Source organism: Peribacillus sp. FSL R5-0717, assembly GCF_038002945.1.
Lineage (GTDB): Bacteria > Bacillota > Bacilli > Bacillales > DSM-1321 > Peribacillus > Peribacillus frigoritolerans.
The window spans coordinates 4,895,685-4,953,355 of the sequence record NZ_JBBOOF010000001.1 but is presented as its reverse complement, the minus strand read 5'-3'; the positions used below and the strand labels follow the sequence as shown (position 1 = coordinate 4,953,355).

Sequence of the window (57,671 nt, the reverse complement as noted above, 5' to 3'; positions counted from 1 at the left end):
TCCAGACCCCACTTCCCTACGCTGGTATAAACCAGATCAGGTTCTAAGGGTCTTAAAGTCATACTTCAATCTCAGCTTTTGTGGGTAAAAAATCAACTTTTACCTATAAAGCACCCCTAGTGGTACAAATTGTATATTAAATTCATTTGCCTTTATATTAACACGATAAATCCAATTGTCAAACGTATTAGAAAAGTTTTCTTGATTTAGGGTTACTAAACTTTCAATCTTCCATACCCTCATTTCCCGTAGCCTTCAAAGAATTTGATCAAAGGGAGCTCAGTTAGTAGTTTACTCGTGAGTTTTGACGGTTTACTCGTGAATTCTGCTGTTTTACTCGTGAATTTGGCCGGTTTACTCGTAAATTCAGCTGCTTTACTCGTGAATTGGCCACTTGACTCGTGAATTCAGCAGTTCACTCGTGAGTTTTGCAATTTTACTCGTGAATTTAATGAATTCACAGTGATGCCCTTTTGAACACTACCATCAAACCAGCTCACTATTGTGACGCCGGTTGGGAATTTACCAAAGAATTTCTCAACTCGCGCCCATCCATCTCATCACCTCCTACTCTTTTATTATGAATTCATTATAGTAAACTTAATATTTTTAAAAACCATATAATTTCATAATGTGAAATTATATGAAAAATTTATTTTTAATTGTGAACTATCAAAAGATCTCCCCGAAGAAATGACTTTCATTACCGCATTATCAAAAATCAGTGTTAAACTATCCATGTTCATTCATATTTCCGGCTTAATTAATAACGGCCTTTTTTTGTTCTTGACTTGAATAGATGAAAGTGGTGAGGAAAGTTTCAATTTTGCGTACATTTAGAAAGTTATACCAATTTTTTGTGGATATACCTTTAAAAAAAGGAGTGGTTTTGAATTACCGCTACGAGGTAAAAGCTGTAATCGGAACAGGAAGCTACGGTATTGTTTATCGTTGCAATGATTTGAAAATGAATGAAAATATAGTGATCAAACAGCTCCGGAAAAGTAAACGCCGCAGCAAAAAAGAGCTGAAACAGTTTGAAAATGAAATTTCCATATTACGAATGTTAAACCACAGAAATATCCCTAAATTTCACGAGAAATTTTCGCAAGATGGAAATGTTTATTTTGTGATGGATTTCATAGAAGGGAATAATTTAGAAGACCATATTTTCTCGAATCAATTAACGTTCAATGAGAAAGAGTCTTTATATTTTCTGTATAAGCTGGTCGATTTAGTATGTTATCTACATGAGCATGACATTTTGCATCAAGATTTACGTATACCGAATATTCTACTTAAGAACCATCAGCCCATTTTGATAGACTTTGGTTTGTCCAAGATGATCAATTCGGACAACCTCGCTAAAGAATCCATTTTGCAGCTGAAAAGGCAGGATTTTTACGACTTGGGGGAAATACTTCTATATGTACTTTATACGACGTACGCTTCCAAAAGTAAAAAAGCACTTCCTTGGACAGAAGAGCTTTCGTTAGAAAAAGAAACCGTGCATATACTGAAAAGGTTATTAAGCATCCAAGAACCTTACTCAGATATTAAAGATATCTTAATGGACCTGCAGGCTGTATTGAAGTCAAAGAATTGGAATTAGCTGCTGCTGCCCCGCCCTTTTCTCTTGTAGCGGTCACTTCCACTCATGGGATACCTTTTGTACCCCCGGCTGCTGCTGCTGCCTCGGCGATAATGCCCATGTCTTCGCTCACTGCTGCCTTGGGAAAGCTGTTTGATTTTTTTCATTATTTTCTTCAGCATTTCTTTCACCTCTTTTATTTTGGTTTTAAAGCCTGTTATTCATTTAGCCTAACATAGTCACAGTATAAACCTTATTAATAAGTACTATAATTTTTTTTCATTTGTGTTACAGTCCATTACCGCTTCATGGATTCGGCTTTTTTCATTGTTGGTCATGGGAACGCCCTAATCCCTTCAATTAATGAAACTCCAAATGGCTCTTACAACATACGAATAGATGACAAATTCGATTTTTTATCTTTTCCATTTCTGTGTTACATTCCGTATATATTATCTGTTTTTCGGATCAGTCAGTAAACAAAAAACCTGGCGCATATTTCATCGCCAGGTTTTTTCTTCGTTCACCTTTTATTTTACAGCTTCTTTTAATTCCTTACCTGCTTTAAAAGCAGGTACTTTACTAGCTGCAATTTGTATTTCTTCGCCAGTTTGCGGGTTTCTTCCTGTACGGGCAGCACGGTCACGCACTTCAAATGTACCAAAACCAACTAATTGGATTTTTTCATCTTTAGCAAGTGTAGCCGTGATTGTTTCAAACAATGCATCCACTACTTTTTTTGCTTCGTCTTTTGTCAGTTCAGCTTGTGCTGCAACACTGCTCACTAATTCTGTTTTATTCATATGAACACCTCATCCTTTTATTTTGTATAAAATATGTAGAGAAGACAACATAACATATCTTGTATGCCTCTGTCACTTATTATGGCTAAATAAAAGGAATTGCAGCTCAAAATTGATCTTTCTTGCAGATAAAAGGGCCTTGATCAACATACTAAGCACGGTCTGACTCTTGTTCAACTTTCTGCAGTTTCGAGCTGCAGCCATTGATAGATGGTATCCATATCAATGTTTTCTTCCAGATGGGAAGCCAAGAGGTTATACGCTTCCTCCCTGCGCTCCGAGTCGCTTTGAACGTTTTCCTTCACTTCATCCAACCCCTTGTTCCGTCGAATTTGGTTAACCAGTAATCTAGTGAACAAGCGATTATGGAATATTCCATGGAGATATGTTCCCATAACTTGGTTGTCATTGGAAATGGCTCCATCCTCTCTTCCATCCTTCAATAATAGAAAGGGCCTTACTTGTGACTTCAATGTCGTTCTGCCTAAATGTATTTCGAAACCGTTAAGATTCATTTGACTTTCCATTATCCCAGCAGAAAGGACACCTTCCATTTGTACCGTCTTCTTTTCTGCTTGAAAGACGGTTTCCACCGGAAGAAGCGAAAGCCCTTCTGCGTTCTCACCATCACCCTCGATAGCATCAGGATCGAAAAGTTTAGTCCCTAGCATTTGAAAACCGCCGCATATGCCGAAGATCATCGTTCCTTGTTTCCGCCGTTCATCGATGGCCCGATCAAATCCCATACGTTTCAACCACTCTAAATCTTCCATCGTGTTTTTTGTACCCGGCAAAATTAGCAGATCGGGATTACCTAACTCATGGACACTGCTAACAAGTCGGACACCTACTCCGGGTTCATCGAAAAAAGGATCCACATCTGTAAAGTTGGAGATCCGCGGAAATCTCAGGACGGCTACATCGATCGGAAACTCAGCCTTTTTAGGCTTTTTAAAACGTAAGGAAGAGAGGGCAAGTGAATCTTCCGCTTCAATATTCACATCTAGATAGGGCAGCACCCCGAGGACCGGAATCCCGGTTTCCTTTTCCACCCATTCAATGCCATCGTCCAACAATTCACGCATGCCACGAAATTTATTGATGATGATCCCCTTTACACTATCTCGTTCTCCTTGATCCAATAAGGCAAGTGTCCCGATAATGGACGCAAATACTCCACCACGATCAATATCGGCCACTAAAATGACAGCCGCATCTGTGAGTTTAGCCATTCGCATATTTGCAATATCCCGGTCCTTAAGGTTAATTTCAGCAGGACTTCCTGCCCCTTCGAGTACTATGATGTCATATTCATCTTGTAGTTTTTCCACCGATTTACGGATGATGGGCATGGCTTCCTGGACAAATTGGGACCGATAGCTTTTTGCATTCATATCAAGAAAATGTTTTCCATGAACGATCACTTCCGAAACCATATCCTGCTTTGGTTTCAGTAATATCGGATTCATATCAGTCGTTGCCGTTATCCGTGCTGCTTCCGCCTGTACTCCCTGAGCCCGTCCGATTTCACCGCCATCCAAGGTTACATAAGAATTCAAAGCCATGTTTTGTGATTTGAAAGGGACGACACGTAATCCTTTATTGGAAAACACCCGGCAAAACGCCGTACAAATCAAACTTTTCCCTACATCGGATGACGTCCCTTGTATCATGATGGATCGTGCCTTCATTACGCTCACCCCCTAAAACTCTAATCCTTTGACTGCACCGATACCTTCGTCATAATAATGCTTGGTCGCCTCAATCGATGAAACCAAATCCGCCATTTCCATAAGCTCTGGCTTGGCGTCCCTGCCGGTAATGACTATATGCATATGAGCGGGGCGATTTCGAATTGCATCGATGACTTCAGCCAATGGCAAGACATCATCAATCGGGAATTTGGAAATGGCTAAAGCATTGTTGAGCTCATCCAAAACAAGTAAATCAATGCCCGGATCAGCAAGGGCCAGTTTCACCTTTTCCCAAGCTAACGCCAATGCATTGCGATGCTCTTCCGGGGTTTTGGTCCATGTGAAACCAATACCTAGCTGTTCCATTTTAACTCCTAATTTTCCCAATGCCAATGCTTCCCCGTATGTACGCTCTGGAGATTTTATGAACTGAAGGTATTTGACATTCATTCCTCTGCCGATTGCCCTTAAAGTCACCCCTAATGAGGCAGTCGTCTTGCCCTTCCCGTTTCCGGTATAAATAAGCATTAATCCTCTGCGTGCCACTCACTCACCTACCCTCATAACCAAACTGTTTTTTCTATGTATGAAGTCCTTTTAGTAGCAGGAACCGGTTGATCTCCTTTAGGGTATCCAACAAAAATGGTGCCGATCACTTTTTTGTTATCCGGTGAGCCGATAAATTCGTGCAGGCGTTCATCCCTGACAAGACCCACTCCTCTAGTCCGCCAAACGAATCCAAGACCTAGCTCTTTTGCGGCAAGCCACATCGAATGGACAGCGCAACAAGACGCGAATACATTGTCTTCGGATGAATCTGGATCATCCGGCAAAATATCAGAAGTCACGACAATGATGAGCGGTGTCGTCTTAACAACTTCCAGTGAACTTTCAATTAATTTGGGTTTGGTAGGGAAGCGCTCATGCAGATACCTTTCTGCCAAACTTTCATACCGGTGCTTCGCTTCCCCCTTGATTACATAAAAACTCCAAGGTTCACGCAATCGGTCGTTAGGGGCATACGTAGCCGCTTCCAATAACTGCCTGATTTTTTGATCTTCGACTTCTTTTTCTTCGTAATTCCTTATCGCCCGGCGTTCCTTCAATTCTTGAATGATGGACATTCCAACTCATTCCCTTCCATAATGGACTCTGTTTCAATCACTCTTTCAAACCATTGGATTTTTTCTCTTAAATGGACGACATCCCCTACTAGAAAGATTGACGGATTTTGAATTTCTTCTTTTACAGCCTTCGAAGAAATCGAACTCAAAGTACCGGTGATCGTCCTTTGTTTATCTGTCGTGCCCCATTCAATGACGGCCACTGGCGTTTTACCATCCCTGCCATGCTCCATCAATTTTTCACAGATGAACGGCATATTACCAATTCCCATATAAAAGGCAATGGTATCAATCCCTTGAGCCAATGCCTGCCAATTCAGGTTATCCTGCCCCTTGTAATCACGGCCATGGCCTGTCACAATGGCATAACTTGAGGCATGTTCACGGTGGGTTACCGGGATGCCCGCATAAGCCGGTGCTGCGATTCCCGCTGTGATTCCTGGGACGATATCATATTCAATCCCGTTAGCTGCCAGTATCTCCGCTTCCTCACCGCCCCGCCCGAAGACAAACGGATCTCCACCCTTCAGACGGGTGACGTTTTTCCCCTGTAAAGCTTTTTCCACTAAAAGTTCATGTATTTCATTTTGAATGAGATGATGTTTCCCTGGTGATTTCCCGCAATACACCAGTTCTGCATCTTCTTTTGCATAGTTTAATAGTTCTGGATTGACAAGCCTGTCATATGCAATGACATCCGCCTTTTGGATACATTCCAGTCCATATACCGTAATCAATTTCGGATCTCCGGGACCCGCACCGACCAGATGAACTTTTCCCGGTTTCATGCTCGCGCCTCCTCTTAAGCTTCAAAAAATACCTTTTACTAGTTGATAGTTTCATGGGCAGATCTGTTTTTTTGTTTTAAGCAAGCATCGATCCAGTTCTTTGCAAGTGTTGGATTGGAAGCAAAATGAAAGTGGGTATACCCAGCAACAAGGTTGTCCAATACACACCCCTCTTGTTTCGAACCGAATCTGCCTTTGGCTTCATAAGCATGTGTAAGATCAGCATCCGCTTCAAATGTCGAGTAGTGGAATTCATGACCTTTTGCCTGCTCCATTTCGTTGATCAAAAAATTGCCTGGAGTTCCTGTTATTTCACGATACCCGAGTGCTGCAAGCTTTTTCTGCATTTTAATCCTGCCCGGTATCATTCCTGCCATCTGATGCGTTTCTCCGGAAGTTGTTTCAATCGATTTGCTCAAAAACATGAAACCGCCACATTCCGCAAGAGTCGGCATCCCCTTTTCTATGGTGCTTCTGATGGATTTGATAGCATCCACGTTACCGGAAAGTTCAGCTGCAAATTCCTCAGGAAAACCCCCTCCAAGGTATAAACCATCGGCATCCAATGGAACTTCTTCCCCTTTTAAAGGAGAAAAATATTTGATGTTCGCCCCAAACGTTTCAAGTAATTCAAGATTTTCCTGATAATAAAAATTGAAGGCTGCATCTTTTGCGACAGCAATGCACACGTCACTTTCATTTTGATGTTGAAATATATTTGAGTTCCCACTGGAAACGGGATTTGTCTTGGACAAACGGTACAACTGATCGATATCAATCGTTTCCATGACCAACTGTGCAAGCTTATCGAAAAACGGATTTAGTTCCCCGCGTTCAATCGCAGGAATTAAACCTAAATGACGGCTTGGAATATCAATATCCAATTCCCGCTTCATATATCCGAGCACCGGTACATCGCATTCTTGCTCAATGGCTGATTTGACGATTTTGTAATGGCCTACACTTCCCACTTGATTGGCAATGACCCCAATGATGTTAGGACCGGTCGAAAAGTCCTGAAATCCCTTTACGATGGCAGCTGCACTCCGAGCCATGCTGGCACAATTGACTACCAACAGGACAGGGCTTTGCGTGATGATGCCGATTTCGGCCGTCGATCCTGTATTGGCTAACGGACTTTTGCCATCGAAGAAGCCCATGACCCCTTCGATGATCGATATATCAGCTCCGGTACCTGCTTTGTTAAGAATTTCCCGGACAGTGTCATGTTCGAACATCCAACTGTCAAGATTGCGTGAAACCCTTCCTGTAACTGCAGTATGATAAGTAGGATCAATATAGTCAGGACCACATTTGAACCCTTGAACGGTATAGCCTTTCTTCTGGAGGGCTGCCATGATTCCGATGGTCAATGTCGTTTTTCCGACCCCGCTTCCGGTACCCGCAATTACCAGTCTTCTATCGTTCATATTTGTTTCTTCCTCCTTAAAAAGGAATGATCCCAACCGATATGGTTACGTTTCCCGATTTTTTCTTAACAAGCTCCAATTGTTCAGCTTTGGTATAAATCCTTACAGCCGGTTCACTCACACCATATGCACCCGTGTATTTAAACACTGTATCCGATGGCGCCTCGATTTTGGCTTGATTAAGCTCTTCGGGTTCATAATGCACGAATTCCCAGCCGTATTTTTCAACTACTTCAATCAAGCCGAGTTCGTCTTTCTTTAAGGAAATTGTACAGATAACCTTAACGCTTTTTAATGAAAATGATAATTCGGCTAGTGTTTCTGCAATCACCTGCTCAATTTCAGCAGCCGCCGTTCCCCTATTGCACCCGATACCGAGAGCGATGACCTTTGGACGATATACGATTCCATTTTCAAGGATCCTCTTTTCCGACTGCTTAAGCATGCGGTGAGTCACGACCAGAGCAGCTTGCGGCTTTGCTCGAAGCGCTTCTTCAATGGATGGGTATACGATAATTCGTTCAGGTAAAGCCGTATCATAATGCCACCAGTTCCGTTCACCTGATTCCTGTATAACGGCAACATGCTCTTCATTTACAACGGACGCACTTACTGGCGTCAATTTTTCTGCTGAATCCCAAATCCAGCCGAAGCGCTGGCCGAATAAGTCGACAGGAATCGTTTTTTGTACATCCGAAGCCGTCGTGATTATGGCTCTTGCATCAAGCGCTGCAGCCACTTCCTTTGTCAGTTCATTTGCCCCACCCAGATGCCCTGAAAGTACACTGATAACATTTTCCCCTTTATCATCAATGACTACGACACCTGGATCCGTTTTCTTATCCTTCAAAATTGGTGCAATCATCCTGACTACTGCCCCGAGAGAAATAATTAGTATGATTCCTTTATATTCCTTGAACAAAGCTGGCAATAGCATACGGACACTGCCTGAAAAAAGCTGGATCTGTTTATGCTCTTCGTCCCCTTTTTCAAACTTGCTCATGTAATATAGATCGGAATTCGAAAAAACGGTATGTAATTTTCGTGCCAGCTCGACACCATGCTTTGTAATCGCTACGATCGCATAAGTATGGGACCGTTTAATGGGAGCAAGTTCCGCTTCTTTCAATTCAATGATCATGGTTTAACACCTTTTCTGAAACCGTGGGTGAAACTCGCATCATATAGTTTGGAACGGTATTCATCTTTATCATGGATGTCAGGGTCCAAAGCCCATCCAGCCAAAATCATCGCGTGCTTGCGAATACCGTTTTGACGCATGGCTTCATCTAAGTTCACTAATGTGGTACGGACAATTTTTTGGTCCGGCCATGTTGCCCGTTGAATGACTGCGACCGGTGTTTCATCCTTCCAACCTGCTTCCTGAAGTTCTTTAACGATTTTTTTTGTCAAGGTCGCACTCAAGAAAAGGGCAATCGTACAATGATGACTAGCCAAATCACGTAATTTTTCAAATTCCGGAACAGGCGTACGTCCTTCAGCCCTCGTTAATATGAGTGTCTGGGTTAAATCAGGGATAGTCAGCTCTGCTCCTATTGCTGCTGCTGAGGCGAATACCGAACTCACTCCAGGGATCACCTCATAACCAATACCCTCTTTCTTCAATAGGACAATTTGTTCCATGATTGCACCGTACATGGCAGGATCCCCTGTATGGATTCTGGCAACCATCTTTCCTGCTTTAACACGATCGACCATGATGCCAACAATTTCTTCCAAATGCATTCCAGCCGTTTTTAGCACCTCAGCATCAGGTTTTGCCTTAGCAATCAATTCTTCATTCACTAATGAATCCGTATATAAAATCACATCGGCCGTTTGGAGAATGTTCAATCCTTTTACAGTAATCAAATCCGGATCACCCGGGCCGGCCCCTACAATATATATCTTCATTTTCTCACCACCATCAATGTTAAGTATTCTAGTTCAAGTCCTTCCAATTCACTCACTTTCCAAATCACTTCTTCATCGGAAGTGACTTTGGTTACGACCGAGGCCTTTTCAAGTAAGTCCAAATCTTTTAAAACGGAAATCATTAAATCGATGACCTTTGCCACTTTGATGAACACCACGGCATCATGATCTTCGATCGCCTTCTTCATCGCTTCATAATCATCCCTTGCAGGAACTATCGCAACATGATCATCACCATCAGCCAAAGCGATGCCCAGCCTTGACGCTGATCCATTAAAGGAAGAAATGCCCGGGACCGTCTTGATTTCGACTTCAGGATGCAACTCCTGCATCAATTTCATCATATGTATGAACGTACTATATAAAAGCGGATCGCCTTCCGTAACGAAAGCTACATCTTTTCCTTCATTTAATTTTTGCCAAACCTTTTCAACCGTTCCATTCCATTCCCGATCCAAGATGGCTTGATCTTTCGTCATCGGAAAAACAAGGCCCAGCATCTCCTTCTCTTCAGGACGAATGTAAACTTCAACAATGCGATGGGCGTAGCTTTTACTCCCTTTTCTTTTTTTTGGATACGCAATGACCGGAGATTCCTGAATCACGCGAAATGCCTTTACTGTAATTAGCTCTGGATCGCCCGGGCCCACGCCAAGGCCATATAATGTACCAAGATTACTCATTCATGTCTTCCTTTCGTTGTGCAGTAATGATATAAACCGGATTAAGAGGTACAAATCTGTTCATTCCCAATATTGGCTTACTTCTGGAGATTTGCGCATGCATGATGGAAGTGTGAAAACCAGCTTCAGCAAATGCCTCATTAGCCCGGTAAAGATTCTCGATCGTCGCAGCATTCAGAACGATCCTGCCGCCAACTTTAAGCCGTTTGCAGCAAGTATTGATCAGCTCTGCCATTTCGCCGCCGGTACCGCCAATGAAGATTGCATCAGGATCCGGAAAAGTTTCCAATCCCTGCGGGGCTTTTCCATGAATCGCCGTTATATCGGTACGGAATTTACGTTGGTTTTGATAACAGTTTTCTAAATCAGGCTCATTTTTTTCAATTGCGAAGATTTGGCCTTCGGATGCAAGCTTGGCCGCTTCAATTGCCATTGAGCCCGTACACGTCCCAACATCCCAAACTATGCTGTTTTCCCTTAGCTTCAACGCATGCAGACTCAATACTCGAATTTCCTTTTTGGTTATGAGGCCTTTGTCCGGCTTACGCTGCGAAAATTCTTCATCCTCTATCCCCAAGGACCAGCTTGGACCTTCTGATTTTCTTTTCAAAATGACGACATTCAAGGGAGAGAATTCCCGCTCCGTCATTTCATCTAGTTCATACCAGCCAGATTCTTCGGCTTCTCCTTGAAGGTTTTCAGCCACAAATGCCCGGTATTCAGTCATTCTGAATGAAAGGAGATATTTAGCCAGTTGATTAGGACTATTTTCACTGTCTGTAAGTAAGGCCACTTTCGCTTTCCCATCAATTCTTTGGGCCAGCCCTTTCATACTGCGGCCATGAATGCTGACGAGAAAGGCATCTTGCCAGCTTTCCCCCATTTTTGCGAAAGCAAGCTGAATCGAACTGAAATATGGGTAAACCTCCATGTTGATTTTGCTGGAAAGATAGCCTCCCATTCCATAAAACAGTGGGTCACCGGAAGCTAAGACAACCGTTGGACGAGTTTCATCCTGCAGTTGCTCCACGACCTTTTTCAAGCCGCCCTTTATGACAATCTTCTTGCCAGAATAGTTCGGAAAGAAGGATAAGATCCGTTCACCTCCGACCAGCACTTCACTTTCTTCTATCCATTGGGCATATTGAGGCAGTAAGCTTTCCTGACCGTTATCCCCTATCCCAATTAATTTAATCGATTGACTCAATTCCAACAGCCCTTCCCAGTAATTGTCCTTTCAACGAATAAATCGCCGTTTCCATTTCAATGCCGCCCTTCACCTGGTTAATGGCAGAGTGACAGCAGGATTCACATAGTTTATTAAAAAAGTCAAAGTTATTAATGGCTGACATCATATCCCCGACTTGTGACGCTGTGTTTGCATTCTTGATTTCAAGAACAAGATCATCTTCAGCTCCGACGCTTTGGGCTATTTCCGATAGAAAACCAAAGTCGACCGGGGCACTTTTTGAATGCACCATCATCACACCTTGGGCCACTTTGGAGAATTTACCCATCATGCCGACCAGTGATACCTTTTTAATTCCCTGCCTCTTACATTGCTTAAGTGAGAAGCCCACAAAATCACCCATTTCAATAAAGGCTTCCTCAGGTAAGTCTGGAAGAAGACCCATTGCATACTTTTCACTGCGCCCGCCAGTCGTTAAGACTAGATGCTCACACCCACTCGCTTTGGCGACACTGATAGCCTGGACGATACTTGCCATATAGGCGGAACTGGAAAAAGGGACGACAGTGCCCCTTGTTCCCAAAATGGAAATGCCTCCCACAATCCCCAAGCGGCCATTTAATGTCTTTTTCGCTATTTCTTCACCTGCAGGTACAGAGATGACGACTTTCACTCCTCTATTGATCTTAAATTCTTCCAATGTTTGCTGCACAGTGGTTAAAATCATTTTGCGCGGTACAGGATTAATAGCCGCTTCCCCTACAGGAACGGGAAGCCCGGGTTTGGTCACACGACCAACTCCGGTCCCTCCATCCAAGATAATCCCAGGTGCATCGGACCAGCTGACAGTAGAGATAATATGGGCCAGATGTGTGGCATCGGGATCATCTCCGGCATCTTTAACCGTTTCTGCACTAACCGCATTTTCCGATATTTCATATTTCTCAATAGTGAAAGTGGCATCTCGGCCAATTGGCAAGGAAATCGTTGCCTCCTCTAGTGCATCCCCCGTGATCAATGCAGTCAATGCCGCTTTGGTCACGGCGGTCGAACATGCTCCCGTCGTATATCCATGACGCATTTGTGAGGGGTCTTTTTTCACCTTCTTTTCCATGTTTTTTAACTATCAGCTAAAAGGGAAATCGCGTTCAATGCGGCAACAGTGACAGTACTTCCACCTTTTCGGCCAATATTCGTAATGAATGGAACTTCAGTGATCTTAGCGAGTTCCTCTTTCGATTCTGCTGCAGAAACAAACCCAACAGGCATTCCAATGATTAAGTCCGGTTTTGCAATCCCTTCTTTAATGAGGCGAATGAGCTCAAGTAAAGCGGTAGGTGCATTGCCAATGGCATAAATGCCCCCTTCATTTTCCTTTACAGCTTTTTGCATCGAAATGATTGCCCTTGTCGTATTCAAACGTTTTGCTTCGACCATCACATCCGGATCTGAAATATAGCAATGAACGTCCCCGCCGTGTTTTTGAAATCTTTTTTTGCCTGTGCCGCTCTCGATCATTTGCACATCAGCAATGACATGCCTTCCTTTGCGAATGGCTTCCACACCAGCTTGAATGGCATTTGGGTGGATGATGACACTTCTTCCCAATTCAAAATCCGCTGAAGCATGAATGACCCTGCGGACGATCTTCCATTCATCTTCAGAAAAATCATGATTGCCCATTTCTTCAGCAATGATTGAAAAGCTATAATCATATATTTTGTCAGGGTCTACCGTTAGTGGTTTAAAATCTGTTTTAAAATCCATCTTGCATTCCTCCTATTTTTCAATTAGCTGTTTATTCAACTCGGCAATGACATGATCAAAACTGAAATGAACATTTTGATAGTCAACATCAGGTCGTGATATCATGATCGTCTCTATTCCACATTCCAACGCGGCTTCCAATTTCTCATCAACCGCACCGACCTTGCCGCTTTCTTTCGTTATCATCAATGTGACCCCATATTGTTCATATAGAGCTTTATTTAATTCTTTGGAAAATGGACCTTGAATCGCAACGATATTTTTTTGTTCAATGCCCAGCTGTGCACATTTTTCCATATTGTCCATGCGTGGCAGCATTCTCGCTATGACTCTGGTATTCTCGAGCCCCACCAATTCTTTTGCAAACACGGCTAGGGTTTTACTTCCGGTCGTGAGCATGATGACTCCCCGTTTTTCTGCGGCAAGCTTGGCAGCTTCCTCATAATCACGGACAACTATCAATTTATCATTCTGAAACCGTTGACTTTCACGCTCATAACGAATATAAGGAACATTTGCTGCCTTTGCTCCGTTAAGGGCGTTTTTGGATGCTTCTTCGGCAAATGGGTGACTTGCATCGACTACAGCCTGAAAACCTTTTGCAGAGATTAAAGATGTCATATCTTCTGCAGATAATCGGCCAATCCGGGTGGATATCCCTGCATCCTGCAAACTCTTAGCAGCCGATTCGGTTACAACAGTTGCCAAAACCTTGTACCCCACCTGCTGCATCTCAATCGCTAATTCCCTTGCATCACTTGTACCCGCCAAGAACAAAATCATTTTGATGTCCCCACCGCTTGCCCATCATGATCGTGGTGATGATCATGGTCGTGATCGTGGTGATGATCATGGTCGTGATGGTGATCATGATCGTGGTCGTGATGGTGATGATGGTGAGCATGTCCATGTTCCTCGACATGTTTACGATAGTTTTCCAAATCACGCGCCCCGCTTGATTTGCCTTCACTGGCTTCAATTACTCGTTCTTGCAGAATGTTCTGTAAGGTTGGGTGATATCCAAAATACTTTGCCAATATGAATTCTCGATCATGATATTGCTCTTGATAGCCTTTCAGCATATCCTCCATTCTTTCCATCAACACCCCAGTGAAGAGGAAATATGGCAGCATCACAATTTTTTTTGCCCCTAATCGGATGCATCGTTCAATACCTTCATCCACGTGAGGGTCCGTTACACCCATGAAGGCTGTTTCGACCCATTTAACGCTTAATTTTTCCCATAATAATCGTGAAATTTTATATATATCACTATTGGCATCAGCATCACTGCCGCCTCGGCCAATTAGCAATATCGCTGTCTCAGAATGTTCAGAGGTCGTATCGAATCCCGCTTCCTCAAGACGGTCTGTCAGGATCGTCAATACATCATGGTGGACCCCGATCGTTTGGCCGTATGTGAATTTCACTTCTGGATACTTTGTTTTCCCATCCTCTATTTCAGCTGGGATATGTAATTTCGAATGTCCTGCATGCAACAAAATGATCGGTATGACGATAACTTCAGTAGCCCCTCGTTTTACACAATTATCGATTCCTTTGGATATATTCGGTGCCGCAAATTCCAAGAAGCACGTTTCCACTAGGAAACGCCCGTCCATTGCCGGAATCATATTTTCAATAAAATGACGGACTTCTTCATTTCCCGAAGCCAACCGGCTTCCGTGTCCTACGAACAAAACTGCTTTCATTTACTTTCCCCCTCTTGATTAGTCTTCACAAGGCGCAGGCTCTATGTTTATTTTGGGAGCGATGTCCTGATATGAAAAATTCTGTATCTTTTTCGAACGTTTGAAGTATTTAAAAAGCCGCTCATTTGGATGGGCATTTTGCTTATACTCGCCGACAATGTCCGTGATCAGTTCTACAAGCTGTTCCGGTTCAATGCCTTCCGCTACCGGCTGACCCGGATGGGCTGTTCTTCCAACCGGTTTAGCTCCAAGAAATAAGTCGAACTTCCCTTTTCGGAAGACAATCCCGATATCATCCATCACAGCACTATAACAAGCCATCCCACACCCATTAAAACCGATGTTCAGTTCCTTGGGCATGCTCATTCCGCCAAGCACCCGGTGTATTTCGTCCGCATAAGGAATGGATTCCGCTTTTTCACCATCACAGAAATCACAGGCTTTTAAAGTCAGTACATCCCCAATCGGCGACAAAAGAAAGTTTGCTGATTGCAATTTCCCTGTAATGACTTCCGGATCCATTGTCGGGATCTTTAAGACGATTTTATGATTTGGCGTATACTCCATCGTTCCCTTTTCCCCGACAACTTCCGCAAGTGTCATCATTTGTTTGGGAGTGAATTGTTTATTCGCCACACCTGGACTAACGGCAAGTTCGAATACCGACTCCATTTTTTGCTGAACAATCGGCTGAATGGACTGCTTAACGGCTTGACCCTTGACTCTTGACAGGGCCTCCATTGCCATTTCAAAGGAAGCTGGCTTCTTTTCTGGTGCTTTTGTAAGTAATCCAACTCCTCCAGCGGACTCTGTTAAGGCTTCTTGATCTAATGCCCACGGTTCCGCTTCTTTTTGCAGTCGCTGATGCGGCTTCAATGTTTGCTTTTCCGAATTCAGCGTATATTTTCTCTGATAGCCTCTTGGTGTGATGATTTTGTCGTCATATAAAAAGGTGGATGAATTACCGATAATGACGGTTGTCAACATTCCAATATCGTGATTCAACATATCCTGCAAATTGGTTATGACAATATCCTGCCTATCGCGATAAGCACTTTTCACCAACCCTACAGGTGTATCCGGCGAGCGGTAGCGAAGGAGAATCTTCTGTGTTTCAACAATTTGCCGGGTCCGCCTGCCGCTGCGCGGATTATAAAGTGCAATGACAAAGTCTGCCATTGCAGCTGCTTCAACCCTTTTAGCGATCAGTTCCCAAGGAGTTAAATGATCACTGAGGCTGATCGTACACGAATCGTGCATGACGGGCGCCCCAAGTAAAGACGCACATGAGTTGATTGCAGAAATGCCAGGAATGACTTCAATGCCCACTCCAGTTTCTTCTTTCCAGCCTTTTTCAATCAATACTTCATAAACCAACCCTGCCATCCCGTAAACTCCGGCATCCCCACTGGAAATCACCGCCACTTTCTTTCCCAGCTCCGCTTGTTTCACTGCTTCCTGTGCACGTGATACCTCTTCAGTCATCCCCGTACTAATGATCGTTTGATCTGTTAGCAGTCCCTGAATGAGTTCAACATAAGTTTTATAACCAATGATGTAGTCACTTTCTTGAAGGGCTTCGACGGCACGTTTGGTAATGTGTTCAAAATTCCCGGGCCCAAAGCCCACGACGAATAATTTACCGTTTGTACTCATTAAGACATCTCCTTTTACGCTTTGTTCTTTGAAATACCCGTATGAGCAGGAAAATCTGGATTAGGGGTCATTTCCCCGTCATTGTACTGATAGATCATCTGTGGAACAAAGTCACCATCATCGAGATTACTGACGATCTGCCGACCGAAATCAGGCGTTTCCACTCGATACCAGTTTCCTTGGGGATAGGCAATCACAACGCAGGCATCCTTACATCTTCCGTTACAGCGTGTCCTCGTTGTATGGATTTTCAGATCCAGTCCTTTTGAAGCAATTTCATCACGAATCGCTTGGGTTACTTCTTCCCCGCCCTTTTTCATGCAGCTGCTCCCATTACAAATCAACAGATGCGTATTTGTACCCGTCAAGTTCCAAGTAGTCATCTTCTTCCTCCTGAGTTCAGGGAAAAGGCAAAATAAAAAACCTTAACATAAGAGTCAAGGTTTTAAAAAAACTATATGAATGAGAAGCCAAAGGCAAGCATGCCAAATCCTCCCAAAATCGTCATAGTCCTTCTACCTTTCCCTCCGAAAAGTATCATACAATTTTAAAAGCAGGTTTCCTGGCTTACGCTTCATTTTACTTTGTCCCTTCCCGGCATCTTGCCAGTGGCTATCGACAATTTCATCAGCGTTTACAGTAGCGGGGGCTGCATCGGATTTTCACCGATTTCCCTATTATCCCTTGCTTATTCACACAAGGGCACTTTTAAAATGAAATATTTGGTTTTATTATACATTTCCAACTAACTTAATCTATCATATAACAACTTTGTCAAAATTCAATAGTTTATTCCGACTGTTTAGAAAAGTTTAAACGTGTAAAACCAGTTACAATCCTTTCCTCGCAACAAAATTCGGCCCAAAAAAAAGATAGTGTAGCTGGAATTATTTCTTTATGGTACACTATACGAGAATTTTCTAAATAATTACATAAGTTTCATGGTGTTGAATTTCTCGAAATTCAGCTTAAAAGGGAAGCCGGTGAAAATCCGGAGCGGTCCCGCCACTGTAAAGGGAATTTCCATTACGTTAACTTTAATCCACTGTCAAATGAGATGGGAAGGATGTAATGGGATGATGAACCAAAGCCAGGAGACCTGCCATGAAGCGTGAAACTGTTTCAGCCTACGAGGATGGGCGTGCGGATCAGGCAAAATGGCCCATGGTTGGTTCATGCTGCAAAATTCCTGTTCATTACGCACTTCTTTCCTTTGAGAGAAGTGCTTTTTAGTTTGGGCGCCGCTTTTCTTCTCAAGATTGATCAGAATAATTAAAAGTGTTGAAAGGAGAAAGAATGAAAAGAACCAATTGGAAAATTATTTATTTTGTCATTTTACTGCTTTTTGTCCCGAAACGGGCATTGGCCATGCATATCATGGAGGGCTTTTTACCCATAGAATGGGCTATATTCTGGTGGGCCGTGACGCTTCCATTTTTAATCTTGGGTTACCGGTCCATTAGGTCCAAAGTAAGGGAAAACCCAGAAACAAAAATGATACTTGGCCTATCGGGCGCATTTGTATTTATATTATCGGCCCTAAAGATTCCTTCCGTTACGGGAAGTTCTTCGCACCCTACCGGAGTTGGTTTAGGTTCCATACTATTCGGACCATTGGCCATGAGTGTAGTCGGCTCCATCGTTCTGTTATTTCAAGCTGTTTTACTGGCACACGGAGGATTGACGACATTAGGGGCCAATGCATTCTCCATGGCCGTCTGCGGACCCTTCATTGCTTACTTTGTCTTCAAGGGCGCAACTAAATTGGGATGGTCTTTTTCACTTGCCGTATTCTTGGCAGCTGCTTTTGGTGATTTGGGCACCTATGTGGTAACTTCCGTTCAACTTGCTCTTGCTTTCCCATCCGAAGTAGGAGGATTCATGGCCTCTTTCGTTAAATTTGCAGGGATTTTTGCCCTGACCCAAATTCCCTTGGCCATCAGTGAGGGGTTATTGACAGTCGTCGTAATGAATTTCTTGAAAAAATACAATCTAGGCGAATTGAAATTGCTGCGAGTTTTATCTAAGGAGGCCCGTTAAAATGAAAAAAAGTTTACTGCTGCTTTTCCTGGTTGTCATTCTTGCAACCTTACCATTAATCACCCAACAAGGAACGGAATTTGGCGGTGCCGACGGCGAAGCTGAGGAAGCCATCACTAAGATCCATCCGGAATACAAGCCATGGTTCAACAGTATTTGGGAGCCGCCAGGTGCAGAAACCGAAAGCTTATTATTTGCGCTTCAAGCTGCAATCGGAGCCGGTTTCATTGGATACTTCATTGGTGTGATGAGACAAAGGAATAAGCAAACCAAACAAGAATTGGCCGAAAAATCGAAGCATGTTACTCATTGATAAATATGCCTATTTCAATGGGCTAAAGGATGTACATCCGTTGGAAAAGATGGTTTTTGCACTCTCTCTTTTGCTGTTTTCGTTAACGGTAAGGGATATGGCCGTTTCGCTCATCACTTTTACGGTGATGAGTGCTTTAATCATTTTCGCGGCAAAAATCCCGCTTTCTTATTATCTTAAATTACTTCTATTACCAGGATTTTTTATACTATCAGGAACCATTACCATCCTTTTTTCTTTCACTAGTAAATTCACTTCGATTTCGAATATATGGTGGTCCTGGAAGATCGGGAATTGGCAAATATTCATCAGCGATGACAGCTTTGGTACGGTGGCCAATTTGATCACTGTCGTATTCTGCAGCATCAGCTGTTTATATTTCCTTACCTTAACTACACCCATTACCGTCATCCTATCCGTGCTGCGAAAACTTAAAGTGCCTTCGTTATTGGTCGATTTAATAGAATTGACCTATCGATTCATCTTTATTTTTTTAGATACGGCTTTGGCCATTCACCAATCACAAGCTTCACGGCTGGGGTATGGTTCCTTTAGGAAAGGCATTCGATCTCTCGGATTACTAATTTCATCATTATTTTTAGGAGTATTGCAGCGCTCTGGACAGTTGACGATGGCCATGAACGCAAGAGGCTATCAGGAGAACCTTTCCTATATCGAGGATACTTACACCTATTCCTCACGCAATTGGCTGATTGCGATTGTCATACTAGGAAGCTTAATCCTTATTAATGGATATTTGTAAATTGGAGGCAACCCAACAATGGACGAGCATATTTTTCATATAGAAGGCCTCACCCATCAATTCGCAGATGGAACCTTCGCTTTAAAAGGACTTTCGTTAACGATCCAACAAGGTAAAAAAATTGCATTATTAGGCAATAATGGTGCTGGCAAATCGACTTTATTCCTCCATTTAAATGGTCTATTACAACCTACTGCAGGAAAGATCAGATTTAAGGGCAAGAAAATGAAATATGACCGTAGAGCATTATTATCATTACGAAAGCAAGTCGGTATCGTTTTTCAAGATCCCGACTCTCAGCTCTTTTCCGCTAATGTACAACAGGATATATCGTTTGGACCAATGAATTTAGGATGGGATAGAATTACAGTGCAGGAGAAAGTAAATTGGGCAATGGCTGAAACGGAAGTAACCGAACTAAAAGATAGACCTACCCATTTTTTGAGCCTTGGGCAAAAAAAACGGGTCGCCATCGCAGGGGTACTTGCCATGGAGCCCGATGTCTGGCTCCTGGACGAGCCTACCGCTGGATTGGATCCTTATTTCTCAAGACAGATCATGAATCTGCTGGACAGTATCCACCACCCTGACAAAACGATAATCCTCTCAACTCATGATGTTAATTTTGCTTACCAATGGGCTGATGAAATCGTTGTCATGAACGATGGCAAGGTCATATACCAAGGGGACCCTGTTTCCGTTTTCCATGATGAAGACGTTTTGCTGCAGGCACATCTGGAGAAACCGTGGGTTTTTGAAATGTTTCAAGCCCTTCTTCAAACAAGGAATCTTGCAGAAAGGGACCTTTTCCCAAGAACGAAGGAAGAATTGCTTCAAAACTTGGAAACAGAAAAAATTTATTAATTAAGATCCCCTAACTTCTGTTTCATCTTTCCAGAAGCTAGGGGACCCGATATATCTTTAAAATATCAGCGATAATCCTTGTTCAAAAACAAAAACCTCAATATTACTTTTCTTCCTTTTCTTTTTTAATCTCAATATCTCTTCCGTTTACATCATCAATGACTGCCTTTATCTCGCCTTCCGCATAAGTATCCGAGACTTGTTCGTGGGTTCGAGCCAGTCCAGAAGATAAAGGATCTTCCCGTTTATAATCGCTGACATCATATATTCTCCCGGCAACTTCTGAAGATTCATTTTTTGATTGCTTCCTATCCATTTTTTTCACTCCTAGTTTTTAAATTATCATTGCAGTATTAAAGACAAAGGTATTTTGTGTAAAAAACGAAGCAATATTCAATAATGATGAAAAAAGGAGGGAAAAGACGAAAAAAGCTTACAAGTAAAATCCCCTTTCAAGGACTTACTTGTAAGCTTAATGAGTACTTAGGCTTCCTTTTTCACATCTACATTATCGGATGGGTCACCCCAACATTCCACATTCTTCAAACCTTTAATATTGTTCACATGGAAAACTGGATTTTTCCCACTTTTCTTTTGCTTTTGATAATCCGCCAGTGCAGCAAAAGCAATTTTCCCTAGTAATGCTATGGCAATCAGGTTGATAATGGCCATAAGGGCCATAAGCAAGTCAGCCAGTCCCCAAACAAAATCCAGTGAGGCAAGCGAACCGAATATCACCATTCCTACGACTGCGACACGATAGACATTCAGCCAAACCTTATTTTCATTGATGAAGCCGATGTTCGACTCTCCATAATAATAGTTGCCCACAATGGAACTAAAGGCGAATAAAAGTACGATAATGGCAAGGAAAATACCTGCCCAAGATCCCAATGCCGTTCCGAGGGCATTTTGGGTAAGGACGATACCGTCCGTTTCCTTCGATGTATAAAGACCGGAAAACAAAATGATGAAGGCTGTCGAACTGCAAATGATGAGCGTATCGACAAAAACACCTAGAGACTGAATGAGCCCTTGTTTGACGGGATGACTGACATCAGCCGTTGCACCAGCATTTGGCGCACTACCCATCCCGGCTTCATTTGAAAATAGGCCGCGCTTGATTCCCTGCATCATGGCAGCTCCCAGTACTCCGCCAGCCACTTCTTTTATTCCATCGAATGCACTTTCAAAGATCAAAGCAAAAACACCAGGTAACTCGGTAATGTTCATGATGATGATAATCAAAGCCACTATTACATAGGCTCCTGCCATGATCGGAACGATGACTTCAGAGACTTTTGCAACCATTTTGATCCCGCCAAAAATGATGACAGCCGTGACCATAGCCAAGATGATTGCCGTAACCCACTTTTCAATCCCAAACGATTCATTGAATGCGCTTGTAATCGTATTGGCTTGTACCGAGTTGAAAGCCAATCCAAATGTAAGCGAAATCAACACGGCGAAAGTGATGCCCATCCAACGGGCATTCAATGCCTTTTCCATATAATAAGCAGGACCGCCGCGGAATGCATCCCCATCCTTGACTTTATAGATTTGAGCAAGTGTACTTTCAATGAATGCGGAAGCAGATCCGATCAATGCTATTAACCACATCCAGAAAACGGCTCCAGGTCCGCCCGTCGTGATCGCGATGGCAACACCTGCAAGGTTACCCGTTCCTACCCGCGATGCCGTGCTTATGCAAAATGCCTGAAAGGATGTTACACCTTTTTTATCCGCAGCAGCCCCTTCTCCCAAAAGCCTGAACATTTCCCCTACCATTCTGAATTGGACAAACTTCGTGCGGACAGTAAAATAAAGGCCCAATCCAACCAACATAATGATCAATATGGAAGACCATAACACATCATTTGTCCCACTAATAAATTTTTCTAACATCTCCATTAAACCAAACCCCTCTACTTAACTTTAATATTATTATAAAAACATATACAACCATAATTTATTTCCCGGTTCATTGGGGAGATAAACAAATAAAACCCATAAAAAAAGGAAATCCCACACTGAATCTCCAATACAATAATATATTATATCCTAACACACAATATTTTTCATTCATGAATTGGTGGAATCAATCGAAAAATATAATATTTCAGTATTATTTCCTTTAGATAATAATCATACTTCCTCCCTTCATTTAACATTCATTCCCAACGGAAGTTATTTTCTATTTTTATCACCATCATTATAAAATACTAAGCGGGTACTATTTAAATTGAAAAACAAAAAAGATTTTGCTGTGCCTCTCGTAAAATCAGTAGGCAGAGACTATAAAAAAAGGAGCATTTCAGCTCCCAAATTCCAAACAAAAAGAGAGACTTAAACAGCCTCCCTATAAATTACCTCCTTCAGAACATTAAATACATCTGCCTTACTTGGAGCTATTATGTATCTCCTTCATAAGCTCTGCATTTTACCATTTACATCCTCAGCCATTAATACAGCCTGAGATACTGTCTCACCATCTGTAAAGCAATTCTCTAGATCAGGAAAGCTCACAGATAATCTCCCCCCTCTTGCTCAACGACAGCATAATATTTGAAGATTTGGTTAAATAAATGAAGTAAATGAAATGTATATTTACTTACCAAGTAGTGATTTAATGATTATCTTGTTGTCACATCACAAGCCCGCCATCTACAAATAAAGTTTGCCCTGTCATAAACTGACTCCAATCTGATGCCAGGAACAACACGGGTCCTGCTACATCTTCTGGTGCTGCAATTCTGCGGAGTGGAGTTTGGGATATGATGAGGTCCTTCAACTCTTCTTTTGTATCCTTGCTTGTATCCGTTGGATAGACAAGCCCCGGAGCCACACAATTGACCCTGATTCCAAAAGCCCCGAGCTCTGCAGCTAAATTACGGCTGTACCCCATAAGTCCACTTTTTGCTGTCGTATATTCATGGTAAGGTACAATCGGCCTTTGAACTAAATTGCTGATCATATTGATGATGCTGCCATTGCTCTGTTTTTTCATAATGGGTAAGACTGCCTGACACATATAATGTGTCGAGCGTAAAGCCCCATCAATTTGCGCCTGATAATCTTCCCATGTTAGCTCCCATGACATTTTTCGATTGTCAGCATCAAAAATGTAAGACTTGAAGGCATTATTCACGAGAACATCAATTTTCCCCGCTTCCAAAACTTGTTCGATCATCTGTTTGACGGACGATTCAGAAGTGACATCACCCTGTATAGCCCATCCTTCACCGCCCAGTTTAGTACAATCCACGGCAACCTGTTCAGCGGCCTCGTGATTTTGCAGGTAGTTGATGATAACCAGTGCCCCTTCTCTCGCAAAGGCACGGGCAATACTAGCTCCAATTCCTCGGCTAGCTCCCGTCACCAGTACTACTTTCCCCTGAAATTTTTTCATTTTTTCTCCTCCGTTTTGTTAGGAAGAAGATCGTCACGCACTGCCTCTTTCATATCGATGCTATTTTCAATTAGTCCTAATTGCAGATACGCATCTGCCCCTTTTTGCAAAACCGATGTATCAAGTACCCCTAGCCCCTTACTATCAGTCCCCTCAGAGGATACACTCGAAATATTTCTCAAATTAATAATTTTCAAGTTTTGTTGTTCATCTTTTCCATCAATGGCATATTCAGATGCTAGTTTAGCGGCTTCCTCCGGATTTTTGATCATCCACTGTGCACTGCTACTATAAGCCTCCAAAAATTCTTTCAGAACGTCTTTCTTTTCATCATACGTCTTTTCTGTGACAACAAATACATCGCTAGGCACATTCAAATAATCTTTTACTTCCATGACATTTACTTCATCCAATCCTTTTTGTTTAGCAACGGCTAATCCAGTATCCGTTGCTGCTGTTGCATCCACCTTTCCCTGCATCAAAGGAGCAAAATTCAACAATCCCGTCTCCACGATTTTTACATCGTTTTCCGAAAGTCCAGCCTGATGCAAAAGTACCAATAAATTTTGACGCGTCCCGCTTGTTAAACTATATACACCAATTGTTTTCCCTTTAAGATCCTGTGGCTTATTTATTTTTTTGTCTTTAAGCGATACAATGTTAAACACATTTTGGGGATAGATATTATAAATCACTTTCAGCTTTTCCCCTTTGTCTAATGCAAAGAAAAGAGAGCCGGGATCTGTAAACGCAATGTCAGCTTGTCCAGAAACAATATTTTTAATGGCATCCCCGCCACCTTCTCCTGGAATAACCGAAACGTCCAATCCTTTATCCTTGAAAAAGTGTTTTTTCTCATCCACCAATAAATTCGTTTGCTCAGTTATCGGCTTACTCCAATTCGCTACTCTGACCTGCTGTATTTTCTCTGAGCCTGCTTCCTTGGTTGCCTCTTCCTTCGCTCCACAAGCGCTTGTAATTATTGCTATCAAAAATAATAAACCCATTAGCATAATTTTTGATTTCATTTTTTCTCCGTCTCCTTTATAAATCGTTTGACCCATTTCTTTTCCATAAGTTGCACTGCCTGATATAGAACCATTCCCATGGCCGTTAACAATATCAAGCTCGCGAACATCAATGGTGTATCCATCATTCCCTGTGAAGCGATGATCACCGCTCCTAATCCGTCACTTCCGCCGATAAACTCTCCAACAACCGCACCTACAATTGCCAAAACGACCGCTACTCGAAGCCCTGCTATAATCCCAGGCATCCCGGCAGGTATCTTTAAATGGATCAAGGTTTGCCAGCGTGATGCACCAAGCATTTTGAACAGTTCCAGCTTCTGCGTATCCGTATACTTTATGGCCATCACCGTATTCTCCAAAATAGGAAAAAAACAGATCAGTGCCGTAATCACCACTTTAGAGGTCATTCCAAATCCAAACCAAAGGATAAAAAGAGGGGCTAAAGCAAGCTTCGGAACGGCTTGACTGGCAATAATGTAAGGAAATAAGAGCTTCCGTAAAAAAGGCACCTCGCCCAAAATAATGCCTGCCACAAATCCGATTACCCCTCCAAAAAACAGTCCCAGCAACACCTCTGATGTGGTTCGGATAATATGCGGAGTAAAGTATCCGCCGATTATGCCTTCAAAAAGAGTTTGGAAAATCACAATAGGTGTCGGCAGGACTAGCTCCGACATGGACCTTGCTGCTAGATCCCATAAAAATAGCAAAAGCATTAAAAGGATTACGGAGTATATAGGAAATCGTTTCATATCCGTGCTCCCCCCATAACCTGGTGGATCTTGAGGCAAAGTTCATTAAAATACGAGCTGTACCTCATTTCTACCGTTCGCGGCTTTGCAAGATTGACAGCTGTATCATAGACAATGCTTCCTTGATCCATTACCGCTATCTTGTCTGAGAGATAAACAGCTTCTGAAATATCATGTGTTATAAAAAGGACTGTCGTATTTTGCTGTTTACATATCTTTAAAAGGTCGTCCTGTAATTCTTCTCTTGTAATCGCGTCCAATGCAGCAAATGGTTCGTCTAAGAACATCATGGACGGCTGTTCAACAAGTGCCCTTGCAATGGCTACACGACTCTGCTGACCTCCTGATAATTGTGCCGGGAAACTTTGAAGATAGTCTGCTAACCCAACAGTGTCCAATAACTTCATCGCATACTCTTTATCCTTTACCGTCACTTTCCCCCTAAGGGAAACGGGCAACAGAACGTTATCCATTACAGTTTTCCACTCTAAAAGGGTTGGGGATTGAAAGACAAATCCGGCTTCTGGAGACGGCTTGATTACAATGTCCCCATTCAGGGAAATAACTCCAGCATCCACCTGCAGTAAGCCTGCTGCCAGCTTTAATAACGTCGTTTTCCCGCACCCACTCTTCCCTAGCAAACAATGAAACTCCCCTTTTTCTATTTCCCAGCTTACACGATTGATAACTGACCTTTTGCCCTGATAGCTGTATGTCACATCATTAACTGTCAAAAACCCCATTCCACTACCTCCTAATCAACATAAGGGGCAAATCTTTCACTGTCCACTACAGCAGAGGACTCTATATCTACCATGTTGATCAAATCTAGTAAATTAAAGCGGCCATCATGATGCCATCCAGCTTCGGGAGACGTCATACTGCCCAAAGCCGTTAACCTCGTTACACCAATTCCCCCCAATAACTCGGCCCAATGAAAAAGTTCTCTTGGGTTTGCAGCTATACCAACGGTTTGGAGGTAAGAACGGTGAGGCTCAATGGAAGGAATCAGGTCCCCTATTTTTTCAAAGGCAATCACTTTTATCACTCGATTCAAACTACTTGGAGTGAAAGAAATGCCCTTTTCTTCGTATACGACGGTCCAATCATGTGCTACATTTCCCAATACCTCTTTTTGGGAATCATAAAAAACACTCATCTCTTCTCTTTGACGCCACGATGCCAGTGCTGCAGACTCTTCCATTGAAAGGATCCGCCGAGGATATCTTTTTTCCATGTTTTCAAGTTCATGTGCAAGATATCTCGCAAATTCTTTTGGCGAAACATTGCCGCCATGTTGGACATAAAAAATATGGGGAGAGTAGCAGCCTTGCTGATCATAACGGATGACATCAAGTGCCGCTTGACGTGCAGTTTCAAAAGCTTTTTGTGAATCCAGGCTAAAGCGAGAGATCAACCCAAAACTGATTTTATGGCCATAAGCCAAAAATCTGGTGGTTATTGGCGTTCGGCTTTGAAGAGACTGAAGCGAAGCATTGCCGCCGTACCCTACTACAACGTCACTTTGTTCCAATATGCATGTTTCCCGCTCTTCATCGCCCCCTTTCCACCAAACAATGGCAAAACAATCCGCTAATTTAGGTTCAATTTCCACTAACAAACGGGCAAACAAGCCCGCAAACAAAGGCTCTGCACTTGAGACCTTCCCAATGTTTCCTGACTTGGTAAGCAAGGCGGAGATGAAGCTCCACAAAGGAAGACCTGGGACATTCCCCGACCAAATATGGGTGATTAGATTTGGCCCTACTGCCTTAGAGAACCCGCCTTTGATTCGAGGTTGAAAGTCATCAAGCATCAGGGGATTTCCTAAATCTTCAACAACAAAGCGTTGGAGTTCATGTTTACGGAATTTTTTCAAATAAATAGTAAGACCAAGACGAACTATTTCCTCATCATACCCTGTAATAATCGGCAGGAGCTGTTCAGCCTTTTGACGGTACGGTGAACGACGATCCAGTAATCTATCAATCGCTTTGTCAATAATGTCCATGATTTCCACCGTCGTAAATGCCTTTAATATCTCAACACTCGCCCTTTTAACTTTTTCTATAACCTTATTCATCTGTTCTATCGTAAGAAGGGGAATCTCCACTTCCACTTCTTCATTCTTTCTCTTAAATACTAAAACCCTTTTTGTAAAATCTTCATCCCCTATATCCGGTATATATCCTGCAATCTCGTTCATTCCGAAACGCCCTTTGCAGCTTTTAAAAACTCATCCACCGCTATGGAACAACCCTTTGCCTCTGTTCCCTGCACTCTTCCTAATAAAAGAAAACCACCATCCACCTCGACCCCTAAATCTTCTGTTAGGATGGTAGTGACCGAATTAAAATTAGCTAAATCACAATGAACAAGTACTCCACGCTCGCCCTTTTGGACCTCTTCCCCACTTAAAGGATTGATCACTCTAGTCCTTATCCAATGCGGACCCGATTTTACAGGAGGAACAGTCTCGTTACCGTCATCATAAAATTGCGTGCTTAGCTCCGTCATCCCATACATATTTATGCATTCAGACCGGTCTACACCCAAGTGAGTTGAAAGCATATGATAGAATTCATCCAAACCCAATTCCTTAGATTGATTTTTATATCCTCCCGTATCAAGGATTTTACTTCCCTTTGGTAAACTAAAGGTCTTTCCCATTCGTTCTAATTCTTCGATCATATGTACGAAACTAAAACTCGCGCCTAAAAGGGCATAAGGCTCCCCAGTTTTTTCCGCATGCCCAAGGTACTCCAGCAAGCGGTCCATATCAATTCCACTTTCATTTAATAGATAGTGGCTATCCTTCGTACCGAATTCACGCATTCCAAGACCCAAGTAGCGAGCTAATGAAGAATTAGGCATTTCTATTTCGGTTGGAAAAAGAATCCCCATGCGTATTTTCTCCGTTTCCTTCATAAATCTTTTCCTGAAATTTAAAATCATGGACTTATCAAACACCTCCAAAGTAGGATGATAATGTTTGCCCTTAATTCCTTTTGTAGTTCCGCTCGTCATAAAAACCGCTTCTGTTTCAGAGGGATCTATGGAGCTTAGCGTGACTTCTTTAAAAGCATTAATCGGAACGGCCGGAATGTCCCTCCATGTCTTAACTACCCTTGGTGTCTTTCCTTTTTGAAAACAAAAGGTTCGGTAGGGAAGATTATGATCGTATTGATAAGAAAATAATTGTAAGGCCTGTTCATTGAATGCCTCGTCTGATGCATTTTGCATATAGCGAACAATATTATTGGTTATGACTTGCTGTTGATTCATCTCGAATACATCCTTTCATAGAAAATAAAAAAGCACTTTGCGTAAGCAAAGTGCATAGTGGTCCTCTAGTCACAATCCCTACGCTGGCATTACCCAACAGGTTCAAACGGTCTACAACAGTTAGTCATACTCTCAGCCTGATTCCACAGACTCCCGTAACATTAAATTTTATTCAAGTCTATTCCTTCTGCCTAAAAAATGCAACTCCATTTTAAACTACCGTTAAATGCACTAAATCATAGATCCATATTTCATTAAAGGAATGAACACAGAACATCTCCATCGATTTTCTCAATTTTTCATTTTACATGAAGGCATATAATTCTTTAATTAATGGCATATAAAAGAAATACCATTCCAAACTCTAAAGTAAAAGCTAAGTGCTTGTCTGCTGGATATAAATTAGGGTAAAAAACTTAAAAACACAGCTACTTTTGGATTGAATATCTTTGCTAGAAATCCTTCTTTAATATAATTATTTTCGATGACCATCAGCTTTTCCGTGAAGGTGTAAAGCACATATGCTTTTTACGGGGCAGCGAAAAAGAGATTTGGGGGTAAAAAAACTTCGTATGAAAGTGAGACTGACCAGCGAAAGGGAAAAATAAAGGCTATCAGGAAGAAGATTCCCCACAGCCTTTACCTATTATTTCGTAAAAATTTCAATAAGTTCGTTAACCCCTAAATAGACGAACATGATGAGACAAGCCGTTAAAACCAAATTAGGAACCGCTTTGTTCCTAAACTCTTTATCTACCTTTTTCGAATTTAATAATAAAATCAGGGAGATCGCCAGGAATGGCATAAATAATGCCCCTAAAGCTCCATATATGATGATTAACTCGACGGGTTTTCCGAAATAAAACAAAATCATCGGAGGGAATGTCAGCCAGGTTAGATAGGCACGATAAGCAGGTTCCGTTTCTGATACAGCCTGTTTTCCTGGAGCCTTTTTCTTGCGTATCGTTTTGACAAAATCAGCAAAAAGATACGGAACCCCATTCCAAACTCCAAGTAAGGAAGAGAAAGCTGCAGACCAAAATGCAATTAAGAATAACCAACGCATAGGTGTGCCAAACTCCGCCCCAAGCATTTCGGCAAGTTGGATAAGCCCTTGATCATCACGGATGCTGACACCTGTACCCGCAAGAAATTGAGCACCGATTATCAATGCAGCCAATGTAAAAATAGCTGTTAATGTATAGGCAACCTTGGTATCTGTTCTCATCATGGAAATCCAACCTTTTCCACTCCAGCTTTTTTCACTTAACCAATAACCATAGGAAGCCATAGTGATTGTTCCACCAACTCCACCAATCAAGCCTAGCATTAAAATGAATGAGCCTTCTGGAACTCTAGGAACGAATCCGATTGCGAAATCTCCTAAGCTAGGTAGGAAAAGAATCGCTGTACCGATAATCGTTACAAACATAACACCTATTAAAACTGTCATTACACGTTCAAACAGCAGATAACGGCCTGTCCAAACGAGACCGAAGCCTAGAATCGAATGGACGATAGCCCAAGCCCAAAGCGGCATGATTGGAAACATGGCGTGCATGGCCAATGCTGAAGTCGATGCTGCAGCTGCTCCATAGATAAATCCCCAAATGACTGAGTAGATACCAAAATAACCTGTTGCCCATTTCCCTAATGAATGCCAGCCATCAATCATGGTTTGTCCAGTTGCCAAATACCAGCGTCCTACACCTTCATTTAAAAAGTATTTCAAAATTGCACCGACAATAATGGCCCATACAAAGGTCATTCCAAAAGACGTTCCAATAACGATAGATGTTATCAAATCGGCAGTTCCCACACCTGTGGCAGCGACAACTATACCTGGTCCAACCTGTCTTAATTTTTCCCCCATCGTAGCTGGTGGAATTTTGAGCTGTGGCTTATTAAGTTCTGTCTCCATGTAATGCCTCCTCAGATCGTAAATGTCCAAAATATATTTATTTAATGTAGTTCATTCATTTAGAATCGTCTTAGGCTAATTCTAATAAAATAGCCATGCCCTGACCTCCGCCAATACATAGAGTCGCTATCCCGTATCTTTCTTGTCGTTTTTGCATTTCATGAATTAATTTCGTTATGATTATCGCTCCAGTTGCCCCTAATGGATGACCTAATGCGATAGCCCCACCATTGACATTGATTTTATCCGGATCTAGCTTCGCTTCACGTATCACGGCAAGTGATTGCGAAGCGAAAGCCTCATTCAATTCAAACAGCCCAATATCCTCACCCTTCAGACCAGTTTTTTTCAAAAGTTTTTCGATAGCGGGAACGGGACCGATTCCCATATATCGTGGATCGACACCGGCTGTAGACCAGTTAATGATTTTGGCAATGGGTTTGACACCTATGTTGGAAGCCTTTTCTCGAGTCATTAAGACTAAGGAACTCGCTCCATCATTTCGACCACAGGCATTACCCGCTGTGACAGTTCCATCCTTTTTAAAGACTGGTTTCAATTGGGTTAATTTTTCTAAGGTTGTGTCTCTTGGGTGCTCGTCTATTTGGAAAATCGATGTGTTTTTTCTAGTTTTTATTTCAATCGGAACAATTTGCGATTTAAAGGATTCAGACTCAATTGCTAATTTTGCCCGATTCTGGCTTTCCAAAGCAAATGCATCCTGATCCTTACGGGAAATATTATATTTTTCCGCAACGTTTTCAGCTGTAACCCCCATACCTAAGTCTTTTCCAAAAACTTCGATTGGCTGCTGGCCATTTTCAAGATTAGAATCAACAAGGTAAGGATTTCCTTCTCCATATCGTGAATTTCTTAAATAAATGGGGGCTCTACTCATATTTTCCGCTCCGCCGGCAACAACAATATCATCCGGATTAAATGCTAAGTGCTGAACCCCCGATACAACAGCCTGAATGCCTGAAGCACATAGTCGGTTTACTGTGAAAGCAGAGGCCTCATGGGGAATACCGGCTCTTAATGCAGCAACACGTGCTAGATTAGATGATTCAGTGGACTGCCGTACCTCACCAAAAATCACTTCATTGATCTGCTCAGGTTCTAGCCCAGCACGCTCAATCGCATCTTTAATGGTTGTTGCAGCTAGATTTCCAGCCGGCACCTCTTTTAATCGTCCGCCAACTCTACCAATGGCTGTACGGTTTGCGCTAACAATTACAAATTCATGATCCATTATAATACCTCCGGATTGTTAATTCATTCGACTGAATACGCTTTCAAACTTGGTGAAATTATAAAATTTGCAGGTGTGATTTCTTTTAATTTCTCTATCGTACACCCCTTGTCTAACTCTTCTAAAATCATTTCATTATCTTTAAATCGAAAAACTGCATATTCAGATATTAATGTCGATACAACACCCTGGGCTGTTAGTGGAATATCGCAGTGATTGACAATTTTCGGATTGCCCTCTTTGGTGCAATGCTGAGTTGCAATGATGACTTCCTTTGCACCCACGACTAAATCCATTGCTCCACCAACTCCTAAAATATCCTTTCCCGGTACAGCCCAGTTTGCTAAATCTCCTGTTTCACTGACTTGAAGGGCTCCTAAAACGACTGTATCAATATGTCCGCCGCGAATCATCGCAAATGATTCGGAGGATGAAAAATAAGCAGCACCTTTTTGTGCGGTGACCGGTAATTTCCCGGCATTTATGATTTCAGGGTCTTCCTTCCCTTTCTCTGGCGAAGGACCTACTCCAAGGAGCCCATTTTCCGTATGAAGGTATACGGATTTATTTTCGGGTATATAGTTAGCAACCATGGTCGGAATGCCGATCCCTAAATTGACGATTGTTCCCTCTTTTATTTCCATAGCAACCCTTTTGGCTATCATTTCTTTAATAGTAAGTGTCGACATCTTCGGTCAATTTCTCCTTTCCACTATAAAATCCACGAACAAATGAGGCGTTATGATTTCCTCGGGAGATATCTTGCCCATTTCAACAATCTCCTCCACTTCAACTATAGTTATTTTTGCTGCACTAGCCATATCAGGGTTAAAGTTCCGAGCTGTTTTTGAATAGATTAAATTACCCAACCTATCTGCTTTTTTAGCCTTCACTAAAGCCACATCAGCAAATAACGGTAACTCTAAAACATATTCTTTTCCATTAATTACGCGTGATTCTTTATTTTCTCCTATAAGTGTCCCCGCTGACGTGCGAGTATAAAATCCACCTATACCTGCACCTGCTGCTCGTAACCTTTCTCCTAATGTCCCTTGCGGAACCAGCTCCACTTCCAACATACCTTGCTTGACGTAACGGACGGCATCCATATTACTCGTAAAATATGAACCTATCCCTTTTTTTATTTTATTTTGGAGTAGAATCTTACCTAGACCTTTTCCTCCGGGTTCCCCTAGGTTATTGCTAATGATTGTTAAATCGGAAACTGGATGTTCAGCCATTGCTTCCACCAAGTTAAGAGGGCATCCTACCAACCCAAAACCTCCTACAGCAACGGTGTCTCCATCTTTTATATACGAAACAGCTTCTGATGCAGTAATGATTTTATTCAACGTAGCTTAAAGCCTCCTCTTCCACGTAATGTAATCCCTTACATATTCTTTGAAAAAATTAAAAATAAGAGTTGTATAATTGCGATCATAAGTGTACACTATACGTATATATTGTACATATAGTGCATCTTGGGATAATCATAATTATCTTTTGTTAAGAAGTCAACCTAATTGTTTGTTTTTTCTAACAATTAGGCTGATAATTCACTATAAATTTTCATTATTTTTAGGAGGAAGTTCGAGATGAATAATGAAACGGAACAATCATCTTATTTCGTCCAATCAGTCGCAAAAGGATTTGAAGTGTTAAAAGCTTTTGATTCAAGTTCTGCTAGTCTTTCGCTTCGGGAACTTGCAGAGCGGACAGGCATTAATAAAGCGACAGTTAGACGCTTTGCATTAACCCTTGTCGACCTTGGTTATATAAGGTTAATGGAAGACAATAGATTTCAACTCAGCCCTAAGGTTTTGGATTTAGCGGTCCATTATTTACAAACATTGAATTTACCGGATCTTGCTCAACCAATCTTGGAATCTATCTCTGCCACTGTAAAGGAATCAACAAACCTGGCCATTCTGGATGGTGCGGAAGTTGTCTATGTTTCCAGAGTGAATGCAGCTAAAAGGATCGTCGGGGCAAACTTGAAGGTCGGTTCAAGGTTGCCTTATTATGCAACCTCATTAGGAAAAGCACTTGTTGCCTGGTTACCCGAAAACGAGAGGAAAAAAATTTGGGGAATCACCAATATCGAAGCCTTTACCCAAAATACAATCACAACTTATGAAAAATTCGAGGAAGACCTGGCCATGACCAGGTCACGGGGTTATGCGTTAGGTGATGAAGAGCTAGAGGAAGGACTCCGCTCCATTTCAATGCCCATTATCAATTGGCAGGGGGCAACGATAGCCGCAGTAAATGTTTCTACCCAGGTCATCCGAACAGATAAAAAGAAATTATTAGAAATCTACTTGCCAGCCCTTCAAGAAGGAGTTAAAAAATTAAATCATCAAACTGGATCTAAAAGTTAAAATCAAAATACACACTTGAAAAAATTGAGGCCACTGAAAAATTTTCGTTTTTTAGTGGTATTTAATTTAGTAGTAAAAAAGAAGACTCCAATTTATTTTCATAAAATTGGAGTCGTCTTTTTTATTATTAAGGATTCTGGTGCGAAAATACTCTTTTAGGAATATATACCTAAATTCCCTATTCATGTATGAATTATGATGTAACTTAAAATAATTTGTGTCTATCTTATATTTTCTAGTTTTCTGTAGGTATCAATGTTGAAATTAAGTCTGTTATGATACACTTGTTCTGCCTCTCCTAAATGGTTAGAATACCTTGTGAAAACATCTTTCTTAATTCTTTTTTATCTATTTTTCCAATCGGCGTTAATGGGAACTTATCAAGAAAATAGGCAATTTTAGGAACCATATACTTAGAGGTCCTTTGTTTGCAGAAATCAATTAATTCCTCACTAGTACAGCTCAATCCTTCATGCAATGCTATCACGACACACACTACTTCTCCCCAATCTGGATGGGGGACGCCTATGCATGCGCTTAATGCAACAGAAGGGTGCTGGTTCACCACTCGCTCCACTTCTGAGGAATATACGTTCATCCCGCCTGTAATGATCATATCTTTCTTCCTATCTACAATATAAAGGTAACCGCTTTCATCCCATTTACCAATATCCCCCGTGTAGAACCAGCCATCACGGATGTATTCACGAGTAAGATCCGGTCTTTGATAATATCCAACCATCATGGCTGGGGACTTTACGATGATTTCTCCAAACTCGGTTGGTTTTACATCATTTCCATTCTCATCAATCAGTCGAACTTCGGTAAGAATGCACGGTTTTCCACAGCTTTTCAAAACTTCCGGATTATTATGATAAGCCCATACATGAGCGCTCTTCGATAGTCTTGAAATGACAATATTACATTCTGTCATGCCGTATTGCTGGCGCATGATAGGCCCGAATACTTCAAAAGCTTCTTTAAGGCGCTTCTGTGAAATCGGTGACGCACCATAGAAGATATTGCGCATGGAGCTCATATCATATTCCATCTTCTTGGTCTGATCAAGAAGCCTGTATAACATGGTCGGAACCATGAATGTCGTCGTGATTTCATGTTCCTTTATCGCCTGTATGAATGCTGCAGCGTCGAATGAGCCCATCACATAAACATGGACGCCCGAAACAAGGGATCTCCAAAGTAATGAACCGGCTGAATGCACAATGGGCGTACTTAGCAATAACCGGTCCCGGTCGTCCAGCGGGTCTTCGATAGCTGCAGAAAGTATCGCGGCGCCGAGTCCTTTCTGGGAATGCATGACGCCTTTGGGTGTACCCGTTGTCCCGCCTGTATAGGACAGAAGGGCAATGTCATCTTCTTCAGCTATTGGCAAGTCTAAATTATTTATTTCACCAGGGCATTTAAACAGTTCAAACTCCTCCGGATAATTACTATTAAAGCCAGGGAGCCCAATAATATGGACATCCTCCTTCTTCATTTCTTCCAAATACTCTAAGAAGGTGTCAAAGTGTGTCTGTGTAGTAATTATGACCACTTCTGGTTTTGCTTCCTTTAAAATGAATTGTATTTCTCGTTTTCCGAGTTTTTCACTTAATGGCACCAAGGTAGCCCCGCATTGCTGGACGGCTAAACCAAACATCACACTTTCCAAACTGTTTGGAATGATGGTCGCTATGCGGACGCCCCTTCCTGCACCTAAACGCAGTAAATAAGAAGTGATACGTTCTGTTTTCTTCCATAACTCGTCGTAGGTTATCGTTTCTCCGTTTGGCAACAAGGTAATAGCCGGCAGTTCGCCGAATCGTTTCATTCCTTTATTCAACAGTGACTGAAATGTCAACTTATGCAGCATGAATTTTTTCCTCCCCCGAAAAAGTTTTCACCCTTTTAATAGTGCTTTGGCAATTGTATTTTTTTGAATCTCTGAGGTTCCGCTCAGAATCCGATACATCCGTGCACTCCTGTACATTTTTTCTACTGGATGCCCTTTTACCAAGCCTTTGGAGCCAAAGATTTGGATGGCCTTGTCAGCCACATGGCTATTGACCTCTGAAGCAAACAGCTTGGCCATGGACGTACCGGCCCGATCCTCTTTTCCCTGATCAATTTTATCAACCACATCATAGACCATGCATTTTGCTGCATAGATTTCCGTCGCCATATCTGCGAGCATATGCTGAATTGCCTGGAAGTCACCGATGGGCCGGCCATACTGGACTCGCGTTTTGGCATGTTCAATAGATAAATCGAGAAGGTGTTGAGCCATTCCGATAAAGCCGGCGGCATGGGAAGCACGATTTGTGTTTATTCTTTTCAATCCGAGCAGCAACCCTTTTCCTGGTTCTCCGATTATATTGGCGGCAGGCACTCGACATTGATTGAAATTCAATTCGGCATGTATGCGTTCTCCTGATAGGGGAACTTGAATGTCTCCTAGTTCAAACCCTGGATGTTGTGGTGTTTTTTTATCAACTAGGAAAGCAGTGATCCTTTCTTTTTCTCCTTTCCGGGATTCTTTCGCTATGACAATGGCGAAATCAGCATAGGGGGCCGCACTGATAAAATGTTTCTTTCCGCTTAATATATAATCATTTCCGTCTTTAACGGCTGTTGTTTCGATAGCGAATGCATCCGACCCGGCATTTGGTTCTGTAAGGGCAAAGCAGCAACTCACTTCTCCCGTCACAACGGGCATCACATATTTTTCTATTTGCTCCGGTGTAAAACTTTCCAACATCTGACCAATTCTTAGCGGCCCGCCAATCTCCCCTATAACCTGCCCCCATAAAACCGCTCCGGAACGTGCCAATTCTTCCTTGAACATGCATAATCCTTTTAAGCTTACTTCTTGTCCGCCATATTTTTCAGGGAGGTTAATTCCGTAAAAGCCCAATTCCCTGGATCTTTTCCTTGCCCATTTTATGGCTTCCATCGGAATATCCTCTTCAGCGTTCAAGCCATGCTCCTGTTCATATGGAAGCAATTCATTTTGGATGAAATCCTGCAACTTTGTTTGAAGTACCTCTAATTTCTCTTCCTGGGTCGTAACCATATGTTTCCCCTTTCGATTTTTATTTTCGTCTTACTTTTTAAATATTTGAAATGTTATAAAATCAATTTTAAATGTAAATAATATTTAAGTAAAATAAGGATATATGATATAAATATAAATAATATTGATGTAAATAAAAAAATATTAGTTCCCTATCATCATAGGAAACTAATATTTAAGAGTGGTGTAGAATTCGAGACATTTTATAAACTCCCTGGCAGCTTTTGAAAAATACTGCTTCTTAGAGCAAACGTAACCGAATTCCATTGTATTATTTTCCATCTCCACCAAAGGAATGGCCACAAGCTCCCCGCTTAGGAAATAGGGGTCGCTGTTAACTCCAATATCATAAGAAAAGGCAATCGCTAATCCCTCAGCGACGGTTTTTTTGATGATCTCTGTATTATTTGTGAAAAACAAAATATTCATCTCACCGTAATGATCAAAAAAACCTTTAATGAACGACTTCATTCTTGGTCCATTGTAAATGACCAAATTTTGGTCCATAAGCTCTCGTGGGGTTATGCTTTTACGGTTAACTAAAGGTGAGTTCTTACTGACCATCACAATCACTTTTGCTTCCATCAAAGGTTGGAATTCCAACTCAATTTCTTTTGGTTTAACCTTTGGGATATTCAATAGCCCGATGTCTATCTTACCATTCCGTACTTCTTCGGTTATCTCTAGTCCCCCTTTTTCTTCAATGACAATTTTCACCTCGGGATACTTCTTCTTAAATAAGGCCAAGGATTTAGGCAAAACCGTTAGAAATAAACCTTGTGTTGATGAAAGGCGCAACTCTTTTTCCATCGTATCTGAATGTATTTGGGCACTGTCTCTTATTTCTTCCAATTTGCTTAATACTTCAAGAGCTTTCTGGATGATTTCCTTTCCGTCTTCTGTAGGTATGGTTCCTAACCTTGACCTCTTGAAGATTTTTATACCTAATTCCTTCTCCAAACTCGTAATGGCCATACTGATTCCAGATTGAGAGATATGGAGGCTTTCTGATGCCGTGGAAATCGAGTTAACCTCGGCTACCTTAATGATATATTCCAATTGTTCTATATTCATGGTTTATTCTCCTTCTAGCCTATTACTACTATCATACCTCGAACAGAAAGCCCTTTCAATTTTAGAGAAGTGGAATCAGAATACCTCAAGCTTTATCCTCAAAAGGAGAATCCAGTTTTATACAATGGTAGATGTTTTTTCGTATTCTTTAGCGGGTTGTGCCTGATTATTTTTAATTGATACGGCAACAATCGTTCCCAATAACGCTATTATCACCAAAAACAGGAAAGCGGCATTATAGGAGCCATTAAACAGACTGATAATCAAACCGAGGGCTAAAGGAGAAACAGCACCTGCAATTTGACCGGCGAAAGTTACGAGTCCGGAGGCAGAGCCCGTCAGTTCCTTTGGTGAGTATTTTATGATGATCGTATATAGAACGGTTCCAAAGAAAGACAGTGCTACGGAGTTGAGGGTGAGATACGTGATGATAAGTCCTATAGACGTGGCGTTAGACATTAAAAAAAGAAAAATTGCCGATAATAAAGCGCCTGCAGCGGCAAGATACTTCTCCCGGTTAGCCATATGTTTATCCAGAAGCCACCCGCTTACATTAAACATCAAGAAACCAAAAATATAAGGGATTGCCAATAAACCTCCGGCGGCTATTAAATCCACTCCTTTTTCTTTAACCAAATATATAGGCATCCAAGTGATCAAACCATAGTTGATAATATTTGATATAAACTTGAATGTTATGAGTTTCCAAATATTTTCGATTTTAAATAGCAGTTTCAGAGCAACCTTTTTTTGTTTCGGTTTGTCTTTTTTAACCTCTTGATTTCCTTGAGGCTTGAGAATGAACCAAATTCCGAAAGAAGCCAATATCCCTAGAATTCCGGCAATGGTAAACATGCCCCGCCAACCGAATGCCACCACCATTGAAGCAGCAAGTGCAGTACCTAATATCCCGCCAATATTTTGGGCAGACAGGAAAAACGAATTTGCCCGGCCCCGTTCTTCTTCCGGGAAGTTATCTCTTATAGTGGACATACTGGCAGGATAGAAAGGCCCTTCACCTAACCCGAACAGAAAACGGATGAATAATAAAGACATAAATGACCAAGCAAACCCAGTCATTACAGTGAACAAGGACCAACTAAACAAAGAAACAGTAACCATGACCCTGGCGCCATACTTATCGGTCATCCATCCACCAAGCGGTTGCATGAGTGAGTAGCTAACAAAAAATATACTAATTAAAATACCTGTCTGGGACGTAGTGAGATGAAACTCTTCTGCAATAGGAATAATCCCGACATTTATGGCAACGCGATCAAAAAAACTTAAAATCATTCCAACAAATAAAAGGCCGCTAATCATTATTTTTCGTTTCTTACTTGCATATAACTGCATTCCCCATCACTCCATTTTTTTATATTTTCACAAAACCTCAGCCTCACAGGAAGCGCTTACAATTCCTTTCGAATTACAAAACTTGTTCTGTAACTATTAGGAGCGTTTTATAAAAAATTAAAAACGAAACAGGATGCCTTCAGGATTAATTAATACATTCAAACCCACGAGACTGCTAAGTAGACTCGTGGGTAACCGATCCATCCTTGTTTTTAGAATATGAAGTGTTTGATTATCACGGAGTTACGATATTAACCTTAGGTTGGAATTGATCCAGCAAAGTCAGGAAATCTTTAAACTGTTTTTTATCACCGGAAATGGCAACTTTACCGGCTGCTTCCATTTTGGATAAATCTTCACGTCCTAGAGCAATCTGATAGAAGGTCATTTTATCTAATGTTAATGCTGCATCAGGGTTGGACGCCATTTTCCCTTTTTTGAAGTTCAATACAGAATTATTCAGATCGATCGTGTAATTGGTTTTCGAATCTGTAAATGTCAAATTGAAAGTCATATTTTTATTTTCCGCTTTCATTTCGTTTAACTTAATGGACAAGAATTTCAGGAAATCATCCATTGGCATATTGAGCAGCGTATCGAGATTCATCATTCCGCCACTTCCCTTTGAGTCTGCCACACCATTCCTTAACTCGTCTGCGCCAGTAAGATAGAAATTACGCCACACAGAAGATTCTGCTGTGTATCCTAATTGCTCATAAGCTTTAGCCAGTAAATTTTTTGCTTCTGTATTTTTCGGGTTGGCCATGACGACATGCTTTAAGACTTGAGCCACCCAGCGATATTCCCCTATTTTATAATCAAGTTTTGCCTGTTTAATGACCTTCTTTTCCCCACCCATATATTGTACATATTTAGCGCCCGATTCCTCTTGTGGTAATGGATCCAAGTCGGATGGATTACCGTTGAAATATCCTAAATAAAAGTTGTACACCGCCTTTACGTTATGTTTCAATGTTCCGTAATACCCCCGATTGGCCCAGACTTTATCCAACTTTTCAGGAAGCTTTAACTTTTCCGCGATTTCGTCAGGTGTGAGACCAAAATTAGCTAATCGTATGGTTTGGTCATGAATATATTTGTATAAATCACGCTGACTCTCCAACTGCTCCAAAACATTGTCCCTTCCCCATATGGGCCATGTATGGGCCGTAACCATAGCATCTATATCTTCGTTTCCGAACAAATCAACTGTTTCATCAAGTGCTTTCACCCATTTTAAAGTATCTCTGGTTTTAGCTCCCCTTAATGTATAAATATTATGTAACGTGTGTCCGGTGTTTTCCGCTACCACTAAAGTTTTGTAATCATTGATATAATAATGCATTTCAGATGGAGCTTCCGAATCCGGCGTCAATAAAAATTTAAATGTAATTCCGTCTATTTCCACCGTTTGAATATCATCCTTCACTTCCATTGTTGGAGGTAAATAGCTAAAAGTTCCGTTACTTAATCCTGGGCCAATACCAGAAGTAACAAATCCCCTTTCACTTGCGGGTAAGAGATTTCCAAACATATAACCTGCACGGCGAGACATTATATTGCCTAAAAGAATGTTTTCACTTAGCGCTTCATCGTTAAAACCTGCTGGGACAATAATCGGCACTTTAGCTGGATTTTCAGCATATTGAGCAATGCCTTTTATACCACCAAAGTGATCCGCATGACTGTGACTAATAACAATTGCACTTACTGGGGATTTAGGCCGATGTTCAAAATAAAGCCCCATGGCTGCTTTGGCCGTTTCAATTGTAGAAAGTGTATCCAAAACTATTAATCCTGTTTTTCCTTCCACAATGGTAAGTACTGATAAATCCTGGCCCCGAACTTGATAAACGCCATCCACCACTTTAAATAAGCCTGTTATATTTTGTAACTGAGCTTGCCTCCACAAGCTTGGGTTTACAGTAAAGCTTGCCGGCTGATCTTCTTTGATGAATGAATATCGATTACTATCCCATACCACGTCACCTTTTGAATTTTTAATGGGATTCATATTCAAAGGCGCTATAAATCCTTTATGTGCATTCTTGAAATCTTCCTTGTCTGTAAAATTCAACTGTTCATAAAAAGCCTTATTTGCTGAGATTGTTGCATCTGTTGCCGGCATTGGCTCATCTGAAGCAGCATTTGTAACAGAAGAACCTGCCAGTAAAACAAAAACAATGGGAACGGTTACAACTCCTTTAATAAAAGATATTTTGGACATTTCATACCCCTTTCTAAGTAGATATCTTGTATCTATTCCGAATGTTAAAGTATCTTTCTTAGATTTTTTTGAATAATATGAATTTATCTTATAATTAATTTGCCATTAAGTATATTTACTATTTCTAATAGTAACTTCAATTTTATTTATATAAAGGCAATGTTAAATTCTAATGTTGATATTTGACCATAAGGAAACCGCCTTGTTGAAAAGGCGGTTCTTTGAGCTATCGTCCCCGTGTTTGTTTTTAATTAGTGTCTTCATCGCTTTTGTACTCCAAAAATCACCTGGCTGACAATCCAAAGTCTTACATATCCGTTAATCATTCATTTTTTGACATTATATCTAGGGCATTTTTTAATGGCTTTTGAAGTGCGTCCACAATGGCTGCGATGATACTTGTTGCTAAAATACCCATTAGACATAATGATGTAGGACCCGCTGCATCATCACTACTTGTAACTTTAGCAAGCACCCTTAAGCTTACTATTCCTAACAAAATGAGGAAAATGACTGTAAAAGTACATTTCTTTATAATCTTCAAAGATTTAAGGGATAATTCAGAGAAAGCATTGTTCTTTTCGATGTAGGTTAATAGTTTATATGCTTGATACAACGCAACAGAAAACGCAATAGAGAATCCGTATGCACATACTAAAAAGGGGATTAGGAAGTAAGCCGTATCTGGATGTACCCTTGCATCTCTAACCGCTATGTCAGGCAACCAGATACACAAAGCAAGCATTGCAATTCCAGCCAGAAAAATAATTACCTTTAAGAAAGTCGTTGAACCTTGTTTAACATTCATTTAAAACACCTCACCTATTTAATGACAACTTGATTTTAGCATATTATTTATCGTATAACAGTAAATTTATATTGTTTTTATTTATATTATTATTGTTATTGAAATATCCTTTTAATTTTGACAAAAATAAAAAGCACTTCTCATTACAAAGAAATGCTCTTACTTTAAAATGTTAAATTTACAACTTGTTCAACAAAACTGCCCGTTTAGATTTATGTGGTCTTCTGATGCGTTGAAGGGGCGTGTTTGTGAGGTCGTTGAAGGTTTGATGGCAGGCTTTACAGCTGTAACGCTGCTGTTTCACCTCTCCAGCACATGTTTTGATAACGTATTTACCAAATCGCACAACAAAATGGCTGTCGCAATGTGGCCAGACAAGACTAGCTTTATGCTTTTGTACCTGGATTTCATCAATTGCACGAATAGGAGCAACATCGGTTTCGGTCGAGACTGCAAGAAATATACAAGTTGCTGTTTACCGCTTTCATTTAATTCTTCGGCGAGCTTCTTTATTTCCTTTAACTCCACGCTATATCATCTCCGAACCATCATTATATCTTTTATTATGCCCATTAATCCCTTTGTTTGTCTAACCGAAGACTGAACAACCAAAATGCCCTTCCCGATAGAGTGAGCTTTTATAATCAATGCTGTATTTTCAATTTACCATGACTTTTGCTAGCTGCCGGGGCCACGCCGTTAATCACGAAACTGAAAACGCTGCCAATTGTATGAGTGAACAAAGGCAGCGTCCATCCTTATTGAAGAAAATCAACAAATTTAGACACCCCTATTTTATTAAAACGCTTGTTTTTCCTGACTAGCCATAAATTTCTTGCCATATTTATTCTGTATATATCCACTTCCCGCAAAAAGCCTTGCTCCAATTCTCTGGCCACTGTCAGCCTTGGCAAAATGCTGATTCCAAGTCCGGCTTCAACCGCACTTTTTATCGCTTGTGTACTGCCAATCTCCATGTAGCTTTCAATTTTTTCTAAAACCCCATGCTCCCGTAGCATATTTTCTACGATAAGCCGTGTTCCGGAAATGGATTCACGCCAAATCATCCTTTCATTTCCCAATTCCTCTAGCTGAATTTCTTTTCTGTCTTTCCATGTGTGGTCGGATGGACATACCAATATCAATTCGTCTTCGGCGAACTTGTCTACAATAAAATCGGTGTTTTCCACAAGTCCTTCCACCAAGGCCAAATCAATGACATCGTTTGAAAGATCCTCCAGAACCCGGGGAGTATTTTTAATCGTCAATGTCACTTTTATTTCTGGCTGTTGTTTTTTGAATCTCCCAAGCAAGCTCGGCAACAAATACTCGCCGATAGTCAAGGAAGCCCCTACTATGAGATTTGCATTGTACTTCCCCGTCGATTGCTGAATCACTTCTTTTGAATGGTTGAAGTCATTTACTATGGCTTTAGCAAAAGGGTATAACAGCTTTCCTGCTTCTGTAACTCTCAGCCTTCCTTCCTCACGGTCGAATAACAAAGTGTTATAATAATTTTCCAGTTGATGGATCTGCCGTGTTACAGCGGGCTGTGATAAGAAACTTAACCTCGCTGCCTGGCTTATACTTCCTTCATCCACCACTAAACAAAACATTTTCAGATTTTCCAATTTCAAGAAAACGACCTCCATGTTTTTAGATAGTTTATTAAAATGATAGCATCATTAGGTAAATGGTGAAATGAAAATAGTGAGATACATTCTAAGGCTATTCAATTTTTGGCGGCATTCTTTATAAAACGGATAAATCTTCTGGGTATAACGTTTTGTTATACCCGATGATTTTGTTGCAATTTACCCAGCCCTTTTTCTTTGATATGTTAATGATAAGAATTAAACAAAGCATGCAAAGGAAGTGACTGATGTCAATGAAAGGACAATGGAAAACTCTATTCCAATTATTTTGGACCTTTTTTAAAATAGCACCTGTCACATTCGGAGGCGGGTTTGCGATGATCCCTTTAATCGAAAATGAAGTGGTCGAAAAGAGAAAATGGATGAAAAGCGAAGAAGTTACTGATGTTTTTGCTTTATCTCAGTCCGTACCGGGAGCTGTCGCCATTAACTCCGCCACCTTTATCGGCCATCGAATTGCCGGAATGAAGGGGGCAATGGCAGCCATGATCGGTGTTTCATTACCTACCTTTTTAATTGTTCTGCTCCTGGGCATTGTGTATTTTTTCATTCAGGATAATCCGAAGGTAGAATCCGCATTCATATCGATCAGAGCTTCCATAGTAGCCATCATCGCCTATGCGGCTATCAAGATAGGAAAAACCGCAGTTGTAGACAAATCAACTTTCTGTATCTTAATAGCAGGAATTCCCGTCCTCTACTTTCTTCACCCTGTGATGGTTATATTAGCAGGAGCCCTAGCCGGTATTGTGACCATCTCCATTAAGAGAAAATTAGGTTACGATGTCAAGATGGACAAAAAAGATAGGAAAATAGAAGAAAATGATTTCGAACCTTTCATGGGTGCTGGCATATAGGTAACACAAAATAGGGACTAACTAATTTTTAAGAAAGCATGTGATGGAATGATGGAATTGTGGGAGTTGTTTAGCACCTTCTTTATTATCGGCTTTGTATCTTTCGGAGGCGGATACGCCATGATTCCCGTAATAGAATCGGAAGTCTCACAGCATGGATGGATGACTACGCAGGAATTCACCGATATAATCGCCATTTCCGGGATGTCCCCAGGACCTGTAACCGCCAATAGTGCCATTCTCGTTGGCTATTCCACTGCTGGGTTAGCAGGAGCCATATCATCTGCTCTAGGAATCTTGCTTCCTGCCATTATAATCGTAACCGTTATAGCCACATTTTTCAGCAAATTGAATCATTATCCAGTTGTTCAATCCATGTTTTATGGATTAAGACCGATTGTCACTAGTTTGATCATCTTTGCAGCGATCAGTTTAGCACTTTCCAATCATATGATAGCCGTGAACGTTTCATGGCATACGATAAGCTTATTAATCGTTTTTGGTTTATCGTTATTTGCCCTAATGAAATTACGCTGGCATCCAGCCTATATAATTATTCTTTCCGGTTTAGTAGGTGTTGTCCTCTATTCATGACAGGTGTCTCACACACAACCATCATTAATTTGGACCGGAATTAAGCAAAAAAATTGAAAAGTGTGAGAAAACTTTATTATGTTTATGTATTTACCATACAGAAAACACCCAGAATCCAATGATTCAGGGTGTTTTAATATTATTGTATTCTCTTTTTAAGAGGTACGTTTCTTCATTTCATCATTTCCCGGCTGAAACCGTGGAAAACCAATCAGGATGGCAATGACGCCACAAAGTCCAATCAGGATTGGGTAATATGAATACGGCAAGATGCTTAACGGAGAAATCTTTGCTACTCCTGCTGCAACAAGCAGTTGTGCTCCATATGGGATCAACCCTTGGATACAACATGCAAAAATGTCAAGGACGCTCGCCGATTTCCTTGGATCAATCCCATACTTTTCAGCAATATTTTTGGCAAGTGGCCCGGCAATGATAATCGAAATCGTGTTATTTGCCGTTGAAAGGTTCGTTAAACCAACAAGCCCCGCAATGCTGAATTCCGCTCCTTTTTTCGATTTGCTATTTCGGGTCACTAGGTGGAGTAAATAGTCGATGCCACCATTATGTTTGATTACAGCTACCATACCTGCAATTAAAATGGCAAGGAAGGAGATTTCATACATTCCCGCCATTCCTTCTCCAACTTTTTGAATGACACCCAACGGTTGATAACTACCATCAGCCAAGCCGATGACTCCGGCAAATACGATTCCGATGGAAAGGACCAAGAACACATTGACTCCTGCCAATGCAGTGACCAATACGCAAAGATATGGAAGAATCTTCACCCAATCATAAGACTGTTGGGAAATGTCAGCTTGTTCACCCATCGTTAAAATTCCTAGGATGGCACATGTGATGATGGCTGCAGGTAAAACGATGAAAAAATTCACTTTAAACTTATCTTTCATTTTCGTTCCCTGAGTTCGGACAGCAGCGATTGTCGTATCTGAAATGAATGAAAGGTTATCCCCAAACATCGCACCACCAATAACGGCCGCCATTGAAAGGGCAAGTGAAATATCAGTTTGTTCACTAATCCCTACCCCGATAGGTGCCAAGGCAACAATCGTGCCCATGCTTGTCCCCATGGATAGAGAAATAAAACAAGCGATGATGAAAATCCCTACCATTAATAGGTTTTGCGGAAAAACAGCTAAGGCAAGATTCACTGTTGATTCAACTGCCCCCATGCCATTGGCAACTTCCGAAAAAGCGCCGGCCAAAAGGAAAATGATAACCATTAACATGATATTGGCGTCACCGGCACCTTTACAGAAGATATCAACTTTTTGATTGAATGTCTCTTTCCGATTCATCGCCAATGCAGCTGCCGATGCAATGGAAATCGCTACAATCACCGGAAATGAATAAAAATCTTTAGTGATGATTCCAGACCCAATAAATAAAATTAAAAATACGACAAATGGGATCAATGCCCATGGATTCCCTTTATTGTTTGCACTCATGATGTACACCTCTTTTTATTTTTCCCGCGACATGTGTCACAGCTCTTATTCTATTAACAGTTTTCGCAAATAACTCCAATTTGAACCTACCTGATTTTCCAGTCATTGAGCTGTAGCAAATAAAACTGGCATAAAAAAGACCCCTTCTATTTAACAACAAGAAGAGGTCTTTTAATTTATAAAAAACACCCTCCTTATCTTTCAGGCAAAAATCAGCCTGCTGGATTTGGCACAGCACTCCATTTAAGTCCGCTGCCGAGACATCTTCGGGCCAGTCCCTCCGTCTCTCTTGATAAGAAGATTACATTATATAATTTTATCAAAAATTACGATGCCTGCCAGAAAAGTACCACGCTGGAAACTTGCCTGAGTTCGTGACATCGAAAGTCGTTTTGAAAAGCAAATATAACAGTACAGCATTTTGTCTATTTTCGCAAGGGTTAATTTTCAAAGTGTTTCACATGCACTCCTTACTGTTTATAAAGAGATCTAAGTTGATTGGAGCAGGTGTGCGAGACTCCTCGGGGAAAAGCGAGTGCCTGGAGGCAACGTCAAATTGTAAAAACCAAAAAAAAAATGTAGACAGACTCGATCTTCATCGAGTTGTCTACATTCTGAGAGGTCTAATGACCTCTCAGCAAATTTGTTGGATTAGGTTAGGTGAATTATTTTTAGTCGAGTTCACATCAGTCGATACTTCAAATGCTTCCATCTGTTCCGAATCGAATGATTTTAAATACTGTTGCAGATATGCAGGATCATTAATGGAAGGATTCAACCAATCTTTTTCATCTTCTGGTTTTAGAATGACAGGCATGCGGTCATGAATGCTGGTCATTAGCTCATTTGGCACAGTTGTTATAACAGAGCACGAATAGATGCTGATGCCCTCAGGAGATTTCCAGGATTCCCAGAGACCGGCCATTCCAAATGGAGCATGATTCTTCATTTTTATCCGCATCGGTATTTTTCTTTCTGGTGTCTTCTTCCATTCATAAAAAGAGTCAGCGATTATCAAGCATCTCTTCTTCTTATACGCATTCCTGAAGCTTGCTTTCTCAGCAATGGTTTCCGCTCTGGCATTGATCATTTTGTAGCCCGCTTTTTCGTCTTTTCCCCAGAAAGGAATGAGTCCCCACCGAAGATATCCAAGCCGGTTCCTTACCCCGTCATTAATGACGGAGAGCACGGATTGGGAGGGAGCAATATTGTAGCTGAATTGGTATTCCTCATCAAATGACCCTTGAATATCAAACCGTTCTTTTATTTCTTCTATGTCAGTGAAAAGAGTGAAACGTCCACACATAATATCGCCACCGTATTAAGATTTATTACAGTGTATCAAATGGAATGGGCAGGCACAAATCAGCTTTCTAAAATCCTGATATCAGTAAATGGTTGATTAAATAATTCGCTGGAAATCAAAAGAGTGCCAAGGACTTCTCTTTCATCTTCTGCTTTAATGATTTCCGACAAAATTAAGGTACTGCCATTCCTCACCGTTACTTTATATTCATTCATGGAATCCCTCCTCAAAAGGCTAGATGGTTGTTATTATAAACCAAAAACCCACAAGTATCAGTATTGAACGTAGCAGAGGCATGGAAAATCCACACGCCTTTATACTTTAAATGGTTAGTCGAACGAAGCAATGCCAAGGACCATGAATCCTTGTGAAGGAGGCGCAAAAAACTGTCCATGAATGATTCATGGACAGTCTGGGGGCTTTAAAGGTTTTTCGCTTCAATATTGAAGATAACATTAAGGAAAGCCCCAACAGTGGATACGAATAGAAACCCTCTTTCTGGGAAGACCGAATTGGAGTTGCCGCCATCCCATGTCCATTATTTAAAATGCAGCAAAACCTCATTTATTAAATGCCCTGCCAATGTAACGGTCTTATTATTTTCGTCCAATGAAGGGTTCACTTCAGAGATATCAAATGAGAGGATCTTTTCATTCGATACGATATGCCTAATAATGGCACGGACCAATTTCGGATCCAGTCCAAACGGCGATGGTGCACTTACCCCAGGTGCGTAGGCTGAATCAATTACATCCGTACATAATGTAAGCATGATATAGTCATTTTCCTTAGCGAATTCATTTATCCTCCGCTTCGTTTCATCCATTTCGTATAATGACAAATCTTCTTCCAATATGTAGTCAACCTTACTCCTCTCGGCAGTTTCAAACAGTGCCTTCGTATTCCCCTGCTTCTGAATTCCGACACATAAATAGCCACAACTTTGATCTTCGTCCAAAATCTGCTTAAACATCGTGCCTGATGAAGTTTCTTTTTCATAAGGCCTCATATCAAAGTGAGCGTCAATATTAATAATCCCCAGTCTAGCTTTTGGTCCAATGGATTTCCTAATCCCAAGATAATGGCCATACAGGGTTTCGTGTCCTCCCCCAAGTATGATAGGAATCGCTTTACTCTCCAAAATCCGGGCAACAGCTGATCCCAGTTGAGATTGGGCGGCTTCCATCTCTGTACTTTCACATATTACATCGCCAGCATCCACCAGCTCGGTTTGGGAAGGTAAATGACAAGGTAATTTTGCCAACGATTGCCTAATATGATCAGGACCCTCGGCAGCACCAACCCTGCCTTTATTCCTTTTGACGCCTTCATCACATTTAAAGCCAATCAGTCCAAAAGTTCGTGATGCATTGGAAGAGGTGGCTAATTCCGAAATCGGTGCCAAGCGCACTCTTTGGTGGTATCTGAAGCTGTCGAGGTCAGTTTGGGAATCAATTCTTCCATTCCAATATTTTAAAGTCGGTTGAGTATACATAATTTCTCCTTTATTTTAAAAATTCCGAAATATCTTTCTTAAAAATTATAATGGAGATAATGTATAATTACCAATACAAAAATTTAATATTTCTATAGAAGGTATAGCCGCTTTCAGCGTAATTTATGATATTGACAGATATATCTGTTGGAGAATATCTTCCTCGTATCCGTTTGACATTGCTGCTCAAGCCATTAGATTTAGCAAGGGATTATCGATTTTGCCTATAAATAAAATCCACAAAAAGCCCAATTCCCCCGTGTTGTACGCGAGAAATTGGGCTTTGGCATCATATAAAAGCGACCTTTAACAGAAGGCTCGATCTCAAAATGTCCTTACTAAACTTTAATATCAATTTTCAGTTACTGGCCCCTTATATGACCTAGTGACAGGGGGTTTTGCCAAAATCCGCAAAGCATCATTATTTCAATGATTCTCCTAATTCGAATGATCTTCTTTATGATTGAAATATAATGAATTATAGTATTTCTATATAACCTTCTGTTCCATTTACTCGAATACGTTGCCCATCTTTTATAAGCTTGGTGGCATTTACCACACCGACAACGGCAGGTAAGCCATATTCACGTGCGATGACTGCTCCATGGGTCATCAGCCCGCCAACTTCGGTGACGAGTCCTTTTATGGATACAAATAATGGTGTCCAGCTAGGATCGGTGAAGGTTGTAACCAGTATATCTCCATCTTCTAGATCTGCATCTTCCATGTTTAAGATGACGCGCGCTCTGCCCTCTATTACTCCGGAAGAAACCGATAGGCCTACAATAGCTTCGGCCATGAGATTGTCTCGTTTATATTCCCCTACAATGATTTCACCATCAGACGTGATAACACGTGGTGGAGTTAGTTTTTCATATAATTTGTACTCGTCTTTTCGTTTGCTGATCATCTGGTAATCTAGTTTATTTGTGCGTACGACTTCGTGAAGTTCTTCAAAAGTGAGATAATATATATCTTCTTTTTCATGAATAACGTTGGCTTGCACGAGTTGTTCGGCTTCCTTCAGTAAAGCCAGCTTATAAACGAAGTAGCGGTTAACCATTCCGTATTTTGGATATTCCCGATAACCGATGAAATTTCGGATTAGGCTGATCATTCGTTTTGTTTCTTTGGCTTTTTGTTCACCATCCGGTAATTTTTTCAATCGTTCTAATAGCTCTTGTTCTTTTTTCAAAGCTTCCTGTCGCCCTTGCTCAAATTTTCGATTGCTAGCATTAGGCTCAAAGTTTTTGATATTACTAAGAATTACGGGGACAAGTGTAGTTGGCTTTTCGCTCCAACGAGTTTTAGTAATATCGATTTCTCCAGCACATCGCATTCCGTATTTGCCGAGATAATCATAGATGGCATCCTGGGTTTCCTGACCACCATCAAACTTAACCAGTTCATCCATAAAATTATCATCTTTTACTTGTTGTAGATAATCAATTACTTCTGGATAAGGACGTATCACATCTGCGACATCCATTAGCGCCAGACCCATTTCTGAAGTAATATTGTTTGGTACAGATTGAGAAAGCGTGTCGGCTGCGTTTTTTTCACCTAACCACTTATTCATTTTTTCATTGATCCATGATGATGCATCTATCGCAGCCATAAACACAGCTGAACTTTGTGGGTCAAATAAAATCTTCTTTAATATCTGGATATCTTCCAGAATGAAATCAAATAAATCCGATCCTGATTTCGTTTGGATGTTTTGTTTTAATTCTTCTATCGATGTTTGACTACGGTTAATCAAATCAGAAACGATTGTCGGGTCGTTTTCAATTTGTGCACTAGAATGTCCAGACGGCACACTTTTATTGCTTTTACCGGAATTCTGTTCTTGCTTATCATTTGGTACGGATTTTATGAAATCCCCTCGCTCTATTATGTTAATGAGTGCATCTTTCATGAGCGGATCGTGTTGTCCCATGGCCTCTACTAACATTTTTCTGCTGTCAGGTGAAGTCACCATATGTGTGACATCTACAAACAACCTTCCGCCAGCTATACGCATGGGTGCAGGAGTCGTTAACAGCCAAAAAGATAATCCCAATGGTTTCATGGCGTCAGTCATCATTTGTTGATGACCGACAGATACATAAACGTGATTCTCTTGATCATTCGCTTCTGGGATGGGGTATAAAGTAGTAATTGGACGGCTCTGGACAATATAAAATGTATCATCAACCAAACACCATTCGATATCTTGCGGACAGCCAAAATGCGCTTCAAGCTTTCTGCCGATCCTTTCAAGCCCCAACACTTGCTCATCTGACAGGGTCGATAAAACCTGCTGCCCCGGCTCAATTTCCTTTTCCACCGTCCCGCCTTCTTTTCGTGCATATATAGCCAACTTTTTGGCAGAAATCTTCTTCTCCACAATCCTACCTTCTTGCACTTTATAATAGTCCGCAGACACTAAGCCAGAGACAAGTGCCTCACCCAGCCCAAAGCTAGCATCGATCGAAAGCACCTTGCGGTTTGAGGAAACTGGATCAGCTGTAAATAGTATTCCGGAAGCTTGTGGAAAAATCATCCTTTGAATAACAACAGACAGATAAACCTTGCGATGGTCAAATCCGTTTTGCATTCGGTAAATCACAGCACGATCAGTAAATAGTGATGCCCAGCACTTACTAATATGTTGTAAAATTGCATCTTTTCCTTTGATGTTTAGATAGGTATCCTGTTGACCTGCAAAGGAGGCAAATGGAAGATCTTCGGCAGTAGCGCTAGAACGAACAGCATATGCATGCTCGAAGCCAAAAATTAAGAGACATCGGTCGATATCTTTTTCGATCCCCTTGTCGATCTCGATACCCTCAATCAGATCACGAATCTTCCTGCTAATTTCACTTATTCTTTTTCGTTCGTCCACTTTTTGAACTGCAAGCTGATCGAGTAATTGATGAAGCTCATCATTTTCCCCAATGACTCTTTTAAATGCCTCAGTAGTAACACAAAATCCTTCTGGTACAAGAATTCCATCAATCTTCGAGCATTCGCCCAAATTCATCCCTTTGCCACCGACCACCATTTGTTTCGTTTTATCGATCTCCCGAAACTCCAGTACATATGGTTTCATTTCTTTCCCTCCCATTTATCGCTTAATACCAAGACAATCATATGACAAAAATTGTTCATGTGATCAACCATTAACGCTGTCCAGTCGTTCTTGCTCCTACTGAAGTTCCATGTTCCTATCAAACACTCCTTTAAAAAAATAAAAATAAGGATTGACTGAGAAGGAAATTATGTTGTATAGTTATAATAGGGTATAATTTATACAAAATGCTAAATTGGTGTATCTATATAAATTTAACACAGTTTTTCATTTTTTTCAATGTATTATCATGACCAAAATTGTAGTAAATACAAAGTCAGAAAACCCCATTTTACAAGACAACTCACATAAATGATTTCCAAATATCCAAGCATTTATTGCAGCTTAAGGGAAAATACGGATGTACAACCTTAATAAACTCCAATAGTAAAAATCCCGGTTTCTTAGTATTAAGAAATCGGGATTTTTTAGATAATCCATTAAAGCGTCCGAGCATTAATGAGGATTTTTAAAATTTTTACCTTCCCAAATAATAGTAACGACTTTAGAAGGATGTCTTCTGGTTTAGATTCAAGAATAGTTTTAATTGACAGTAAACATCCATGAAACACCAAATTTATCCTTCAACGAACCGTGAAGTTTCGCAAAGAATGTTTCATGAAGATCCATATGTATAGATCCCTCTTCTATTAATGTATTCCATGCCTTTCTAGCTTGTTCCTCGGAGTTAAGCTCCACACTTACAACCACTTTGTCACTATCATTCAATTCACGATTTGAATCAGAACCCATTATAATTCCATCTTCTGTTAATCTTATTTGTGAGTAAAGAACCAGGTCTTTATCACTCTCTTCAACAGGAAAGTCTGGACTTGATGGGATCTCACTATATTTTTGCATAGCAATAAGTTCCCCGCCAAAAGCCTCGATATACAATTTGAAAGCCTCTTCACATTCTCTGTTAAACATTAAATATGGTTTAATCATTTTCATTCTCCTTTGAATCGAGATTGGATTCCTTAATAATAACCGGTACCAAGATTATCATCGTTACAAGCATACACGAACATTAGTTCTGTTTTCAATTAAAACTTCCGATCGTTCTTTTTTATAATAGAACTTAAACCTATATCATTATGCACAAAAATAGCATTGTTATATTCTCGACGAACAGCATGGTAAACGGTTTCCAAATATAGAACTTGATTTCAACAAAACTTATAATGCGGCACTATCCCGGAACAAGGATCAGCGCTCATTTTTTCATTTTAGGGGAAGGATATTTTTGGTACCGCCTCGTGTAGGACAACAATACATTTCTTCAATATTATTTGACGGGAATATTCCTGTTTGTTTATATCTCACCCAAAGGACTATCATTCTAATAAATCGCGGGGTAAAGATGAATACTACATTATTAAGTGCTCTTGCAGAGCCAAACTCACCGCGGGAAAATATGCAGAACGACTTCAGATTCGGCATCCATTGTCATCCAAATATATAAGCGGGCTTCATAAATCAGGAGTAGTGGAATTTATACGGAAGCAATTCGTCGAATTTACAAGCTTCGCCCAGAGCCCTTTAGGATTAAACATTTGGTTTGAACAGTATTGTGAAATATGGGAAGAAAGACTCGACAGCTTGGAACATTAACTGAAATAATTTTTCCAAAAACCGAAATCCCCCGCAGTTTCAATGCTCCTCGCGAGCTTGTATTTAAGGCTTTTACCGAATCAGAACATCTGCAGAACTGGTGGGGCCCAAAAGGATGGGCTTTTGATATTTCTAAGTTTGAGCTTCGCCAGGAAGGTGTTTTCCATTACAGCCAGACATCTCCTGATGGTAATGTAATCTGGGTCAAATTTGTTTATCATGAAGTAAATGCCCCAGATAAACTCGTTTACACCTCTTTCTTTTCTGATGAAATGGGTAACATCGTACGTGCTCCTTTTAATGACAACCGACCATTGGAAACTCTCAATACTTTTCATTCACCGAGCATGGAGGTAAAACAATACTTACGGTGATTGGGGCACCTGTATCCCCAACCGAGGAGAAAACGGTTCAGGAGGGCTTTTCAGGAACCTTCGTTCAACTGGCTGACTACCTCTCTACTATTTCATATGACTAAAAAACAACCCCAGACCTCTCTTAACATAGAGAATTCCGGGGTTGTCAAGTTTAGGTTCATTTAGTAATCAAGTTCCCGAGCGGAATTAGAAAAGCAATCAATTCGTGACACTGCCATCTTCGTCCGGATCTTCAATATCCGCCGGATCTTTTTCCAATAGTGCCTCTTTGTCTTTTTCGTTCCATTTTGTTTTATACCCTAATGATTTCGCTACTCCTAACACAGGTAGATACGATTTTTTATCTGGTTTAAATGTTTCTAAATCCCCTGTTTGGATTACACCCAAACCTAGTAGCAATTTATCTGATTGGATATAGGGTTTTTCATCGATCAGTTTCATTTGATCAGCTGTATAAGGATAAACGGCTCCATTCACTTTTAAGGTAAACGGTCCCTTTTTTTCTTCTTTTATTTCTTTCGGCTTTTTCGATTTATGGGAAACATTATACACACCTTGAACAGTTCCTTCTCTCGTATTATCGGCTCCTCCATACATTTTTCCCTTTTCATAATCATAAATAACTGCTTGCACATTTCCGATATGTTGCGGTTTTTCTTCATAAACATGGCCTTTAGCCATTAACTCAAGCCTTGTATTTTGTTCAATTCCCGGTTCCCATCTTACTGTCGGATAACCAGCAGAATAAATACGTGGCGCATATATGGCATCTTGAATGAGCATTTTATGATCAAGCACGTTCATGATCGTTTCAGATACCGATGCGATTATCGTCGCTCCTCCTGGTGAACCAATCGCCATGAAGGGATTTCCATCTTTTAATACGAAGGTCGGGGACATACTGCTTCTTGGTCTTTTTCCTGGTTCCACCTGGTTAACTCCACCCGGTGTGGCATCAAAATCCGTCATTTCATTATTTAGCATGAACCCATAATCTGGTACCATGATACCAGATCCGAATACTTGCTCGATTGTAGTCGTATAAGCAACCATATTCCCCCACTTATCCATTACAGAAAAGTGAGTCGTTTGTCCGATTGGGGTTTTCTCTTCTTTTACCATCTTCATTGCAGTGGGTTCTTTGCCCTCATACTTCCATGGATCGCCCGCTTTGACATCAGCTGTTGATCTATTTGGATTGATGAGTTTTCTTCTTTCTTTAATATAATCTTCATCTAATAGTCCCTCTGTTGGTACATCATAAAAATCTTCATCCGCCATATAGGCAGCGCGATCGGCAAAAGCAAGATGCATGGCTTCGGTTAGGTGATGAAGATACTCAGGTGAGTTGGCCCCCATCTTTTGCACATCGTATCCTTCCATAAGCTCTAGGATTTGCAGAACAGTCAAACTGCCTGAGCTTGGTGAAGCTGCCCCTACCACTTCAAATCCCCTATATTCCGATTTAATCGGCTCTCTTTCCTTCACTTCATAGTTTTCCAAATCCTCAGTTGTCATCGTTCCTTCACGCTTTTGAACTTCTTCGGTAAGCGCTTCCCCGATTTCACCTTTATAAAAAACGTCAGAACCTTGTTTTTTTATTAATTTAAGAGTCTTTGCCAGATCTGGCTGAACGAGGGTGTCTCCCTCTTCCAACGGCTTTCCGTCTGGTACAAAAACTTTTGCAGCCGATTGGTTATTTTTAAGCTTTGTTACATTTTCATCGATATATTGCGCTGTTGCCCAATTGACTTTTACCCCTTCTTCAGCTTGTTTAATGGCCGGGCCTATGACTTGTGATAATTTCAATGTTCCATATTTCTCAAGAGAAGTCTCCACCCCCATAAGAGTCCCAGGAACTGCAACCGCTTTCCCGGATGTATGCCGCTTACTAAAAGGAATAGGTTTTCCCTTTTCATCTAAAAAAAGTTTAGGCGTAACATTTTGAGGTGCCATTTCGCGATTTTCGATCATCGTTATTTTATTTTCCTTTTTATTATAAATCATGATAAAACCACCGCCGCCGATTCCAGACATCATTGGTTCAACCACATTTAACGATAATTGAATGGCTGCCGCTGCATCGACTGCATTTCCGCCTTGTTTTAGTATCTCTATACCCGCTTCAGCTGCTAACGGATGAGAAACTGATACGATTCCATTTGTAAAACCCTTTCCCATTGACCCATCCACTCCAGGAACACTTGCAAAAGCCGGTGTGATCATACAAAAGAAACTGAAAGTAACTAAAATAAAACTTTTTAAAAA

The 57,671-nt window shown here is 41.1% G+C and carries 53 protein-coding genes, 1 pseudogene and 4 riboswitches (2 of these 58 cut by a window edge); of the genes and pseudogenes, 10 read left to right on the top strand and 44 right to left on the bottom strand.

Annotated elements, in window-relative coordinates; translation table 11 throughout:
• A riboswitch (TPP riboswitch) is annotated at positions 1 to 128 on the bottom strand; it reaches 4 nt to the left of the window's first position.
• A 755-nt stretch (positions 129 to 883) separates the two neighbouring features.
• Positions 884 to 1,612: a protein kinase domain-containing protein gene (locus tag NYE65_RS23740; RefSeq protein WP_340862175.1), complete on the top strand. Its 729-nt coding sequence runs from the start codon at positions 884 to 886 to the stop codon at positions 1,610 to 1,612.
• On the opposite strand, the gene NYE65_RS23735 is transcribed toward NYE65_RS23740, so the two are convergent.
• The 17 genes from NYE65_RS23735 to NYE65_RS23655 all read right to left on the bottom strand — a co-directional run bounded on the left by NYE65_RS23735 (position 1,609) and on the right by NYE65_RS23655 (position 16,755).
• Positions 1,609 to 1,773, bottom strand: a complete 165-nt coding sequence (locus NYE65_RS23735) for a hypothetical protein (RefSeq protein WP_170974019.1) — start codon at positions 1,771 to 1,773, stop codon at positions 1,609 to 1,611. The genes NYE65_RS23740 and NYE65_RS23735 overlap by 4 nt on opposite strands.
• 348 nt (positions 1,774 to 2,121) lie before the next feature.
• Complete coding sequence (locus tag NYE65_RS23730; RefSeq protein ID WP_034312477.1) at positions 2,122 to 2,394, bottom strand: HU family DNA-binding protein; 273 nt, start codon at positions 2,392 to 2,394, stop codon at positions 2,122 to 2,124.
• Between the two features lie 173 nt (positions 2,395 to 2,567).
• Positions 2,568 to 4,085 (bottom strand): cobyric acid synthase, encoded by a 1,518-nt coding sequence (locus tag NYE65_RS23725; protein WP_328177204.1) that lies wholly within the window; start codon positions 4,083 to 4,085, stop codon positions 2,568 to 2,570.
• A 12-nt stretch (positions 4,086 to 4,097) separates the two neighbouring features.
• Entirely contained in the window at positions 4,098 to 4,634 is a 537-nt protein-coding gene (locus NYE65_RS23720; RefSeq protein ID WP_048678477.1) for a cob(I)yrinic acid a,c-diamide adenosyltransferase, read from the bottom strand.
• Between the two features lie 14 nt (positions 4,635 to 4,648).
• Entirely contained in the window at positions 4,649 to 5,212 is a 564-nt protein-coding gene (locus tag NYE65_RS23715) for a nitroreductase family protein (RefSeq protein WP_057275916.1), read from the bottom strand.
• Positions 5,191 to 6,000, bottom strand: a complete 810-nt coding sequence (cobA, locus tag NYE65_RS23710) for a uroporphyrinogen-III C-methyltransferase (protein WP_328177206.1) — start codon at positions 5,998 to 6,000, stop codon at positions 5,191 to 5,193. Before cobA ends, NYE65_RS23715 begins: the two co-directional genes overlap by 22 nt.
• 38 nt (positions 6,001 to 6,038) lie before the next feature.
• Positions 6,039 to 7,430: a cobyrinate a,c-diamide synthase gene (locus NYE65_RS23705; RefSeq protein ID WP_340861859.1), complete on the bottom strand. Its 1,392-nt coding sequence runs from the start codon at positions 7,428 to 7,430 to the stop codon at positions 6,039 to 6,041.
• Between the two features lie 16 nt (positions 7,431 to 7,446).
• Positions 7,447 to 8,571 (bottom strand): cobalt-precorrin 5A hydrolase, encoded by a 1,125-nt coding sequence (locus tag NYE65_RS23700; protein ID WP_328177208.1) that lies wholly within the window; start codon positions 8,569 to 8,571, stop codon positions 7,447 to 7,449.
• Positions 8,568 to 9,344 (bottom strand): precorrin-4 C(11)-methyltransferase, encoded by a 777-nt coding sequence (gene cobM, locus NYE65_RS23695; RefSeq protein ID WP_328177209.1) that lies wholly within the window; start codon positions 9,342 to 9,344, stop codon positions 8,568 to 8,570. Before cobM ends, NYE65_RS23700 begins: the two co-directional genes overlap by 4 nt.
• A complete protein-coding gene (cobI, locus tag NYE65_RS23690) occupies positions 9,341 to 10,048 on the bottom strand; it encodes a precorrin-2 C(20)-methyltransferase (RefSeq protein ID WP_057275921.1) in 708 nt (235 codons plus the stop codon). The genes cobM and cobI overlap by 4 nt, the downstream gene beginning before the upstream one ends.
• Positions 10,041 to 11,255, bottom strand: coding sequence for a precorrin-6y C5,15-methyltransferase (decarboxylating) subunit CbiE (cbiE, locus tag NYE65_RS23685; protein ID WP_328177291.1), 1,215 nt, complete (start codon positions 11,253 to 11,255; stop codon positions 10,041 to 10,043). Before cbiE ends, cobI begins: the two co-directional genes overlap by 8 nt.
• Positions 11,239 to 12,351, bottom strand: a complete 1,113-nt coding sequence (locus NYE65_RS23680; protein ID WP_054396212.1) for a cobalt-precorrin-5B (C(1))-methyltransferase — start codon at positions 12,349 to 12,351, stop codon at positions 11,239 to 11,241. Before NYE65_RS23680 ends, cbiE begins: the two co-directional genes overlap by 17 nt.
• Positions 12,352 to 12,356: 5 nt before the next feature.
• Positions 12,357 to 13,004 (bottom strand): precorrin-8X methylmutase, encoded by a 648-nt coding sequence (locus NYE65_RS23675; RefSeq protein WP_034312499.1) that lies wholly within the window; start codon positions 13,002 to 13,004, stop codon positions 12,357 to 12,359.
• Between the two features lie 12 nt (positions 13,005 to 13,016).
• Positions 13,017 to 13,787: a precorrin-6A reductase gene (gene cobK / locus NYE65_RS23670; protein WP_340861858.1), complete on the bottom strand. Its 771-nt coding sequence runs from the start codon at positions 13,785 to 13,787 to the stop codon at positions 13,017 to 13,019.
• Positions 13,784 to 14,716 carry a sirohydrochlorin chelatase gene (locus NYE65_RS23665; protein WP_328177212.1) on the bottom strand — a complete coding sequence of 311 codons (933 nt, stop codon included), beginning with the start codon at positions 14,714 to 14,716 and terminating at the stop codon, positions 13,784 to 13,786. Before NYE65_RS23665 ends, cobK begins: the two co-directional genes overlap by 4 nt.
• 18 nt (positions 14,717 to 14,734) lie before the next feature.
• A complete protein-coding gene (gene cobJ / locus NYE65_RS23660) occupies positions 14,735 to 16,372 on the bottom strand; it encodes a precorrin-3B C(17)-methyltransferase (RefSeq protein ID WP_034312507.1) in 1,638 nt (545 codons plus the stop codon).
• 14 nt (positions 16,373 to 16,386) lie between these two features.
• Positions 16,387 to 16,755 (bottom strand): (2Fe-2S) ferredoxin domain-containing protein, encoded by a 369-nt coding sequence (locus NYE65_RS23655; protein WP_328177213.1) that lies wholly within the window; start codon positions 16,753 to 16,755, stop codon positions 16,387 to 16,389.
• 152 nt (positions 16,756 to 16,907) lie between these two features.
• A riboswitch (cobalamin riboswitch) is annotated at positions 16,908 to 17,097 on the bottom strand.
• 200 nt (positions 17,098 to 17,297) lie between these two features.
• A riboswitch (cobalamin riboswitch) is annotated at positions 17,298 to 17,493 on the top strand.
• Here NYE65_RS23655 and NYE65_RS23650 point away from each other — a divergent pair.
• The 5 genes from NYE65_RS23650 to NYE65_RS23630 all read left to right on the top strand — a co-directional run bounded on the left by NYE65_RS23650 (position 17,477) and on the right by NYE65_RS23630 (position 20,352).
• A complete protein-coding gene (locus NYE65_RS23650) occupies positions 17,477 to 17,605 on the top strand; it encodes a hypothetical protein (protein ID WP_264641018.1) in 129 nt (42 codons plus the stop codon). Its footprint overlaps the riboswitch before it by 17 nt.
• A gap of 63 nt (positions 17,606 to 17,668) precedes the next feature.
• Positions 17,669 to 18,412: an energy-coupling factor ABC transporter permease gene (locus NYE65_RS23645; protein ID WP_328177214.1), complete on the top strand. Its 744-nt coding sequence runs from the start codon at positions 17,669 to 17,671 to the stop codon at positions 18,410 to 18,412.
• A gap of 1 nt (position 18,413) precedes the next feature.
• Positions 18,414 to 18,725 (top strand): energy-coupling factor ABC transporter substrate-binding protein, encoded by a 312-nt coding sequence (locus NYE65_RS23640; RefSeq protein WP_034312516.1) that lies wholly within the window; start codon positions 18,414 to 18,416, stop codon positions 18,723 to 18,725.
• A complete protein-coding gene (gene cbiQ, locus NYE65_RS23635; RefSeq protein WP_034312519.1) occupies positions 18,712 to 19,488 on the top strand; it encodes a cobalt ECF transporter T component CbiQ in 777 nt (258 codons plus the stop codon). The genes NYE65_RS23640 and cbiQ overlap by 14 nt, the downstream gene beginning before the upstream one ends.
• A gap of 18 nt (positions 19,489 to 19,506) precedes the next feature.
• Complete coding sequence (locus tag NYE65_RS23630) at positions 19,507 to 20,352, top strand: energy-coupling factor ABC transporter ATP-binding protein (RefSeq protein ID WP_340861857.1); 846 nt, start codon at positions 19,507 to 19,509, stop codon at positions 20,350 to 20,352.
• 103 nt (positions 20,353 to 20,455) lie between these two features.
• Here the strand turns inward: NYE65_RS23630 and NYE65_RS23625 are convergent, their stop codons facing one another.
• From NYE65_RS23625 to NYE65_RS23570, 12 genes are all read right to left on the bottom strand, one after another.
• Positions 20,456 to 20,668 carry a YozQ family protein gene (locus tag NYE65_RS23625; protein WP_096338594.1) on the bottom strand — a complete coding sequence of 71 codons (213 nt, stop codon included), beginning with the start codon at positions 20,666 to 20,668 and terminating at the stop codon, positions 20,456 to 20,458.
• Between the two features lie 167 nt (positions 20,669 to 20,835).
• On the bottom strand, positions 20,836 to 22,263 hold the full coding sequence (locus tag NYE65_RS23620) for an alanine/glycine:cation symporter family protein (RefSeq protein WP_340861856.1): 1,428 nt from the start codon (positions 22,261 to 22,263) through the stop codon (positions 20,836 to 20,838).
• Positions 22,264 to 22,996: 733 nt separating this feature from the next.
• Positions 22,997 to 23,761 carry an SDR family oxidoreductase gene (locus tag NYE65_RS23615; RefSeq protein ID WP_096338596.1) on the bottom strand — a complete coding sequence of 255 codons (765 nt, stop codon included), beginning with the start codon at positions 23,759 to 23,761 and terminating at the stop codon, positions 22,997 to 22,999.
• Positions 23,758 to 24,789, bottom strand: coding sequence for an ABC transporter substrate-binding protein (locus tag NYE65_RS23610; protein ID WP_096338597.1), 1,032 nt, complete (start codon positions 24,787 to 24,789; stop codon positions 23,758 to 23,760). The genes NYE65_RS23615 and NYE65_RS23610 overlap by 4 nt, the downstream gene beginning before the upstream one ends.
• Entirely contained in the window at positions 24,786 to 25,544 is a 759-nt protein-coding gene (locus NYE65_RS23605; RefSeq protein ID WP_340861855.1) for an ABC transporter permease, read from the bottom strand. The genes NYE65_RS23610 and NYE65_RS23605 overlap by 4 nt, the downstream gene beginning before the upstream one ends.
• On the bottom strand, positions 25,541 to 26,287 hold the full coding sequence (locus NYE65_RS23600) for an ABC transporter ATP-binding protein (protein WP_340861854.1): 747 nt from the start codon (positions 26,285 to 26,287) through the stop codon (positions 25,541 to 25,543). The genes NYE65_RS23605 and NYE65_RS23600 overlap by 4 nt, the downstream gene beginning before the upstream one ends.
• Before the next feature lie 11 nt (positions 26,288 to 26,298).
• Positions 26,299 to 27,750 carry an acyl-CoA reductase gene (locus tag NYE65_RS23595; RefSeq protein ID WP_340861853.1) on the bottom strand — a complete coding sequence of 484 codons (1,452 nt, stop codon included), beginning with the start codon at positions 27,748 to 27,750 and terminating at the stop codon, positions 26,299 to 26,301.
• A complete protein-coding gene (locus tag NYE65_RS23590) occupies positions 27,747 to 28,829 on the bottom strand; it encodes a LuxE/PaaK family acyltransferase (protein ID WP_328110540.1) in 1,083 nt (360 codons plus the stop codon). Before NYE65_RS23590 ends, NYE65_RS23595 begins: the two co-directional genes overlap by 4 nt.
• Before the next feature lie 646 nt (positions 28,830 to 29,475).
• Entirely contained in the window at positions 29,476 to 30,750 is a 1,275-nt protein-coding gene (locus tag NYE65_RS23585; RefSeq protein WP_222619746.1) for an Nramp family divalent metal transporter, read from the bottom strand.
• A 70-nt stretch (positions 30,751 to 30,820) separates the two neighbouring features.
• Entirely contained in the window at positions 30,821 to 32,002 is a 1,182-nt protein-coding gene (locus tag NYE65_RS23580) for a thiolase family protein (RefSeq protein WP_340861852.1), read from the bottom strand.
• Between the two features lie 23 nt (positions 32,003 to 32,025).
• The gene (locus tag NYE65_RS23575; RefSeq protein ID WP_098866401.1) at positions 32,026 to 32,691 is read right to left on the bottom strand and encodes a 3-oxoacid CoA-transferase subunit B; all 666 of its coding nucleotides are present in this window, start codon (positions 32,689 to 32,691) and stop codon (positions 32,026 to 32,028) included.
• 6 nt (positions 32,692 to 32,697) lie between these two features.
• Positions 32,698 to 33,354, bottom strand: a complete 657-nt coding sequence (locus NYE65_RS23570) for a CoA transferase subunit A (RefSeq protein WP_098185350.1) — start codon at positions 33,352 to 33,354, stop codon at positions 32,698 to 32,700.
• 243 nt (positions 33,355 to 33,597) lie between these two features.
• On the opposite strand from NYE65_RS23570, the gene NYE65_RS23565 reads away from it, so the two are divergent.
• Positions 33,598 to 34,383: an IclR family transcriptional regulator domain-containing protein gene (locus tag NYE65_RS23565; protein ID WP_328110542.1), complete on the top strand. Its 786-nt coding sequence runs from the start codon at positions 33,598 to 33,600 to the stop codon at positions 34,381 to 34,383.
• Positions 34,384 to 34,681: 298 nt separating this feature from the next.
• Here NYE65_RS23565 and NYE65_RS23560 read toward each other — a convergent pair whose 3' ends face one another.
• The 8 genes and pseudogenes from NYE65_RS23560 to NYE65_RS23525 all read right to left on the bottom strand — a co-directional run bounded on the left by NYE65_RS23560 (position 34,682) and on the right by NYE65_RS23525 (position 44,558).
• Positions 34,682 to 36,256, bottom strand: a complete 1,575-nt coding sequence (locus tag NYE65_RS23560) for a class I adenylate-forming enzyme family protein (RefSeq protein WP_340861851.1) — start codon at positions 36,254 to 36,256, stop codon at positions 34,682 to 34,684.
• A gap of 27 nt (positions 36,257 to 36,283) precedes the next feature.
• Complete coding sequence (locus NYE65_RS23555) at positions 36,284 to 37,456, bottom strand: acyl-CoA dehydrogenase family protein (protein WP_340861850.1); 1,173 nt, start codon at positions 37,454 to 37,456, stop codon at positions 36,284 to 36,286.
• Between the two features lie 168 nt (positions 37,457 to 37,624).
• Positions 37,625 to 38,530, bottom strand: a complete 906-nt coding sequence (locus NYE65_RS23550; RefSeq protein WP_340861849.1) for a LysR family transcriptional regulator — start codon at positions 38,528 to 38,530, stop codon at positions 37,625 to 37,627.
• 117 nt (positions 38,531 to 38,647) lie between these two features.
• A complete protein-coding gene (locus NYE65_RS23545; RefSeq protein ID WP_340861848.1) occupies positions 38,648 to 39,886 on the bottom strand; it encodes an MFS transporter in 1,239 nt (412 codons plus the stop codon).
• Positions 39,887 to 40,121: 235 nt separating this feature from the next.
• Positions 40,122 to 42,113 (bottom strand): alkyl/aryl-sulfatase, encoded by a 1,992-nt coding sequence (locus NYE65_RS23540; protein WP_340861847.1) that lies wholly within the window; start codon positions 42,111 to 42,113, stop codon positions 40,122 to 40,124.
• A 322-nt stretch (positions 42,114 to 42,435) separates the two neighbouring features.
• Positions 42,436 to 42,921 (bottom strand): DUF2975 domain-containing protein, encoded by a 486-nt coding sequence (locus NYE65_RS23535; RefSeq protein WP_340861846.1) that lies wholly within the window; start codon positions 42,919 to 42,921, stop codon positions 42,436 to 42,438.
• 214 nt (positions 42,922 to 43,135) lie between these two features.
• A pseudogene (locus NYE65_RS23530) lies at positions 43,136 to 43,449 on the bottom strand (transposase); the annotation flags it as partial.
• A gap of 230 nt (positions 43,450 to 43,679) precedes the next feature.
• On the bottom strand, positions 43,680 to 44,558 hold the full coding sequence (locus NYE65_RS23525) for a LysR family transcriptional regulator (protein ID WP_340861845.1): 879 nt from the start codon (positions 44,556 to 44,558) through the stop codon (positions 43,680 to 43,682).
• Between the two features lie 245 nt (positions 44,559 to 44,803).
• On the opposite strand from NYE65_RS23525, the gene NYE65_RS23520 reads away from it, so the two are divergent.
• Positions 44,804 to 45,433, top strand: a complete 630-nt coding sequence (locus tag NYE65_RS23520; RefSeq protein WP_340861844.1) for a chromate transporter — start codon at positions 44,804 to 44,806, stop codon at positions 45,431 to 45,433.
• Positions 45,434 to 45,481: 48 nt separating this feature from the next.
• A complete protein-coding gene (locus NYE65_RS23515) occupies positions 45,482 to 46,027 on the top strand; it encodes a chromate transporter (RefSeq protein ID WP_328177224.1) in 546 nt (181 codons plus the stop codon).
• A gap of 155 nt (positions 46,028 to 46,182) precedes the next feature.
• Here NYE65_RS23515 and NYE65_RS23510 read toward each other — a convergent pair whose 3' ends face one another.
• From NYE65_RS23510 to NYE65_RS23485, 6 genes are all read right to left on the bottom strand, one after another.
• Complete coding sequence (locus tag NYE65_RS23510) at positions 46,183 to 47,499, bottom strand: Na+/H+ antiporter NhaC family protein (protein WP_340861843.1); 1,317 nt, start codon at positions 47,497 to 47,499, stop codon at positions 46,183 to 46,185.
• A gap of 191 nt (positions 47,500 to 47,690) precedes the next feature.
• A riboswitch (SAM riboswitch) is annotated at positions 47,691 to 47,798 on the bottom strand.
• Positions 47,799 to 48,133: 335 nt separating this feature from the next.
• Positions 48,134 to 48,805, bottom strand: coding sequence for an SOS response-associated peptidase (locus tag NYE65_RS23505; RefSeq protein WP_340861842.1), 672 nt, complete (start codon positions 48,803 to 48,805; stop codon positions 48,134 to 48,136).
• Between the two features lie 59 nt (positions 48,806 to 48,864).
• Complete coding sequence (locus NYE65_RS23500; RefSeq protein ID WP_156404305.1) at positions 48,865 to 49,020, bottom strand: hypothetical protein; 156 nt, start codon at positions 49,018 to 49,020, stop codon at positions 48,865 to 48,867.
• A gap of 323 nt (positions 49,021 to 49,343) precedes the next feature.
• Positions 49,344 to 50,300: a formimidoylglutamase gene (gene hutG / locus NYE65_RS23495; RefSeq protein WP_340861841.1), complete on the bottom strand. Its 957-nt coding sequence runs from the start codon at positions 50,298 to 50,300 to the stop codon at positions 49,344 to 49,346.
• 478 nt (positions 50,301 to 50,778) lie between these two features.
• Positions 50,779 to 53,394 (bottom strand): phosphoenolpyruvate synthase, encoded by a 2,616-nt coding sequence (gene ppsA, locus NYE65_RS23490; RefSeq protein WP_340861840.1) that lies wholly within the window; start codon positions 53,392 to 53,394, stop codon positions 50,779 to 50,781.
• 561 nt (positions 53,395 to 53,955) lie between these two features.
• Entirely contained in the window at positions 53,956 to 54,360 is a 405-nt protein-coding gene (locus NYE65_RS23485; protein WP_340861839.1) for a VOC family protein, read from the bottom strand.
• A 632-nt stretch (positions 54,361 to 54,992) separates the two neighbouring features.
• On the opposite strand from NYE65_RS23485, the gene NYE65_RS23480 reads away from it, so the two are divergent.
• Complete coding sequence (locus NYE65_RS23480) at positions 54,993 to 55,400, top strand: SRPBCC domain-containing protein (RefSeq protein WP_340861838.1); 408 nt, start codon at positions 54,993 to 54,995, stop codon at positions 55,398 to 55,400.
• 201 nt (positions 55,401 to 55,601) lie between these two features.
• Here NYE65_RS23480 and ggt read toward each other — a convergent pair whose 3' ends face one another.
• Positions 55,602 to 57,671 carry the 3' portion of a gamma-glutamyltransferase gene (ggt, locus tag NYE65_RS23475; protein ID WP_268591808.1) on the bottom strand. It continues 6 nt past the right edge of the window, so only the last 2,070 of its 2,076 coding nucleotides appear in the window; its start codon lies off the right edge, out of view; the stop codon is at positions 55,602 to 55,604.

Coding starts and splice junctions, on each gene's coding strand:
- NYE65_RS23515 (WP_328177224.1), top strand. CDS start 45,482: ATGATGGAATTGTGGGAGTTGTTTAGCACCTTCTTTATTATCGGCTTT.
- NYE65_RS23715 (WP_057275916.1), bottom strand. CDS start 5,212: ATGTCCATCATTCAAGAATTGAAGGAACGCCGGGCGATAAGGAATTAC.
- NYE65_RS23680 (WP_054396212.1), bottom strand. CDS start 12,351: ATGGAAAAGAAGGTGAAAAAAGACCCCTCACAAATGCGTCATGGATAT.
- NYE65_RS23550 (WP_340861849.1), bottom strand. CDS start 38,530: ATGAATATAGAACAATTGGAATATATCATTAAGGTAGCCGAGGTTAAC.
- NYE65_RS23565 (WP_328110542.1), top strand. CDS start 33,598: ATGAATAATGAAACGGAACAATCATCTTATTTCGTCCAATCAGTCGCA.
- cobM (WP_328177209.1), bottom strand. CDS start 9,344: ATGAAGATATATATTGTAGGGGCCGGCCCGGGTGATCCGGATTTGATT.
- NYE65_RS23640 (WP_034312516.1), top strand. CDS start 18,414: ATGAAAAAAAGTTTACTGCTGCTTTTCCTGGTTGTCATTCTTGCAACC.
- NYE65_RS23540 (WP_340861847.1), bottom strand. CDS start 42,113: ATGTCCAAAATATCTTTTATTAAAGGAGTTGTAACCGTTCCCATTGTT.
- NYE65_RS23665 (WP_328177212.1), bottom strand. CDS start 14,716: ATGAAAGCAGTTTTGTTCGTAGGACACGGAAGCCGGTTGGCTTCGGGA.
- NYE65_RS23625 (WP_096338594.1), bottom strand. CDS start 20,668: ATGGATAGGAAGCAATCAAAAAATGAATCTTCAGAAGTTGCCGGGAGA.
- cbiQ (WP_034312519.1), top strand. CDS start 18,712: ATGTTACTCATTGATAAATATGCCTATTTCAATGGGCTAAAGGATGTA.
- cobI (WP_057275921.1), bottom strand. CDS start 10,048: ATGAGTAATCTTGGTACATTATATGGCCTTGGCGTGGGCCCGGGCGAT.
- NYE65_RS23510 (WP_340861843.1), bottom strand. CDS start 47,499: ATGAGTGCAAACAATAAAGGGAATCCATGGGCATTGATCCCATTTGTC.
- NYE65_RS23705 (WP_340861859.1), bottom strand. CDS start 7,430: ATGAACGATAGAAGACTGGTAATTGCGGGTACCGGAAGCGGGGTCGGA.
- NYE65_RS23520 (WP_340861844.1), top strand. CDS start 44,804: ATGTCAATGAAAGGACAATGGAAAACTCTATTCCAATTATTTTGGACC.
- NYE65_RS23590 (WP_328110540.1), bottom strand. CDS start 28,829: ATGAATCAACAGCAAGTCATAACCAATAATATTGTTCGCTATATGCAA.
- NYE65_RS23605 (WP_340861855.1), bottom strand. CDS start 25,544: ATGAAACGATTTCCTATATACTCCGTAATCCTTTTAATGCTTTTGCTA.
- NYE65_RS23480 (WP_340861838.1), top strand. CDS start 54,993: ATGGGAAGAAAGACTCGACAGCTTGGAACATTAACTGAAATAATTTTT.
- NYE65_RS23700 (WP_328177208.1), bottom strand. CDS start 8,571: ATGATCATTGAATTGAAAGAAGCGGAACTTGCTCCCATTAAACGGTCC.
- cobK (WP_340861858.1), bottom strand. CDS start 13,787: ATGATTTTGTTCTTGGCGGGTACAAGTGATGCAAGGGAATTAGCGATT.
- NYE65_RS23645 (WP_328177214.1), top strand. CDS start 17,669: ATGAAAAGAACCAATTGGAAAATTATTTATTTTGTCATTTTACTGCTT.
- NYE65_RS23600 (WP_340861854.1), bottom strand. CDS start 26,287: ATGGGGTTTTTGACAGTTAATGATGTGACATACAGCTATCAGGGCAAA.
- NYE65_RS23610 (WP_096338597.1), bottom strand. CDS start 24,789: ATGAAATCAAAAATTATGCTAATGGGTTTATTATTTTTGATAGCAATA.
- NYE65_RS23630 (WP_340861857.1), top strand. CDS start 19,507: ATGGACGAGCATATTTTTCATATAGAAGGCCTCACCCATCAATTCGCA.
- NYE65_RS23560 (WP_340861851.1), bottom strand. CDS start 36,256: ATGCTGCATAAGTTGACATTTCAGTCACTGTTGAATAAAGGAATGAAA.
- NYE65_RS23545 (WP_340861848.1), bottom strand. CDS start 39,886: ATGCAGTTATATGCAAGTAAGAAACGAAAAATAATGATTAGCGGCCTT.
- NYE65_RS23730 (WP_034312477.1), bottom strand. CDS start 2,394: ATGAATAAAACAGAATTAGTGAGCAGTGTTGCAGCACAAGCTGAACTG.
- NYE65_RS23485 (WP_340861839.1), bottom strand. CDS start 54,360: ATGATTAAACCATATTTAATGTTTAACAGAGAATGTGAAGAGGCTTTC.
- NYE65_RS23620 (WP_340861856.1), bottom strand. CDS start 22,263: ATGGAGATGTTAGAAAAATTTATTAGTGGGACAAATGATGTGTTATGG.
- NYE65_RS23650 (WP_264641018.1), top strand. CDS start 17,477: ATGAAGCGTGAAACTGTTTCAGCCTACGAGGATGGGCGTGCGGATCAG.
- cobJ (WP_034312507.1), bottom strand. CDS start 16,372: ATGAGTACAAACGGTAAATTATTCGTCGTGGGCTTTGGGCCCGGGAAT.
- NYE65_RS23585 (WP_222619746.1), bottom strand. CDS start 30,750: ATGGAGACAGAACTTAATAAGCCACAGCTCAAAATTCCACCAGCTACG.
- NYE65_RS23615 (WP_096338596.1), bottom strand. CDS start 23,761: ATGAAAAAATTTCAGGGGAAAGTAGTACTGGTGACGGGAGCTAGCCGA.
- NYE65_RS23595 (WP_340861853.1), bottom strand. CDS start 27,750: ATGAACGAGATTGCAGGATATATACCGGATATAGGGGATGAAGATTTT.
- NYE65_RS23505 (WP_340861842.1), bottom strand. CDS start 48,805: ATGTGTGGACGTTTCACTCTTTTCACTGACATAGAAGAAATAAAAGAA.
- NYE65_RS23675 (WP_034312499.1), bottom strand. CDS start 13,004: ATGGATTTTAAAACAGATTTTAAACCACTAACGGTAGACCCTGACAAA.
- NYE65_RS23580 (WP_340861852.1), bottom strand. CDS start 32,002: ATGGATCATGAATTTGTAATTGTTAGCGCAAACCGTACAGCCATTGGT.
- NYE65_RS23735 (WP_170974019.1), bottom strand. CDS start 1,773: ATGCTGAAGAAAATAATGAAAAAAATCAAACAGCTTTCCCAAGGCAGC.
- NYE65_RS23655 (WP_328177213.1), bottom strand. CDS start 16,755: ATGACTACTTGGAACTTGACGGGTACAAATACGCATCTGTTGATTTGT.
- NYE65_RS23535 (WP_340861846.1), bottom strand. CDS start 42,921: ATGAATGTTAAACAAGGTTCAACGACTTTCTTAAAGGTAATTATTTTT.
- ppsA (WP_340861840.1), bottom strand. CDS start 53,394: ATGAAACCATATGTACTGGAGTTTCGGGAGATCGATAAAACGAAACAA.
- hutG (WP_340861841.1), bottom strand. CDS start 50,300: ATGTATACTCAACCGACTTTAAAATATTGGAATGGAAGAATTGATTCC.
- cobA (WP_328177206.1), bottom strand. CDS start 6,000: ATGAAACCGGGAAAAGTTCATCTGGTCGGTGCGGGTCCCGGAGATCCG.
- NYE65_RS23555 (WP_340861850.1), bottom strand. CDS start 37,456: ATGGTTACGACCCAGGAAGAGAAATTAGAGGTACTTCAAACAAAGTTG.
- NYE65_RS23725 (WP_328177204.1), bottom strand. CDS start 4,085: ATGAAGGCACGATCCATCATGATACAAGGGACGTCATCCGATGTAGGG.
- NYE65_RS23575 (WP_098866401.1), bottom strand. CDS start 32,691: ATGTCGACACTTACTATTAAAGAAATGATAGCCAAAAGGGTTGCTATG.
- NYE65_RS23500 (WP_156404305.1), bottom strand. CDS start 49,020: ATGAATGAATATAAAGTAACGGTGAGGAATGGCAGTACCTTAATTTTG.